This window comes from Comamonas sp. NyZ500 (genome assembly GCF_016772095.1).
GTDB classification, from domain to species: Bacteria; Pseudomonadota; Gammaproteobacteria; order Burkholderiales; family Burkholderiaceae_C; genus Comamonas; species Comamonas thiooxydans.
Window position 1 is genome coordinate 1 of sequence record NZ_JAEIJE010000017.1, and the last position, 56,942, is coordinate 56,942.

General features: G+C 61.5%; 50 protein-coding genes, 3 tRNA genes and 1 pseudogene (1 of these 54 running past the window's edge). 25 read left to right on the plus strand and 29 right to left on the minus strand.

All coding sequences use genetic code 11. From position 1 onward, the window contains the following. The 3 genes and pseudogenes from JAO85_RS20220 to JAO85_RS20230 form a co-directional block, all read left to right on the plus strand. Window positions 1-211 (plus strand): annotated as a pseudogene (locus tag JAO85_RS20220) (porin); the annotation flags it as partial. 278 nt (window positions 212-489) lie between these two features. After that, window positions 490-834 (plus strand): DUF4148 domain-containing protein, encoded by a 345-nt coding sequence (locus JAO85_RS20225; protein WP_202788852.1) that lies wholly within the window; start codon window positions 490-492, stop codon window positions 832-834. Window positions 835-1,371: 537 nt separating this feature from the next. After that, window positions 1,372-2,508 (plus strand): iron-containing alcohol dehydrogenase, encoded by a 1,137-nt coding sequence (locus tag JAO85_RS20230; protein WP_012837752.1) that lies wholly within the window; start codon window positions 1,372-1,374, stop codon window positions 2,506-2,508. An 18-nt stretch (window positions 2,509-2,526) separates the two neighbouring features. Here the strand turns inward: JAO85_RS20230 and JAO85_RS20235 are convergent, their stop codons facing one another. The 7 genes from JAO85_RS20235 to JAO85_RS20265 form a co-directional block, all read right to left on the minus strand. Then, the gene (locus JAO85_RS20235; protein ID WP_202788915.1) at window positions 2,527-4,953 is read right to left on the minus strand and encodes an AI-2E family transporter; all 2,427 of its coding nucleotides are present in this window, start codon (window positions 4,951-4,953) and stop codon (window positions 2,527-2,529) included. 300 nt (window positions 4,954-5,253) lie between these two features. Beyond that, window positions 5,254-6,273, minus strand: a complete 1,020-nt coding sequence (locus JAO85_RS20240) for a patatin-like phospholipase family protein (RefSeq protein ID WP_202788853.1) — start codon at window positions 6,271-6,273, stop codon at window positions 5,254-5,256. Window positions 6,274-6,406: 133 nt separating this feature from the next. Beyond that, window positions 6,407-7,003, minus strand: coding sequence for a sensor histidine kinase (locus JAO85_RS20245; protein ID WP_237734926.1), 597 nt, complete (start codon window positions 7,001-7,003; stop codon window positions 6,407-6,409). Window positions 7,004-7,276: 273 nt separating this feature from the next. Further along, window positions 7,277-8,038, minus strand: coding sequence for a response regulator transcription factor (locus tag JAO85_RS20250; RefSeq protein WP_003063334.1), 762 nt, complete (start codon window positions 8,036-8,038; stop codon window positions 7,277-7,279). A gap of 208 nt (window positions 8,039-8,246) precedes the next feature. Next, the gene (locus JAO85_RS20255; RefSeq protein ID WP_039050926.1) at window positions 8,247-9,089 is read right to left on the minus strand and encodes an HDOD domain-containing protein; all 843 of its coding nucleotides are present in this window, start codon (window positions 9,087-9,089) and stop codon (window positions 8,247-8,249) included. 66 nt (window positions 9,090-9,155) lie between these two features. Beyond that, complete coding sequence (locus JAO85_RS20260) at window positions 9,156-10,349, minus strand: alpha/beta hydrolase family protein (protein ID WP_370552213.1); 1,194 nt, start codon at window positions 10,347-10,349, stop codon at window positions 9,156-9,158. Between the two features lie 115 nt (window positions 10,350-10,464). Then, entirely contained in the window at window positions 10,465-12,846 is a 2,382-nt protein-coding gene (locus JAO85_RS20265; RefSeq protein WP_039050916.1) for a Tex family protein, read from the minus strand. Window positions 12,847-13,024: 178 nt separating this feature from the next. Here JAO85_RS20265 and JAO85_RS20270 point away from each other — a divergent pair, with 178 nt between their 5' ends. Next, window positions 13,025-14,143, plus strand: coding sequence for a DUF72 domain-containing protein (locus JAO85_RS20270; protein WP_054075354.1), 1,119 nt, complete (start codon window positions 13,025-13,027; stop codon window positions 14,141-14,143). Window positions 14,144-14,251: 108 nt separating this feature from the next. Here the strand turns inward: JAO85_RS20270 and JAO85_RS20275 are convergent, their stop codons facing one another. Then, window positions 14,252-15,355 carry an enoyl-CoA hydratase/isomerase family protein gene (locus JAO85_RS20275; protein WP_202788856.1) on the minus strand — a complete coding sequence of 368 codons (1,104 nt, stop codon included), beginning with the start codon at window positions 15,353-15,355 and terminating at the stop codon, window positions 14,252-14,254. 216 nt (window positions 15,356-15,571) lie between these two features. Between JAO85_RS20275 and JAO85_RS20280 the strand changes: the two genes are divergently transcribed. Both JAO85_RS20280 and JAO85_RS20285 read left to right on the plus strand, forming a co-directional pair. Then, a complete protein-coding gene (locus JAO85_RS20280; RefSeq protein ID WP_054075352.1) occupies window positions 15,572-16,000 on the plus strand; it encodes a YbaN family protein in 429 nt (142 codons plus the stop codon). Between the two features lie 326 nt (window positions 16,001-16,326). Continuing rightward, the gene (locus JAO85_RS20285; protein WP_054075351.1) at window positions 16,327-16,533 is read left to right on the plus strand and encodes a hypothetical protein; all 207 of its coding nucleotides are present in this window, start codon (window positions 16,327-16,329) and stop codon (window positions 16,531-16,533) included. Between the two features lie 236 nt (window positions 16,534-16,769). Here the strand turns inward: JAO85_RS20285 and JAO85_RS20290 are convergent, their stop codons facing one another. Both JAO85_RS20290 and JAO85_RS20295 read right to left on the minus strand, forming a co-directional pair. Beyond that, a complete protein-coding gene (locus JAO85_RS20290) occupies window positions 16,770-18,122 on the minus strand; it encodes an NtaA/DmoA family FMN-dependent monooxygenase (RefSeq protein WP_054075350.1) in 1,353 nt (450 codons plus the stop codon). Between the two features lie 18 nt (window positions 18,123-18,140). After that, window positions 18,141-20,225 (minus strand): TonB-dependent receptor domain-containing protein, encoded by a 2,085-nt coding sequence (locus JAO85_RS20295; protein ID WP_202788857.1) that lies wholly within the window; start codon window positions 20,223-20,225, stop codon window positions 18,141-18,143. Between the two features lie 118 nt (window positions 20,226-20,343). Between JAO85_RS20295 and JAO85_RS20300 the strand changes: the two genes are divergently transcribed. Then, a complete protein-coding gene (locus tag JAO85_RS20300; RefSeq protein WP_034356617.1) occupies window positions 20,344-21,243 on the plus strand; it encodes an IclR family transcriptional regulator in 900 nt (299 codons plus the stop codon). 30 nt (window positions 21,244-21,273) lie between these two features. Here JAO85_RS20300 and JAO85_RS20305 read toward each other — a convergent pair whose 3' ends face one another. Then, window positions 21,274-22,077, minus strand: coding sequence for an ABC transporter ATP-binding protein (locus JAO85_RS20305; RefSeq protein ID WP_087864594.1), 804 nt, complete (start codon window positions 22,075-22,077; stop codon window positions 21,274-21,276). Between the two features lie 118 nt (window positions 22,078-22,195). On the opposite strand from JAO85_RS20305, the gene fepB reads away from it, so the two are divergent. From fepB to JAO85_RS20320, 3 genes are read left to right on the plus strand one after another with little or no spacing between them, the layout of a single operon-like run. Continuing rightward, complete coding sequence (fepB, locus tag JAO85_RS20310; protein WP_202788858.1) at window positions 22,196-23,134, plus strand: Fe2+-enterobactin ABC transporter substrate-binding protein; 939 nt, start codon at window positions 22,196-22,198, stop codon at window positions 23,132-23,134. 3 nt (window positions 23,135-23,137) lie between these two features. Next, window positions 23,138-24,190 carry an iron ABC transporter permease gene (locus JAO85_RS20315; protein WP_202788859.1) on the plus strand — a complete coding sequence of 351 codons (1,053 nt, stop codon included), beginning with the start codon at window positions 23,138-23,140 and terminating at the stop codon, window positions 24,188-24,190. Next, entirely contained in the window at window positions 24,187-25,227 is a 1,041-nt protein-coding gene (locus tag JAO85_RS20320; protein WP_202788860.1) for an iron chelate uptake ABC transporter family permease subunit, read from the plus strand. The genes JAO85_RS20315 and JAO85_RS20320 overlap by 4 nt, the downstream gene beginning before the upstream one ends. Before the next feature lie 130 nt (window positions 25,228-25,357). Here JAO85_RS20320 and JAO85_RS20325 read toward each other — a convergent pair. Next, window positions 25,358-25,434, minus strand: a tRNA-Pro gene (locus JAO85_RS20325). Between the two features lie 169 nt (window positions 25,435-25,603). Next, window positions 25,604-25,680, minus strand: a tRNA-Pro gene (locus tag JAO85_RS20330). 577 nt (window positions 25,681-26,257) lie between these two features. On the opposite strand from JAO85_RS20330, the gene JAO85_RS20335 reads away from it, so the two are divergent. Beyond that, window positions 26,258-27,295, plus strand: a complete 1,038-nt coding sequence (locus JAO85_RS20335; RefSeq protein WP_012837734.1) for a porin — start codon at window positions 26,258-26,260, stop codon at window positions 27,293-27,295. 93 nt (window positions 27,296-27,388) lie between these two features. Here JAO85_RS20335 and JAO85_RS20340 read toward each other — a convergent pair whose 3' ends face one another. Genes JAO85_RS20340 through JAO85_RS20355 form a run of 4 tightly spaced genes read right to left on the minus strand, consistent with a single transcriptional unit; the run spans window position 27,389 to window position 30,427 of the window. Then, the gene (locus tag JAO85_RS20340) at window positions 27,389-28,093 is read right to left on the minus strand and encodes a hypothetical protein (RefSeq protein ID WP_039050906.1); all 705 of its coding nucleotides are present in this window, start codon (window positions 28,091-28,093) and stop codon (window positions 27,389-27,391) included. Further along, window positions 28,090-29,079: an MlaD family protein gene (locus tag JAO85_RS20345; protein ID WP_003063372.1), complete on the minus strand. Its 990-nt coding sequence runs from the start codon at window positions 29,077-29,079 to the stop codon at window positions 28,090-28,092. The genes JAO85_RS20340 and JAO85_RS20345 overlap by 4 nt, the downstream gene beginning before the upstream one ends. A gap of 13 nt (window positions 29,080-29,092) precedes the next feature. Further along, window positions 29,093-29,896 (minus strand): ABC transporter permease, encoded by an 804-nt coding sequence (locus tag JAO85_RS20350; RefSeq protein ID WP_202788861.1) that lies wholly within the window; start codon window positions 29,894-29,896, stop codon window positions 29,093-29,095. A 57-nt stretch (window positions 29,897-29,953) separates the two neighbouring features. Then, window positions 29,954-30,427, minus strand: coding sequence for a Cd(II)/Pb(II)-responsive transcriptional regulator (locus JAO85_RS20355; protein WP_034381187.1), 474 nt, complete (start codon window positions 30,425-30,427; stop codon window positions 29,954-29,956). Window positions 30,428-30,466: 39 nt separating this feature from the next. Here JAO85_RS20355 and JAO85_RS20360 point away from each other — a divergent pair, with 39 nt between their 5' ends. From JAO85_RS20360 to JAO85_RS20395, 8 genes are all read left to right on the plus strand, one after another. Beyond that, window positions 30,467-32,602, plus strand: a complete 2,136-nt coding sequence (locus JAO85_RS20360; RefSeq protein ID WP_039050904.1) for a cation-translocating P-type ATPase — start codon at window positions 30,467-30,469, stop codon at window positions 32,600-32,602. 103 nt (window positions 32,603-32,705) lie between these two features. Beyond that, window positions 32,706-33,167 (plus strand): hypothetical protein, encoded by a 462-nt coding sequence (locus JAO85_RS20365; RefSeq protein WP_202788862.1) that lies wholly within the window; start codon window positions 32,706-32,708, stop codon window positions 33,165-33,167. Window positions 33,168-33,282: 115 nt separating this feature from the next. Further along, the gene (locus JAO85_RS20370) at window positions 33,283-33,642 is read left to right on the plus strand and encodes a hypothetical protein (RefSeq protein WP_202788863.1); all 360 of its coding nucleotides are present in this window, start codon (window positions 33,283-33,285) and stop codon (window positions 33,640-33,642) included. Further along, entirely contained in the window at window positions 33,639-35,072 is a 1,434-nt protein-coding gene (locus tag JAO85_RS20375) for a TolC family protein (RefSeq protein WP_012837726.1), read from the plus strand. The genes JAO85_RS20370 and JAO85_RS20375 overlap by 4 nt, the downstream gene beginning before the upstream one ends. Before the next feature lies 1 nt (window position 35,073). Next, complete coding sequence (locus JAO85_RS20380; protein WP_202788864.1) at window positions 35,074-36,480, plus strand: multicopper oxidase family protein; 1,407 nt, start codon at window positions 35,074-35,076, stop codon at window positions 36,478-36,480. Between the two features lie 15 nt (window positions 36,481-36,495). After that, window positions 36,496-36,978: a plastocyanin/azurin family copper-binding protein gene (locus tag JAO85_RS20385; protein ID WP_039050901.1), complete on the plus strand. Its 483-nt coding sequence runs from the start codon at window positions 36,496-36,498 to the stop codon at window positions 36,976-36,978. A 19-nt stretch (window positions 36,979-36,997) separates the two neighbouring features. Next, window positions 36,998-37,486, plus strand: coding sequence for a DUF411 domain-containing protein (locus JAO85_RS20390; protein ID WP_087863692.1), 489 nt, complete (start codon window positions 36,998-37,000; stop codon window positions 37,484-37,486). Between the two features lie 23 nt (window positions 37,487-37,509). Continuing rightward, window positions 37,510-37,878: a copper-binding protein gene (locus JAO85_RS20395; protein ID WP_012837722.1), complete on the plus strand. Its 369-nt coding sequence runs from the start codon at window positions 37,510-37,512 to the stop codon at window positions 37,876-37,878. Between the two features lie 57 nt (window positions 37,879-37,935). On the opposite strand, the gene JAO85_RS20400 is transcribed toward JAO85_RS20395, so the two are convergent. Beyond that, window positions 37,936-38,445 (minus strand): ankyrin repeat domain-containing protein, encoded by a 510-nt coding sequence (locus JAO85_RS20400; RefSeq protein WP_202788865.1) that lies wholly within the window; start codon window positions 38,443-38,445, stop codon window positions 37,936-37,938. Between the two features lies 1 nt (window position 38,446). Next, window positions 38,447-39,424 carry an SMI1/KNR4 family protein gene (locus tag JAO85_RS20405; RefSeq protein ID WP_202788866.1) on the minus strand — a complete coding sequence of 326 codons (978 nt, stop codon included), beginning with the start codon at window positions 39,422-39,424 and terminating at the stop codon, window positions 38,447-38,449. A gap of 64 nt (window positions 39,425-39,488) precedes the next feature. On the opposite strand from JAO85_RS20405, the gene JAO85_RS20410 reads away from it, so the two are divergent. Continuing rightward, window positions 39,489-40,691, plus strand: a complete 1,203-nt coding sequence (locus tag JAO85_RS20410) for a leucine-rich repeat domain-containing protein (protein WP_202788867.1) — start codon at window positions 39,489-39,491, stop codon at window positions 40,689-40,691. Window positions 40,692-40,694: 3 nt separating this feature from the next. On the opposite strand, the gene JAO85_RS20415 is transcribed toward JAO85_RS20410, so the two are convergent. Both JAO85_RS20415 and JAO85_RS20420 read right to left on the minus strand, forming a co-directional pair. Next, complete coding sequence (locus JAO85_RS20415) at window positions 40,695-41,537, minus strand: MetQ/NlpA family ABC transporter substrate-binding protein (RefSeq protein ID WP_202788868.1); 843 nt, start codon at window positions 41,535-41,537, stop codon at window positions 40,695-40,697. Window positions 41,538-41,744: 207 nt separating this feature from the next. Continuing rightward, a complete protein-coding gene (locus tag JAO85_RS20420; protein ID WP_202788869.1) occupies window positions 41,745-42,581 on the minus strand; it encodes a MetQ/NlpA family ABC transporter substrate-binding protein in 837 nt (278 codons plus the stop codon). Window positions 42,582-42,745: 164 nt separating this feature from the next. On the opposite strand from JAO85_RS20420, the gene JAO85_RS20425 reads away from it, so the two are divergent. Continuing rightward, complete coding sequence (locus JAO85_RS20425) at window positions 42,746-43,783, plus strand: P1 family peptidase (RefSeq protein WP_202788870.1); 1,038 nt, start codon at window positions 42,746-42,748, stop codon at window positions 43,781-43,783. Here JAO85_RS20425 and JAO85_RS20430 read toward each other — a convergent pair. Together JAO85_RS20430 and ettA are read right to left on the minus strand one after the other, a co-directional pair. Further along, the gene (locus tag JAO85_RS20430; RefSeq protein WP_202788871.1) at window positions 43,780-46,083 is read right to left on the minus strand and encodes a DUF1631 family protein; all 2,304 of its coding nucleotides are present in this window, start codon (window positions 46,081-46,083) and stop codon (window positions 43,780-43,782) included. The two genes, JAO85_RS20425 and JAO85_RS20430, sit on opposite strands and share 4 nt — an antisense overlap. Before the next feature lie 48 nt (window positions 46,084-46,131). Beyond that, window positions 46,132-47,793: an energy-dependent translational throttle protein EttA gene (ettA, locus tag JAO85_RS20435; RefSeq protein WP_003063408.1), complete on the minus strand. Its 1,662-nt coding sequence runs from the start codon at window positions 47,791-47,793 to the stop codon at window positions 46,132-46,134. 264 nt (window positions 47,794-48,057) lie between these two features. On the opposite strand from ettA, the gene JAO85_RS20440 reads away from it, so the two are divergent. Together JAO85_RS20440 and JAO85_RS20445 are read left to right on the plus strand one after the other, a co-directional pair. Beyond that, the gene (locus tag JAO85_RS20440) at window positions 48,058-49,899 is read left to right on the plus strand and encodes a DEAD/DEAH box helicase (protein WP_039050895.1); all 1,842 of its coding nucleotides are present in this window, start codon (window positions 48,058-48,060) and stop codon (window positions 49,897-49,899) included. A gap of 213 nt (window positions 49,900-50,112) precedes the next feature. Beyond that, on the plus strand, window positions 50,113-51,849 hold the full coding sequence (locus JAO85_RS20445; protein WP_237734927.1) for a M14 family zinc carboxypeptidase: 1,737 nt from the start codon (window positions 50,113-50,115) through the stop codon (window positions 51,847-51,849). Between the two features lie 108 nt (window positions 51,850-51,957). On the opposite strand, the gene JAO85_RS20450 is transcribed toward JAO85_RS20445, so the two are convergent. Then, window positions 51,958-52,034, minus strand: a tRNA-Arg gene (locus tag JAO85_RS20450). Window positions 52,035-52,486: 452 nt separating this feature from the next. On the opposite strand from JAO85_RS20450, the gene JAO85_RS20455 reads away from it, so the two are divergent. Continuing rightward, window positions 52,487-53,473, plus strand: a complete 987-nt coding sequence (locus JAO85_RS20455) for a hypothetical protein (protein WP_202788872.1) — start codon at window positions 52,487-52,489, stop codon at window positions 53,471-53,473. Window positions 53,474-53,657: 184 nt separating this feature from the next. Further along, window positions 53,658-54,041, plus strand: a complete 384-nt coding sequence (locus JAO85_RS20460) for a hypothetical protein (RefSeq protein WP_202788873.1) — start codon at window positions 53,658-53,660, stop codon at window positions 54,039-54,041. A gap of 95 nt (window positions 54,042-54,136) precedes the next feature. Here JAO85_RS20460 and JAO85_RS20465 read toward each other — a convergent pair whose 3' ends face one another. The 5 genes in view from JAO85_RS20465 to JAO85_RS20485 are tightly spaced (at most 10 nt apart) and all read right to left on the minus strand, a layout consistent with a single transcriptional unit that may run on beyond the window. Then, on the minus strand, window positions 54,137-54,607 hold the full coding sequence (locus JAO85_RS20465; RefSeq protein ID WP_045839658.1) for a lysozyme: 471 nt from the start codon (window positions 54,605-54,607) through the stop codon (window positions 54,137-54,139). Further along, complete coding sequence (locus JAO85_RS20470) at window positions 54,604-54,921, minus strand: hypothetical protein (RefSeq protein ID WP_045839659.1); 318 nt, start codon at window positions 54,919-54,921, stop codon at window positions 54,604-54,606. Before JAO85_RS20470 ends, JAO85_RS20465 begins: the two co-directional genes overlap by 4 nt. A 10-nt stretch (window positions 54,922-54,931) precedes the next feature. Then, window positions 54,932-55,222 carry a hypothetical protein gene (locus JAO85_RS20475; protein WP_202788874.1) on the minus strand — a complete coding sequence of 97 codons (291 nt, stop codon included), beginning with the start codon at window positions 55,220-55,222 and terminating at the stop codon, window positions 54,932-54,934. Between the two features lie 2 nt (window positions 55,223-55,224). Next, complete coding sequence (locus JAO85_RS20480; protein WP_237734928.1) at window positions 55,225-55,797, minus strand: hypothetical protein; 573 nt, start codon at window positions 55,795-55,797, stop codon at window positions 55,225-55,227. Then, window positions 55,794-56,942, minus strand: the 3' portion of a protein-coding gene (locus tag JAO85_RS20485; protein ID WP_202788875.1) for a hypothetical protein. 81 nt of this gene lie beyond the right edge of the window; 1,149 of the gene's 1,230 nt are visible here — the last part of the coding sequence; the start codon falls outside the window, past its right edge; its stop codon occupies window positions 55,794-55,796. The genes JAO85_RS20480 and JAO85_RS20485 overlap by 4 nt, the downstream gene beginning before the upstream one ends.

Below are 56,942 nucleotides of genomic sequence, written 5' to 3' on the forward strand. Positions count from 1 at the left end.
CAAGTACAAGGACAACGCGGACAAGGGTCAGTTGCTGGTACTGCGCGGTACTTACAACCTGTCCAAGCGCACTGCGGCCTATGCCTCGCTGGGCTATATGAAGAACAGCGGCAATGCGGCCTTTGGAGCAAGCAGCGCTCAAGCTGGTGGAACACCGCTGCCTGGCGTCAACCAGACTGGCTTTGGCATGGGTCTGCGCCATACGTTCTAAAGCCGGAGCCAATACAGCGGGTGCGGGTAGCCTGGTGGCCTGCACCCGCTTCTCAAAAGAGGCAACAGTTCCTCATGAGAGGCTCGTTCACCCACATAGACCGGACATATCTACCTGCCCAAGGGCAGTCCAGGTCGGCATGAGAAGAAGCTGACAACAATGTCACCGCGCTGTCCCGCTTCTGTTGGGGTCGGATTTCTAAGATCCACACATCTCCTCCTTACCTTTATCAAGGCCTGGGAGATTGTGTTTCACCGACTTTCTTAGGAGCTCCCACCATGTCTCAACGTCGTCTCTCCATCGCGTCCATATTTGCAAGCGCAGCAGCAGTAGCTGTACTAGCCATGCCGGGGATGGCTTCGGCAGCCTATGAACACCCAGCCAATAACGAGCAAGGCGTGACTATTCACCCCGAACATTTCGTGAGTCAGAAGACGCGTGATCAAGTCAGGGCCGAAACTGCAGATGCGATGAAGAACGGTCGCCTGTCGTATGGAGAAAGCAGTTTCCCCAACTTTGCCCCCCCTGCAGGTCCCGGTAAAACACGCGAGGAAGTGATCAACGAATTGCTGCGCGAATCTCCAGCAGCACGGGAAGCTCGTTTGCAGTCCATCGCCCGCTGAGACCTATAGAGGCCTTGTTGGGGCGCCGGTCTTCCTTGACCGGCATGCTTGATCTGACTACCGGCAGCAACTGCCCCATGCTGCCGGCCGAGTGGCGATGATCAATGCTTGGATTGCCGGCATCACCCAATCCAAGCCTTTATCCGCTTCCTTCAATTGATCATCGCCGCCCCCTGAGCCGTTCTTGAAGACCAACCAACGGGGGCGGGCGAGCAGCAGACAGTGCCCTTCAATTGGCAAAGCGCAACTCACATCAAGCTTTATCGCTCACAGATAGCTTAGGTGCGCAGGCTGGAATTAGGGCTACAGCCATCGCCACAGTTCTTTGTTAACGGATTGTCTTGCCATGAAGGTATGAAACATCAGTGCTTCAGGTTGGCATCTAAAGGGGTGGCGTGATCGAATCTGCCCAGAACACCCCCTGTCCCCTGGGAGACGATTTTTCCACCCCCCTAGGGTTTGCTGTCTTTGCGTGGCCGCATTCGGCTTCTAGGCTTCTAGATTGCCAAGACTCCCTTTTTACTGAGCAAACAGAACATGGCCTTCATCAATTACGTGACTCAGATCCAGTTTGACTTTGGCGCCGTTCAAATGCTGCGCCAGGAATGCGAGCGTGTCGGTATCAGCAAGCCGCTGATCGTGACCGACCCCGGCGTCAAGGCGGCAGGAATCTTGCAAAAAGCCATAAATGCACTGGGCGGCCTGCCCCATGCAGTATTTGACCAGACTCCTTCCAACCCCACTGAAGCGGCGGTGCGCGCTGCGGCTGAAATCTACAGATCCCAGAACTGCGATGGATTGATCGCTGTGGGCGGAGGCAGTGCCATTGACTGCGCCAAAGGCGTGGCAATTGCAGCTACGCATGAAGGCCCGCTCTCGTACTACGCGACGATTGAAGGCGGCTCGCCTCGTATTACGGAGCGAGTTGCACCGCTGATTGCCGTCCCCACCACCAGCGGCACAGGCAGCGAGGTAGCGCGTGGCGCCATCATCATCGTGGACGACCATCGCAAACTGGGTTTTCACAGCTGGCATCTGGTGCCCAAGGCTGCCATCTGCGACCCCGAGCTCACCTTTGGCCTCCCCCCCATGCTGACGGCAGCAACCGGCATGGATGCCATAGCCCATTGCATGGAAACCTTTATGGCCTCGGCCTTCAATCCACCAGCTGACGGCATTGGCCTGGACGGGCTGACCCGGGGCTGGGCGCATATCGAGCGGGCCATGCTCAATGGCAACGACGCGGAAGCCCGCCGCCAATTGATGAGCGCAAGCATGCAAGGGGCCATGGCTTTTCAGAAAGGGCTGGGCTGCGTGCATAGCCTCAGTCACAGCCTGGGCGGCATCAACCCGCGCCTGCACCACGGCACGCTCAACGCTATGTTCCTGCCCGCAGTCGTGCGCTTCAATGCCGAAGCCGAAAGCGTTCAGCGCGAGGACCGCCTCAACCGCATGGCACATGCCATGGGTCTCAGCAGCGGAAGCGATATCCCCGACGCGATTCGAGATATGAATGCCCGCCTGAACCTGCCATCGGGTCTGGCTGCCATGGGCGTGGAGCGCGCGCAGTTTGATGCAATCATCAGCGGCGCACTCAAGGACCACTGCCACGCCACCAATCCACGGCTGGCATCCGCACAGGACTATGAGCAGATGCTCAGCACCTCGCTCTGACAGCACTGCACACAGTGCTCAAGCCTCAACGACAGGGCTCTGCTTGAGCGCTTCGCGCACATCGTCCATCAATTGCCTCGCCATGCTGCTGAGCACCTCGAGCTCATCGTCGGACATGTTTCGAGGCTCGTCATCAAGTATGGAAAGGCAGCCCAGCACATTGCCTTTTTTGTCCACCAGAGGCACACCCGCGTAAAAGCGCAGCTTAAGGCTATGCACCACCGAGTCGCTTGCAAATCGGGGGTCTCGCGCCAAGTCTCCGACCACAATGGCCTCTTCCTCATACACGACATAGGAGCACACCGTGCCATCACGAGGGACGCCTTGTTGAGCGCCCTCCTGCGCTGACAGCGGCAGCAGACTGCCCGGCGCAAAGACACGTTCAGCATCCACCCAGGAAACTTGAGCCCACTTGGTGTTGAAAGCGTTGACGGCCTTCTTGGCCGTATCGCGATATAGCGCTGTCAATGCTGGTGCCAGCACTCCGCTTTCATGCAGCATTTTGACGCGCTGCTCATCGTCATCGGGAATCGGGGCAGCAATCACACACTCGCCGGGATCTCCAACCTGCATGGCCTCTACCCACAGATGCAACTCACGCAGACTGGTAACGCAGGCCTGCGCTCCTGTCTGTCGGGCAAACTCGGGGTCAGCTGCCACGGCTGGAGCATTCCACAGGCACAGCACCACTCGTGCACCCGGCCAATGGCGGCGAATGCGCCGCACAATGCGTCTCGCCATGCTTTGTGGCTGGTGATTGAAGATCGACAGCACCAATAGATCCGATTGCTTCACGGCCTGAACCCACTCGCGATCCGCCAACAAGCCATTGGCATCAAACTGCAAGGACTTCGAGTCCGGGGCAAGCGCCCATCCGGAGCAGCTAACCTCATGACCATGCAAACTCTCTGCATGGGCCACCATGGCTGCGCCCAGGGCATCCACCTCCCAGCGCACACCCGCGCAATGGATGCGCAGGCATCGACGCTGATCACCTTCACCGGGAGCCGCCTGGGCATGCTCGCCACTGCTTCTAAATGCATATTGGTCCTGCAACTCATCAAGCAAGGCTGCCATGCCATTGGACAGACGCAAGCGATGTTCGGCCGTTGCCGACTCCAGATGCTGCTGGGTCGCAATACGCAGAGCAGGAATGGCAACCTCATCATAAAACCCGCTGACGGCACTGGCTCTGTCATCCTGGTTGGGCTTCGAGAGCAGACGCTCCTCCACGGACTGTACGGCCATGCTGATGGCATCATCAGCGTCATCGGCCAGCAGACGCTGGTACAGCCGTTGCTGCGGCCCGAGAACAGGCTCGCTGCCCAGCAATACCTCCATGAATTTGAGCGAAGGGATGTAGCGCCCCAGCACCAGCAGGCACACCGTCAAAGGTGTGGAAAGAATCAGGCCGATCGGCCCCCAAAGCGCTGTCCAGAAGGTTGCGGCAACAATGATTGACAAGGTCGACAAACCTGTACTTGAGCCATATAGCCACGGCTCGATCACATTGTTGCTGATCAGCTCCAGCAGCAGAATCAGGCCCAGAGTCATCAAAAACATATCCCAGCTGGGATCGACCGCAAAGGCCAGCGCCAGCGGAAATACCGCAGACATCATCGGGCCCACATAAGGCACAAATCGCATGATGGCGCCCAGCACCCCCCAGAGAATCGCCCCTGGCACACCAATGAGCAACAATCCCATGGCGAGTGGCACGCCATAGCTGACATTGACGATGAACTGCATGCGCAGATATTTGCCAATGCGCTGCGAGGCCTCATCCAGCGCATCGGTGGCCACATTGAGGTTGCCCCCCACCAGCCTAAGCAACCGATCCCTCAGCTCGTCCCTGTCAAGCAGAATCAATATGACAAACAGCAACACGATGCCTGCGGTCGTCACCGGCTCGGCAATACGCCCCAGCCACTGCAGCATCCGTGTAGTGGGCTTGGATTCGGGAGGCTGAACCTCCACTTTCTGCACCCGCGCCCTGGCGTTGTCCACGCTGGCAATCTCTTTCTCAACGGTGTTGTAGGTCTTGAAAACGCCATCCCAGGCGCTGGGCATGTTTGCGCTCTTGCGTAGGCTGCGCAATTTGTCGCGAATCGTCGATTGATAGGTCGGCAGATCGGCACTGAGTTGCTGCACCTGACTACCCAGATACATGCCCAAGCCGCCGAGTGCCGCCAGAGAAAAAGCCACGACCACAATGGCCGAAGCCATTCGCGGCAGCCCCCAGCGCTTGAGCTTGCTGACAGCAGGGTCGAGCAAAAAGCCGAACAGCATTGCCAGGGCCAGTGGAATCAGCATGTCCCGCCCGAAATAGAGGGCAAGAATCACGATGGAAGCAATCATCAGCCCGATGAGCAAACGCAGGGCCGGCAGCATTTCTGCCAGATGCACAAGCCCCGGATGCACGTTGGCCCTGGCTCGTCTGTCCATGCCCTCCCACAAACCGGGAGCTGGCTGCCGGCCCTCTCCGGCCGAACCCGCCTCTCGCGAGAAAGTCTCGATTTCGACCGGTGCCCCCGCATACGGCTTGGTTGGCGCAACCGCGCCAAAGTTGACCTCGGGGATTGCAGACGACTCATCGGACGGGGAATGCTCGTTTCGGTTCTCTGACATTGGCATCCTTGATGGACTGTTGTCTATGATTTTCTGAGACAAAGTGCGCTCATCCAGAATTCCAACTGGCTCTGCCCCCCTCTGCTGTCAGGCTTTGTCGTAAATTGCAAAAAAGCGCTATAGAGCCTCGACTCGACCCGGATCAGGTGCATGCAGCCACTGAGCAAACTCATCGGCCAGTTGCCGGCTGGCCACCGCCGCGGCATTCCAGGCCTTGGCGCGCGCATCATGGTCTGTGCCATAGCTCAGAAAATCGTGCCGATCCGGCAACTTGGCGTTCGGCAGGCAAGCCACCCAGGCGGGATCAGGGGCCAGCACAATCATCGAGTCCAGATACGAACTCGGTCCATGACGCCATTTCAGTCCCTTGTCCAACCATCCAGGAATCACCGCCTTCTGAAAATGAGGATATAGCACCACCCCATCGCCGTTACGAGAGGCCAGATAATCCAGATGCATGTGATAGTCGGTAATGCCGCCATCCCAGTAGGCCCCTTTGGGAGCATCTGAAATGTCTTGCACGGCATCCAGCACGAAAGGGATGGAGCAACTGGCTCGCAAGGCATCCATGAAATTACTCTCCGTCAGCCGGGTCTGCTCAGACCGAATGTCCTCAACACCAAAGGGAAGAGCATGCACGGCATCGCTTGCAGAAGAGGAAAAGATCACCCGCTCCAGCAAGCAGCCCAATGCCGACCGATGCAATGCATTGCCTGCAAACGCGGCCGCATAGCCCAATGGAGTGCGCCAGGGCGATGCTCGTGACAGCAGGCCACGCCCGCGGGCGGCGATCACATGCAGCCTATAGCGCGGATTCGCCAGAACCTCACCCACGCGCCCCCCGTAAAAATCCTGCAGCGACTGCGCAAACCGCTCACTGACCAGCGATGACGGCGTGCGCCTCTGCCCTTCGGGGGGATCGAAGCGCTGTGCAATATAGTCACGCTCCAGTCGCTCAAAGGCTTCCACTGGTGCGTCCAAGCAAGCCGTTGCCATGCGCCAGGCACCAATGGAGGCTCCAATCAGATCCACCGGCTGCGCGCTGGCCTGCAACCACTGGCCAAAGATGAAGCGATCCAGAGGTCCGAGAATCAAGCCCTTGGGACCGCCTGCCGCCGCCGGTATGGCTCTGACCATATCCGGCTGCAAGCCCCGCCGCTCTATAGATTGCCGCGCCTTGAGACCGGCATAGATTCGCAATGCTCTTGTGGATGACGTCATGTGGGCATTGTGCTTGCAAGCCCCGTTGCTCGCGATCAGCTCGGCGACTTCACCAGTTGAGCGTGACCGAGGTGCCGCCACCGGGCCGAGCGGAGATGCTCAGTTTCGCCCCCATGACAAGCGCTCTGCGGCGCATATTGACCCACCCCATGCCAGCAGATGCTAAGCCCGGGATTTGCCTGCCATCAGCCGGTCTGACGGGCCCCGCATCCTCAATGCTCAGGCGAGCATGCACAAAGGAGGCATCTGAAACATTTGAAGCACTTTTCCACTGTTCGTCGGCAGCCAGCGTGATCCAGAGCTCAAGCGCGTCAGTGTGCTGCAGCACATTGCTCACAGCCTCCTTCACCACTGCCATGATTTCCTCGGCCATGGCGCCGCATGGCAGACTGCCGGCATCGCCAGACATCTCCGGGTCCCAAACATCCCAGTGCAGATTCATGCCTCGATGATCCAGCACAGGTTGCAGCCGGTGCCTGAAACGCGCAAGAAGGACGCCCAGGGGTTCATTTCGGCTATCCATGGAATCAACAATCAGCCTTAGATCGAGCAGGCATTGTTCTGCGTTGCTGCGAATCGCCGGGTCCGTGCCGAGCCCTGCCAGGCTGATCAGCTGCACCAGTTGGCTGCCGATATCGTCATGCAATGCCTCCGCTATGCGCCTGCGCTCCAGCTGTACCTCTCTCGATGGACGTGCGCTTTTACGTCTGCGCCACAGCACGCTGCGATATGCCAGAGGCAACAGCCAGACGACAGCCGCCATGCTGCCTGCCGCGCCTAGCGCAGCAGTCCACCAGGGAGCTGAATTGAACACCGCTCCAGGCTGTAAAAGCCAGGGCAGCCACAGCAGCAGCTGAACACTCCACAGAACCAGCTGCCAGACGTAGGACATGGTGAAAGCGTTCGCAGACACTGGCGCCTAGAACCAGCCACGCAAGTAGGCGAAACGCACGGCCTGTGCTCGGGTGCGCACCTGGAGCTTGCGATAGATGTTCTTGATGTGCGTGTTGACCGTCATGGTGCTGATCTCCAACTGCACGCCGATCTCTGCACTGGTATTGCCACTGGCCACCATGCGCAAGACTTCGCATTCGCGGCTGGAGAGCCTGTCGGACATACCGGACCCCGGAACAGCCCCGGTAGCCGGCCGCTTGTCATACCGCTGCAACAGCCGCCTGGCGAGACTGGGAGTGATGGATGCACCGCCATTGACGACCTGCAGCACCGCTTGAGGATAGTTGCCAAACCAGGAGTTCTTGACCAGATAGCCGGTTGCTCCCAGCTCGAAGGCGTGCAACACCTGCTCCTCCGTCTCCACCACCGAAACCACAATGACCTCGGCCTGCGGGCGTTGGCTTTTCATCACCTCGATCAACTCAAGACCATCGTCAGCCCCCAGCTTCAGGTCCAGCAACATGACATCAAACTCATGTTGACGAATGGCTTTTCTTGCATCCTTGAGGTTGTCCGCCTGAGCAACCACCATGGTGCGTCGATCATTCATGATTTCCTGTGCGATCACCATGCGTAGATGCGCATCATCGTCCACCAACAGCACTCTGACGGGCTTGTCGGGCTGCCCCACCATATGATCGGGCCACATGGAAGGACTACCGAGCTCCACAGCCATGGGTCGGAGCATCAAGGCATCACCAGAGTTGTTTGCACCGTTCGGGTCCATTTCTCTCTCCTGGCCAGAGTTGCCTGCCGGGGACTCAGGATGGTGCTCAAGACACCATATAGATAAAAACTCCCCAGCGCGTCATTAGATAGTTTTTAGCAATTAAAACTGCAACTCAGCGTAAGAAAAAATGCAATTTGAGTAATCACGGTTTTCTGACGACACCTACTCAAAACCGCCGACTCCCCGTCACAGGCGCCCAGGAGCCCTAAAACTGAACATCCAGAGAGCCTGCCGCGTGCCAGTCGATGGATGCCTGACGCAGCACCATGTCGATGTCCATGCTCAGCGCCAGTCCAGTTTCGGCAGGGAAAGTCACAGCCAGCTGGCGCTCACCCCAGTTAAGCGCGCGGGTCGATGCCCGCCAGATGGCCAGATGCAGTACCCCCGTCAAAGGCTCGAATACAGGCTGCTCCATCGGCGCATGCATGAACTGAAAGGCATCGCTGATCTGCTCCGGAAAATTCCACTGCCGCGCCAGATGGGCCGTAATCTGCCCCGAGCAATAGCCCATCAGCTGCATTTCCACCTGGGGGCGCTTGGGATGCATGGGCTCCAGCAACTCGGAAAGCCTGAAGAAAGTGTCAGGGTCGGCAGCCTGCAGCAACAGCTCTCCCAGGCCATGCAGCAGTCCCAACGCATAGGCCTGCGAGGCGTTGGCCTGAACCGACATTGCAAGCGCGCGCGCCATGCGTGCCGTGTCCAGGCTGTAGCGCCAGAAATTCGCCAGACTCCAGCCTGCCGAAACATGAGATGCGCTGACTGGAGCCGCCTTCTGCACCAATTGCCGCAACTGAACCGGCGCCAGCAGCACCAGTGCTTCGGGAATGCTGTGCACGCGTTGCCCCAGCAGATGCGCTGGCCCATTGGCCGCGGCCAGCAGACGAGCGGTCAGGACCGGATCGGTGGAAAACAATTGCACCAGGCTGCGCATGCCGGGCTCCGGCTTGCGCAGCTCACTCGACAGCAGCGCAACGACGCGCGGCTGGCTTGGCAGCAATACATGCTGCTCCAGCAACGTTGACAGGCTCAATGGTTTGACGCGGCTCATCTGGATCAAAGGCAGTGGCAAGGCTGTCGCCACCACGAAATGAACACGAGTGGGCCCATAGGAAGGTCAGAGCTTTTCATCTCGATTCAGTTGCACTGGCTGGCCCATGACCAGCTGGCTGGCAAGCTTGCGTGTCAGGGGTTGTAACACGGAAAAGTGATCAGCCCCCTGAACCGAGACACAGTGCAGCTGATTCGATTTTCGTGCGGCGCACATATTGTCAAGACTGTTGATATTGCCGGGGCTCTTGCTGCCCTCGATGATCCACGTCGGGCTCTTTATGGCATGCAGCCAGTAGACGGGCGAACGCAAGCGCTTTTCATCCGCCGAGATCAAGCCCCATCTCACAGGCCAGCCATAGCCGCCGATCTCGTCCACCGGACCAAACGCGAACACCCCCTGAACGGGCAAGCCTGTCGTCGCCGTCAGCAAGGCCAGCGTGGCGCCGGTACTGTGCCCACCGAGATAGATGCGTGCCGGGTCGACATAAGACAGCTGTGCGGCCTGCAGGATGGCTGCAGCCACATCCTGCACCTCCCCCCAGAAATACTCACGCTGGCCGGGATTGTCATTGCCGCCGCGCAATGTGGGAAACAGCATCGCCATGCCAGCCTTGCGAAAAGCGCTGGCGCTTTGATCATTGGCGGCTGGCCCTTCGCTCCAGAAATCGTCCAGGCTATTGGTATCTCCCCCCGTCAGCCAGACCATCAAAGGCTGCTTCCTCCCATCTCTGGGGTCCGGGGTGACAAAGGCATTGAGTTTCAGATCCCCGCTCCGATAGCTCATGGGAACAAACAGCTGAGAAGGCGGTGTCGGCATCGGCTGGATAGGCTTATGGGCCGCCGGCAACAAGGCTGTCGCAATCTGTGTTGTCTTGCCTGCGCGAGCCTGCATCAGGTTCTGCAGAGCGATTTCGCCGGAAGCGATCTGTTGATCCACCACCTGCTCGATCTGCACCTGCTCCGCGCGCTGGCTCGCGTGCTGCTTGCGCGCGGCAGCGTGACGCACTTTGGCCATCTCATGCTCTGCCATCGCTGCACGCGTGATGCAGCGCCGCTGCTGATCTATGTTGATGCCCTCTTCCTGGGCCTTGTCAACCTGGGCAAGATTGAGCTTGACGGTATGACAAAAGTCATCGCTCTCTGGTGCCAGGGCTGGTGGCCAGACCAAGGCTGCAGGCTGCTGGGCATGGGCCTTGTCTTTGATTCTGTCCAACGATATCCAGCCGCGCGATGCCATCTTGGTGCCAATAAAGACCACCAAGATTGCCACCCCTATGGCCGGTAGTATCACCCGCCCTCTCGCTTTGCGCATTGATGTGCTCCCACAAAAAAGGCCGCCTGTAATATGAATTAAGTGGCGGCCCGGTAGGAGATTATTTCTTCAGTCCCTGCAACTTCGCAAAGGCTGATGCCATGGCGTTTTGCTGTGTGGGCTGGCTGCCACGCTGGGGTTGCGCATAGCCACCACGGTTGCCGGCGCCGTAGTTGTTGCCACGACCAGCGCCTTCAAAGCGGTTGTCGCGCGGGCCATCTCGGCGCGCAGGCGCAGCGTCCAGCTTCATGGTCAGGCTGATGCGCTTGCGGTCCACATCGACCTCCAGCACCTTGACCTTGACGATCTGGCCGGTCTTTACCACTTCACGCGCATCTTCGATGAACTTGTGACTCATCTGGCTCACGTGCACCAGCCCGTCCTGATGCACGCCCAAGTCCACAAACGCGCCGAACTGGGCCACGTTGCTGACCGTACCCTCCAGCGTCATGCCTTCCTTCAGATCCTTGATGTCTTCCACACCATCATTGAAGCGGGCGACGACAAAGTCGGGGCGCGGGTCACGGCCGGGCTTCTCCAGCTCGCCAAGAATATCCTTGATGGTCACAGCACCAAATTTGTCATTGGCAAACTGCTCAGGCTTCAGAGACTTGAGCACCTCGCCACGACCCATGATCTGGTCCACGGGCTTGCCGGTAGAGACAATGATCTGCTCCACCACGGGATAGGTTTCGGGGTGAACGCCTGTCATATCGAGCGGATTGTCGCCACCGCGAATGCGCAGAAAGCCTGCGGCCTGCTCGAAAGTCTTGGCTCCCAGACCGGCCACTTCCATCAGTTGCTTGCGGTTCTTGAACGAGCCATTGGCATCGCGCCAGCGCACGACCGACTTGGCGACCGAACCCGACAGGCCTGAGACGCGCGTCAGCAGCGGGGCCGAAGCAGTGTTCAAGTCCACACCCACGGAGTTCACGCAATCCTCGACCACAGCATCCAGCTGGCGCGCCAGCTCGCTCTGGTTCACATCGTGCTGGTACTGGCCCACGCCAATGCTCTTGGGGTCGATCTTGACCAGCTCGGCCAGCGGATCCTGCAGGCGGCGGGCAATCGATGCCGCACCACGCAGGCTCACATCGATATCGGGCATTTCCTGCGCCGCAAACTCGCTGGCCGAATAGACCGAGGCACCTGCCTCGCTCACCACCACCTTGTCGATTTTCTTGTCGGCCTTGGACGCGATCTTGATCAGGTCCGCAGCCAGCTTGTCCGTCTCGCGGCTGGCCGTGCCGTTGCCGATGGCGATCAGATTGATATCGTGCTTTTCCACCAGACGGGCGAGCACGGCCAGCGAGCCATCCCAGTCGCGGCGCGGCTCGTGGGGGTAGATGGTGGTCGTGTCCACCAGCTTGCCGGTGCTGTCCACCACGGCCACCTTGACGCCGGTGCGAATGCCGGGGTCCAGGCCGATCACGGCACGCTGGCCGGCAGGAGCCGCCAGCAGCAGGTCACGCAGATTGTCGCCAAACACCTTGATCGCCACCTTCTCGGCATCTTCGCGCAGGCGGCTGAACAGGTCGCGCTCGGTGGACAGGCTCAGCTTCACGCGCCATGTCCAGGCAACGCATTTACGAATCAGATCGTCAGCGGCGCGCTTGGCATGGCTCCAGCCCAGGTGAAGCGCAATCTTGCCCTCAGCAAGGCTGGGTTGGCCCGGTTCAGGCTCGACCGGTTGCACCAGCTTGGCTTCGAGAACCTCCAGCGCACGGCCGCGGAACACTGCCAGGGCCCGGTGCGAGGGCACGCGCCCAATCGGCTCGTCGTACTCGAAGTAGTCGCGAAACTTGGCGACTTCGGGGTCGTTTTCGTTCTTGCTCTCGACCTTCTTGGACTTGAGCAGGCCTTCATCCCACAGCCATTCGCGCAGCTTCTGCACCAGTGCCGGGTCTTCGGCCCAGCGCTCGGACAGGATGTCGCGTACGCCGTCCAGCACGGCAAAGGTGGTGCTGAAGTCGGGGCCGGGCTTGCCATCGTCCAGGGTCGTCGCTGGCTTGCAGAAAGCCTCGGCTTCCTTGTGCGGATCCAGTGTGGGGTCGGCAAACAGCTTGTCGGCCAGCGGCTCGATGCCGAATTCCTTGGCAATCTGGCCCTTGGTACGGCGCTTTTGCTTGAAGGGCAGGTAAATGTCCTCCAGCTCCTGCTTGGTCGGCGCACTGGCAATCGCCAGGCGCAGCGCATCGGTCAGCTTGCCCTGCTCGTCAATGGCCTTGAGCACCGTCTCACGGCGGTCGTCCAGCTCGCGCAGATAGGTCAGGCGCTCGTCCAGCGTGCGCAGCTGCGTATCGTCCAGACCGCCCGTGGCCTCCTTGCGGTAGCGGGCCACAAACGGAACCGTGGCGCCGCCATCGAGCAACTCCACAGCCGCGCTCACCTGCTGCGGCTTGACATTCAGTTCTTGAGCAATCTGACCAATGATTTTTTGCATTCGATATTCGCCCCACGGCGTTCAACACAGGAAGCCAATGAGTTTGCCATAGGCATGCCGCCAGACTGCCCTCGATATCCAGCATAAGTGCAAGCAAACCTTAAAAACTATGCTTTCCATAGCTGCTTTCCCTTGATGAGCATGCACGGAAGGCCAATTTCATTAAAATTATTGCGACATGCCCGATACCTTCCAGGACGATTTTTTTGCCGATGAGCTGCCTCCACCCGGAGACGGTACCGGTAAGGCTCGGACTGAAGAAGCGCCGCAGGCCGATGACACAGTTGAACGCAAACCCAGGCGCGGCGCTATTTCTCTGGCCCCTGCAGCTGCGCAGTACCAGGACCTGGCCGCGCAACTGCCTCCCCTGCTGCGCATGGGCGTCTCGACCTGGTCCTACCCGGGCTGGGAAGGCCTGGTCTGGGACGGTGCGTACGACAGCAGCGTGCTGGCCAAAAAAGGTCTGACGGCCTATCACCAGCACCCGCTGCTGCGCACCGTCTGTGTCGACCGTACCTTCTGGCGACCGCTGACGGCCAGCCAATATGCCGCATTTGCTGCTCAGGTCGATGACGACTTTCGCTTTGTCGTCAAATGCCCGGCCGGTATCACCGATGCCCAGGTACGCAGCGAGGAAGGCAAGCCGCGCGAGAGCAACCCGGCGTTTCTCGACCCCAACCTGGCCATAGAGCATTTTGTGCAGCCTACTCTCGAAGGGCTGGGCAGCAAGCTGGGCGTTCTGGTCTTTCAGCTCAGCCCCCTGCCCTGGAGTCTGCTCAGCCGCCCCGGCCTGCTGATGGACAAGCTGGGCCTGCTGCTGTCCGCCGTAAGGCAGGCGCTACAAGCACATCCGCAAGTCGTCGTGGCCGTGGAGGTCAGAGACCCCGAGCTGCTGACCCCGGCGCTGCCCCAGACACTCAAGACCCATGGCGCGACCTATTGCCTGGGCCTGCACGGCAAGATGCCGCCCATCGAGGCGCAACTCGACATGCTGCGTGCGCTATGGCCCGGGCCGCTGGTGTGCCGCTGGAATCTGAATCGTATCTTTGGCGCCTACGGCTATGCCGATGCCCAGAAGAAGCACCAGCCGTTCAACGAGATCCTCAGCGAGGATCTGCATACCCGGGAGCGGCTGGCCCGCACGATTGCCGGCATCACCGGTGCCGGTCAACCCGCTTTCGTGACCATCAGCAACGATGCCGAGGGATGTGCCCCACGCTCGATAGCGCTGCTGGCGCAGGCGCTTGCGCGTCTTTCAGACTCAGGCTCTGACAAACATCCGCGGCCGTCATCCTGAATTAATACTCGAATCCCCTCAGACGCTTACGTTCAAAGCGCTGATGGCTATCAAAAACAAAGCCCGGCAGGCCACAAACCTGCCGGGCTTTTTGAATGAGGACTTCAATCAGTCCTTCAGCGCCGCCAGCGGGTGCGAGTGCGCAGGCCATGGGCTGTCAAAGAACGCACGCCACTCGGAATCGCTCACCTCTTCGATGCTGGCGGGATTCCAGCGCGGGCTGTGATCCTTGTCCACCGCTAGTGCGCGGACGCCTTCCACGGTCTCGCTGCGACCCGGGCGCAGATAAAAGCAGTGGCGCACCATATCGCGCTCCATGCGCAGATCTTCGGCCAGACCCATCTGGCGCGCGCGGCGGATCTGCTCCAGCACCACATGCAGCATCAGGGGCGAGCGCTTGCGCAGCGTGGCAGCTTCGGCCTGGGCCCAGTCGCTGCCAGCCTGCAAGGCCTGCACAACCGCAGCCACCGTGGGTTGAGAAAAACAGGCATCGATTTCCGCGCGGTGAGCGGTTGTCTTGGGCTCGGCGCTCACAAAGCGGGAGCGTACCACGGCATTGAGCGCCTCCACATTGGCAAAATCCGTGGTTGCCAGGGTCTCCCACAGCTCTGCCTGCTGTTCGGCAGGAATGCAGCCATCGGCCAGACCAAAAGCCAGGGCATCGCCCGCGCCTATGGTGTCGCCGGTCAAGGCCAGCCATTCGCCCACGGCACCGGGGCAGCGCGAGAGGAAATAGCCGCCCCCCACATCGGGGAACAGGCCAATGGCCGTCTCGGGCATTGCCATCTTGGTGCGCTCGGTCACGATACGCAGCGAGCCACCCTGGCTGATGCCCATGCCGCCGCCCATGACGATGCCATCCATGAAAGCGATATAGGGCTTGCCAAAGCTGTGAATCAGATGGTTGAGCGCATATTCCTCGGTGAAGAAATCTTCGAGCTGCGGATTGCCGCTGCTGCCGGCCGCGTGCAGGAAACGAATGTCGCCACCGGCGCAGAACGCCCCGAACACCCCTTCCTTGTTGCTGCCACGAATGGCCACGCCCAGAATCGAGTCGTCTTTTTGCCAGGCCAGCAAAGTACCCAGCAGATCGCGCACCATGCCCAGAGACAGCGCGTTGAGCGCCTTGGGCCGGTTGAGCGTAATCATGCCCAGCTTGCCACGGACTTCGGCAATCACATCGGACATATCGGCGCTCGGGGTGGGGGTCATTGTCTTGCTCCTTGAATCAATTCCATGCTGGTCGCCAATCGGTCGCCAGGCCATGCGCACCGATTATGCGGTTTCACTCCACGCAAGCAGGGACAAGGACGTGACAAATACCGCCAGCATCGCAGCCACAAAGCCCGAGCGGTCTGCAATGCTGACTAATATGGGAGCCGTGCCAGGCTGCAGCTTCACCAGCTTCTGCGGCCCACCTTCTGCCTCATGAACGATCTGCCACCACCGCCCGAAACCCCTCGCGAAGAACCGCACCTGGAATCCAAGCAGCTTTCCGCGCCGCTGCGCTATCTGCTCATTGCCTTTGCGCTGGTTTGCGTGATATTGGGGCTGATAGGCGCCGTGGTTCCCGGCATGCCCACCACGGTATTCATATTGATGGCCGCCTGGGCGGCTGTGCGCAGCTCACCCAGACTGCATCGCTGGCTCTATGCTCACCGTGTGTTCGGCCCGCTGCTGCACAACTGGGACACTGGCGGCAAGGTCAGCCGCCGTGCCAAATGGACGGCAACCGTCAGCATGGGCGCCAGCAGCCTGCTGATTTTGTATTTCTCGTACAAGCCATGGCTCACGGCCATGACGCTGAGCATCATGGCCTGCGTATTGCTCTGGCTGTGGCTCAGGCCGGAGCCGTAGGTTTAGAGCAGCTCACAGCACCGTTCCACGAAGCGTGTGCAGGCAAATGCTGCCGCCAATTCTTGGTTCTGGACAACACACGCCACAGAGCAGGAAAGACAAACAGCTAGGGCAAGTGTCTGCCCCAACAATGCCTACTCTGGCCACGGCATCGGTCGCGTGCATCGACATGCTGGAGCCTGTCTCGCAGGGAACCGGCGCGGAAGCAACCAGGCCGACCCGCGTGGGCCGGGCGACAATGTGGGCAGGCTGGACAAGGCCGCCTGGGGACACCAAGACAAGCACTGGTACATGAGCCCGTTGCGGGCGAGTGCCTGTGCAAGCACATGGAAGCCAGCGACGCCAGCAATATCCCGATGGCCTACACGCAGGTGTCAGCCAGGGGCTGGGAAGGTGACCGCACATCCGGGAAAAGTTGCGCGCCTGCGCCGATGAACATAAAACGCCAAGGCCGCACGATGATCAACATCAAGGGCAGCAGAAAACCGAGTCACCAGCTGATCGACGTCAAGTGCTGCGCCTTCACGCGGTAGCGCAGCGCATCAGCGGCCGCTGCGGCATTGGCGGGCTGCGCTGGTGTGACTCCCCAAGCACAGCGATGCTCTCGCCATGCTTTCTCTCCGTATCTCATTGGCAGGTGCCAACGTAACAAAGAATGTCCTGATCCACAGGCAATCGACTCGAACTGCATGCCCAGGGAGGGTTTGACCCACAGAGTATTGCGACCAATGACGGGCGTGACTGCGGCAACGAAGCTGCGTGATCGCCGCTACGAGCGAGCAGATGGGTAGGCTGCAGCATGAACACGCTCCTGACGCGACTCTTCAAGGTGCTCCATGAACGTGGTGCCTGTGTAGCGGGAGCGGAACAGGCCGGCTTCCACCAGGCGGGGCACCAACTGCTCCAGCACGCAATGCAGGGACTCGACGGAGCCGCCGGGCGCGGCCAGAAAGCCGTCGATGGCGCCGGCTGCGCTCCATTCGACGATCTGCTCGACGGCATCGTCCACCGTGCCGACCACCTGCCAGTGCGCAGCCGAGAGGATCTCCGGCCGCAGCAGCAACTCGTCGATCCGCAGTGACTCGCGCTCGATCAGGCGCCTGAGCAGGCCCGCATGCGTGCGGCTGGAGGGCGTCGCCACAGGCACCGGCAGGTCAGCTCCGGTAATCGGTCGGTCCGCAGGCCAGTCCGTGAGGTCCAGGCCGATCATGGCCTTGATCGAGGCCAGCTTGCGGTCCCGGTCCACGCGGCCATGGGTCTGCCTGAACAGCTCCCGGGCCTGCTCGCGGCTGTCGGCCAGGTACAGGCTCAGGCCCGGCAGCAGGCGCACATCCTGGGCCTGGCGGCCATGGCGCTGCGCGCGCTGCGACAGGTCCCGGCGCAGCTCCAGTGCCGCGTCGAGGTCGGGCGTGGGCGCGAAGACGATGTCGGCCACCGAGGCGGCGAAGTCGCGCCCGGTGCTGGATGCGCCTGCCTGAACCAGCGGAATTCGCGGGCCACCGAAGGCGGGCAGGTTCAGGGGGCCGCGCACCTTCAGATGCGGCCCCTCGTGGTCTATGGGGCGCACCAGTGAAGCATCGGCATAGCGGCCGCTGCCCCGGTCGATCTTCAAGGCCTCGTTGGGAAAGCTGTCCCACAGCCGGCGCACCACCTCTGTGAACTCGGCAGCCCGTGCATAGCGTTCGTCGGCGTCGGGCATGGCCTGCAGTCCGAAATTCTCGTGGCCCTGCAAGGCGGTGACGATGTTCCAGCCAGCGCGGCCCTTGCTGATCCAGTGCAGCGACTGGAGCTGGCGCGCGACCGCATAGGGCGGGAAAAACGTGGTCGATACCGTGGACACCAGGCCGATGCGCGAAGTCTCGCGCGCAAGCGCGGCCATCAATACCGTGGGGTCCAGGCTGGCGAAGCCGGCGCCCGTCTCCAGAACCTCCATGGGCAGAAAGCTCACGTCGGGCCGGAAGACGAAGTCCAGGTGCGCGGCCTCGGCGCGCCGGGCCAGGTCAAGGGCGAAGTCGCTGGAATACAGCCCTTCGATATTGCTGCCGGGCCGCCTCCAGGCATCGCCGCTCAGCCAGGTGGGGGCCAGCGAAAGGCCGATGTGCAGTGGTTTGCGCTTTGTCATGCTTGCATCCTTCTCCTCTTAGAACGTTCCGCGTACGCCCACGCCGATCATGCGTGGCGCCGTCATGCTGGCCTCGATGCCGCCGATGCCGCGGTTTTGCTGCAGGTAAGTGGGTGCCCGCCTGTCGAAGACGTTCTTGATGTAGCCGTACAGCTGCACGTGCGCGTTGTACGCGTAGCTCATGCGCAGGTCGGTGATGGTGTTGGAGCCAACCACATAGGCACGGGTGTTGGCTGTATCGGAGTAGTAGCCGTCCAGGTGGCGCACCTGAGCCGAGACATTGAACCGGGGAGTGGCATCCCAGCTCACGCCGACGCTGACGGTGTAGCCGGGCGAGCGGGCGAAGCGGTTGTGCTCGTAGCCGGGGTTGCTGCTCATCTCCTCGATCCTCGTGCGCAGCACGCCGGCGCCGGCCTTGATCCTCAGATTGTCCAGCGCGCGGTAGTCGGCGCCCAGCTCAAAGCCGTAGGCATGGGCCTTCTCGGCGTTGATGGTGTAGGACTGAGCCACGCCCGGCGAGATCACCACCGGGATGTTGTACTGCGCATCCCGCATGTCCATGTAGAACAGATTGGTGTTGAGCATCAGCCTGTCATCGAGCAGGCTGGTGCGGCTAAACAGCTCGTAATTCCAGATCGACTCCTTCTTGAAGTAGGCCCATTGCCGGCTGGTGAGGTTCAGCGAGACGCCGCCCGGGTTGTAGCCACGGCTGACCAAGGCACCCACCGTCCAGCGTGGCGTGGCTGCATAGGCCAACGAGACCTTGGGCAACAGGGCCGAGAAGGTCTTGGTGTAACCCAGGGGGGTGGGCGCCAGCACCGAGCTGCCGTTGCGCACCACCTCGTCCTGCTGGTAGCGCAGCCCGCTGCTCAGGGTCCAGCGATCGGTCAGGCGCAAGTTCAGCTCGCCGAAGACACCCAGGTTCTTTTTCGTGTCATCGAAGGCGGACAGGCCGCGCAGCAGCAGGCTTTCGTCAGTGCTGGTACGGGCGTAATAGATGCCGCCGAAGCCGCTCAGGCGATCTTTTTCGTTGCCCACGAAGGCGCGGAATTCGTTGGAGAAATTATTCTGGCGGATATCGGCATCACCCTCGCCGGAAATGCCGGTGTAGCGCTGCACGGACGAGCGCGAATACTGGGCCTGGTTGACCAGCCGCATGCCGTTGCCCAGTTCGTAGCTCAGGTCGAAAATGCCGGTATCGGTCTTTTGCGTCCAGCCGGGCATGGTCGTCGTCCAGTGCTTGAGCCCGCTGAACGGTGCTGAAGCGGCCTCCTGGGTCGGGCGGTTGCTGTCATTGTGCGAGTAAGTGAATTTGGCTTCCAGGCCGGGAATGCTGTTTGGCAGCCACAGGAGTTTCAGGCGCGCGTTGAGCGCACGGAAATCCTGGTTGGCCTGGCCCTGCTGGAACCGCGGATTGTTGTAGTCGATAAAGGTGTCGCGCCCCGCATAGTCCACGGCAAGCCGCGCGGCCAGCTCCTCACCCACGGGGCCGGAGACGGCGATGGAGGCGCGGCGCGAGTTGTAGTTGCCGGCCTCCAGCTGGTAGGCCGCCTCGGGCTTGAAGCTCGGATCCTTGGTATTGACGATGATCGCGCCCGCTATCGCATTCGCGCCCTGCGAGGTGGTCTGGGGACCGCGGAACACCTCGATGCTCTCCACATCCCAGACCGAGGTCGCGCCGAAGAACATCTCGTTGTAATTGAGGTAGTGGCCATCGAGGTTGATGGTGGCGCGCGGTACCGTACCGCCCCAGAAGACGTTCTGCCCGTTGTTGGGGCCCTGCGTGTCCTGCCCGCGGATGATGGGTGCACCCACCGTGTCGGTGTAGACCACGTTGGGCACGTCATGCAGCACCTCGTGGACCGAGGCATTGCCGCTCTCCTCCTTCTCGATGTCCTTGCCAGACTTGACCGACACGGAGGATGCCGTGTCCTTGAGTTCTCGCCTGACCTTTTCACCGCTGACCACGACCACGTCAAGCGTGGCGGTTTCCTCCTCGGAGCCCGACACACCCTGCGCAAAGACTCCGGCTGGCGCCATCAAGGTAGAGAGTACGACAGCGCCCGCCCGGGAGGGGAGCCTGCGATGCAAACACAGTTTCACGGCATCTTCCTTTAATGAGAATGATTCTTGTTTTTATGTTACAGCATGACGCATGGAAATTCCACCATTAGGAATTCATTCCCATCTGCGGAAAACAAGAACGACACTGAAAAGATGTATGCGTACCGGGGGGGCCTTCCACCCGAAAGGAGCCGGTATCATCGAGACCAGCGGCGCCCGGGCGCCCACCTGCGATGCTCCAAGTACAGGCAAGGAAGCCGAGCCTTTGAAAACAACAACACCTCAGACAACCGCCGGGGAGAAACGCTCCGGCACCATCCAGTCGGTCTCGATCGCCGCCCGCTTCCTCATGGTCCTGGCCAATGCCGAAAGCGAGCTGGCGCTTGGCGAGGTGGCAAGGCGTACCGGAACGGGGGGCTCCACGGCCCACCGCTACCTGCAAAGCCTGGTCAAGGAAGGTCTGGCAAGACAGGACCCGGCCAGCGGCCTCTACGACCTTGGCAGCGCGGCACTGAGCATCGGCATTGGCGCGCTCAAGCGCGTGGATGCGGTGGAAATTGCGGCGCAGCATATGAAGTCGCTGACACACCAGCACGCGCTCAGCGGCGGCGTGGCCATCTGGACCGACCGCGGGCCGACCCTGGTGCGCTGGTACCGAAGCGCCTACTTCTCTATCAATCCGCTGGCGCTTGGCGACATCCTTCCCATAGACAACACCGCCTGCGGTCTGGTGTTCCAGGCCTTCCTGCCCAAGGCCACCATCGACGCCGCGCGCCGCCAGCAACCCGCCCATTTCCGCGGCAAGCCACCGACCAAGGCCGTGCTCGATGAAGTGCGCGAGCGCTGCTGGTCCGAATTGACCAGCCACCTTCTGTCCAACGTCACGGGCCAGGCAGCCCCGGTGTTCGACGCACAGCATGAGATCGCCTGCGCGGTCACCACTGTCTCTGACCTGGGCCAGCTCAAGTCGCCCGACGACAGGCATGCGCTGCTGCGCGAAGCCAGCCTGATCAACCAGGCCACAGGCGGACGAGCCTTTGGCTCAGACTCTCCCTAGAAGCGACGCGCAGGAAGATACCCAGGCGCTTCAGCCTTCCATCGCATGCACCGCCTTGCGCCCTCTTGGCACCACCAGAGGAGTCCCGGTCACAGGGTCAGGAATGATCACCGATGACAGGCCGAACACCTCCTCGACCAATTGCTCGGTAAAGATCGCTCCAGGCTTGCCCTGTGCGGCGATGCGCCCGTCGCGCATGGCGATCAGGTGTGAGGCGTAGCGGCAGGCCTGGTTGAGATCGTGCAGCACCGCAATCACGGTGCGGCCGGCCCGGTTGATGTCCGCCAGCAGCTCCAGCAACTCGATCTGGTGTGCAATGTCCAGAAACGTCGTGGGCTCGTCCAGCAACAGGATGGGCGTCTGCTGCGCCAGCACCATCGCAATCCACACACGTTGGCGCTGCCCGCCTGACAACTCGTCCAGAAGCCGGTCCGAAAGGGCCATCACATCAGTGGCCTGCATGGCCTCGGCCACCGCCTGCTCGTCGACATCCGTCCACTGCTTCAGGAAAGACTGATGGGGGTAGCGCCCACGCGCCACCAGGTCTGCCACCGTGATGCCCTCGGGCGCGATCGCGCTTTGCGGCAGCAATCCCAGGCGCCGCGCGACCTCCTTGGCAGGCCATTGCGCGATATGCCTGCCATCCAGGATGACCCTCCCTATGGCCGGTGCCAGCAGGCGCGACAGCGCGCGCAGCAGGGTGGACTTGCCGCAGGCGTTCGGCCCCACGATGACGGAAAAGGAGCCATCGGGAACAGCAAGGGACAGGCCCTGCGAAATGGTGCGCTCGCCGTAGCGCAGCGTCACTGCATCAGCACTCAGTCGATATGTCATGGCCGGTCATGCCCCACAAGCAATAGGTCCTTAGGCATTACAAATTCGGAATGCATTCTACAATGAGGAACACCCTAAAGAACCTTGATGTACTCGGCCCTGTCGCGGTCAGATCGATATGAACAGACTAAAACTTACCGCCCTGGGGGCGGCTGCGGCACTGTCCGTGCTGGCCGGTATCGCGCTCATGCAGCGCAACGCCGTCCACGAGGCCGGCGCCACGCAGCAGGCCTCTCTACCGCAGCGCATCGTGTCCACCTCGCCCAGCGTGACGGGCATCCTGTTGGCCATCGATGCCCCCGTGGCGGCAACCGCAGCCACCACGCCCAGCCGGTTGACCGATGACAAGGGCTTTTTCTCGCAATGGGCCCACGTTGCCGACGAGCGTGGCGTACAGGTGCTCTACCGCAACCTGCAGTTCGACATTGAGGCAGTCCTGGGCGCCAACCCTGATCTGCTGGTGGCCTCTGCCACCGGCGCCGACAGCGTGGCCCAGCACCGTTCCGAGCTGCAGGCCCAGGGCGTTCCCATGGTCGTGGTCGACTACTCCAGCCAGTCCTGGCAGGACATCGCCACACAGTTGGGCAGCATCACCGGTCGCACGAAGGAGGCTGCGGCGGCGATTGCCCGCTTCGATGCCCACGTCGCCCAGGCCGCCGCATCCATCACGCCACCCACCAAGCCGGTCAGCATCGTCGCCTACAACCTGGCCGGCAGCTACTCAATAGGCCGAGCCGCCAGCCCGCATGCACGACTGCTGGCCGCGCTGGGCTTCAAGGTGGAAGGCCTTCCGCCCACGCTGGCCGCTCAGGTGACGCGTTCCTCGGACTTTGAATTCATTTCCCGCGAAAACCTGTCGGCCGCCATCACCGGGGATGCCGTCTTTCTGCTGGGCGCCTCGCAAAGCGATGTCCAGGCCTTCCTAGCCGATCCTCTGCTGGCCAACCTTCCCGCCGTCGCCGGCCGGCGCGTCTATGCGCTGGGGCCGACATCGTTTCGCATCGACTACTACTCCGGGCAACAGATGGTCGATGCCGTGGCCAGCCATTTCCACTGAGCCATGCGCGCATTGCTCCAGAGCGCGGTAGCTCGGCCCGCACCACACTCGCACCTGCGCCGCAGGCGCAGCCTGGGCCTGGCGAGCGGCACGCTGGCGCTGGGTATCGTCGCCGTGCTCAGTATCACCGTGGGCTCGCGCGACATCGCGCTGGCCGATATCCTCGCCGCGCTGCGCGCGCCCGACCTGGGCGATGACCGGCACCTGGTCGTCAGCCTGCTGCGCGTGCCGCGTACCGTGGTTGCCATCCTGGCCGGCATGGCCCTGGGCGTTGCTGGCGCGCTCATGCAGGCCGTGACCCGCAATCCCCTGGCCGAGCCGGGCCTGCTGGGTGTCAATGCCGGCGCAGCCCTGGCCGTGCTGATCGGCATGACGGCCTTCAACCTGACAACCGTGGCCCAGTATGTCTGGTGCGCCTTTGCGGGAGCGGGGCTGGCCGGCGCGGCCGTCTTCGCGTTCGGCCAGTCCCGGGGGGCGGGCACGCACCCGGTGCGCCTGGTGCTGGCCGGGGCCGGCCTGTCCGTCATGCTCACCTCCAGCGCGGGCATCATCCTGCTCAATGCGCCCCCGGAAGTCTTTGACGGCTTCCGCCACTGGGCGGCCGGTTCACTGGAGGGCAGCGGCTACGCCGGCGCCGCCGTGCTGGTGGCCGCCGTGGCGGCGGGGCTGGCGGCGGCCTGGGCCATTGTCGGCCAGCTCAACGCCATGGCGCTGGGCCATGACCTGGGCCTGGCGCTGGGCGTCAATGTCCGCGCCACCGCTCAACTGGCCTGCCTGGCGGTCATGCTGCTGGCCGGTGCAGCCACGGCAGCCGTGGGTCCTATCGCCTTCGTCGGCCTGGTGGCCCCGCATCTGGCCCGCCTCTCGTCCGGGCCCGACTACCGCTGGATCCTGCCGCTGTCCGCGCTCTACGCTGCAGTGCTGCTGCTGGGTGCCGACGTGCTCGGCCGCGTCGTCGCAGCGCCTGCCGAAGTGGCTGCGGGCATCGTCGCCTGCCTGATCGGCGGGCCGTTCTTTGTCTGGGTGGCGTGCAGATACCGGTTGAGCAGGCTATGAAGGCGTCCGTGAAGACTTCGGTACTGCGCTGGGGCCCATATTCGTTCCGCTGGCGGCCAAGGCCGCTGGCCGTGGGCATGGCACTGGTCGTGCTGACCCTGATGCTGGGTGTGTTGCTGCTGGGCACGGGAACCCTGTCGCTGAGTCCGACCGAGGTGCTGGACAGTCTGCTGGGCACGGGCGCCAACCCCGCCGCCGAGCGCGTGGTTCTGCGCGTACGGCTGCCGCGCGTGCTCACGGCGGTCTTCGTGGGTGCGGCGCTGGGCATGGCCGGTGCCATCTTCCAGTCCGTCTCCCGCAATGCGCTGGGCTCGCCGGACGTGATCGGCTTCACCACGGGCTCAGCCAGCGGGGCAATTGCGCTGATCGTACTGGGCGATGCCGGGCCACTGTGGATATCGCTGGCCGCCGTGCTGTCGGGCATGGCCACGGCGGCGGTCGTGCTCGCGCTGTCCAGCGGCCGGCGCGTGGCAGGGGGCTACCGGCTGGTGCTGGTGGGCATAGGCGTGGGGGCCACGCTCTCGGGCCTGAACACCATCCTGCTGGTCATGGGCGATCTGGACCGGGCCGTCTCCGCACAGCGCTGGCTGGCCGGCTCGCTCAGTGCGCGGACCTGGGCGCATGTCGTGCCAGCCGCATTCAGCTTCGTCGCCATCGTGCCGGTCGTGCTGCTGTGTGCCCGCCGCATCAACCTTCTGGAACTGGGCGATGACGCCGCCACCCAGCTCGGGGGCAACGTAGCGCGCACCCGGCTGATCATGGTGATGTGCGCCGTTGCCCTGACGGCCATCGCCACGGCGGCAGCCGGGCCCATCGCGTTCATCGCGCTGGCAGCACCCCAGGTGGCCAGGCGCCTGGGCCTGTCACCTGATGTACCTCTGTTCACGGCCGCTGCCATGGGCGCCGTACTGCTGCTGGCGGCCGACCTGCTCAGCCAGTGGGCACCGGTGCGCCTGCATCTGCCTATTGGGCTGGTGACGGGCTTGCTGGGTGGGGTGTATCTGCTGTGGCTGCTTTTTCGTTCCCGCAAGGGCTAGGAGTGCGACAGCAGAGGTTGAGACAGCACTTCCATCTCTCTTCGAGCCATCGCCCTGAAGAGTCGTACGACATCATGCGATCTGGATAGAAAAAGGGCTCCTAACTTTACAGTTAGGAGCCCTTTTTGATTGGTCGGAATGGCGGGATTCGAACTCGCGACCCCTTGCACCCCATGCAAGTGCGCTACCAGGCTGCGCTACATTCCGTGTCGATGACGCCATTGTAACCGATTTTCGACCATCTTTTGGGAAGGCTGCAACTCAAGCAGTTGCTCGGTTATTAGCCACGACGGTCATCTGGCGCTGCAGGTTTCATAGCAAACCTCGCAGCGACATTGAAAAAGGCCTGTGATTTTCATCACAGGCCTTTTCAATTTGGTCGGAATGGCGGGATTCGAACTCGCGACCCCTTGCACCCCATGCAAGTGCGCTACCAGGCTGCGCTACATTCCGTGTCGATGGGATGAATTATAGGGAGGAAAAACACCCTCCCCGGGGAAAACGCGCACTTTTTTCAAAAAAGTATTGAACTGGTGCTGAAAGCTGCAGGCCTGATATCAACGCACGCCCGGCCGCACAAGCGCTCAGCACGCACAGCACACTCCGGCCAATCGCGAGCCCTGCGCAGGGCCTGACCAAGACTGCCCAAGGGAACGACAAGAGTGGGCGCTTCAGCGATTCCAGGCAGGCATCCATCGCCGAGTCCCTCCTGTTCCATCCGCTGACGCGGTCATCCTCGAACCTCCTGATCAAACCTGGTCCACCAGGAATGACTGTTATTCCTTGATCACGAAACCCTCAGTACTCACTCTCGCTCGGCTGGCTTCATCCAGCCGCTTTGCACGGCAATATCGATAGCACCAACACGGTGCACACAAGAGATTTCCCTGAGTCCTTGAGGTAAAAAAACCACTGTCATATCGCTGAAAAGATGATTTCATCGGCATCCGCGGAACTGCAGAGCAAGCTGTATACAAACCCCCGCTATATTTCAAAACGTAAATCCAATATCTAACTCGAGAGGACACTCATGAAGACTGCTTTTATCGCCATGGCTGCAGCCCTGGCCTGCTCCGGCGCCGCTTTTGCCCAGAGCAATGTGCAACTGACTGGACTGGCCGATATGTATGCTGGCTCGGTCAAAATGGCCGGCCAGGATCGCAAGGGCGTTGTCGGCTCCGGCGGCATGACCACTTCCTGGTGGGGCCTGAAGGGCACGGAAGACCTGGGCGGCGGCCTGAAGGTCGATTTCAACCTCACCGCCTTCATGCGCATGGACACGGGTGAACCCGGCCGCTTCCCCGGCGATACCTTTTTCTCGCGCGATGCCAACATCGGCCTGAACGGCAGCTTCGGCCGTATCGGCCTGGGCCGCGACAAGGCGCCCAACTTCCTGCCCACCATTCTGACCAACCCCTTCGGCGATTCGTTCACCATCTCGCCTCTGGTGCTGCACGGGAACACGCCTACCGCTGCCTGGGGCGGCAACCGCCTGACAACGCCCGCCGACACCGGCTGGAGCAATATGCTGGTCTACACGACACCTAGCTTCGGCGGTCTAACTGCCAATGTCTACTACCAGTTCGGCGAGCAAACGACTCCTGGCAACAAGAGCAAGAAGAACGTCGGCGTGAACGCCCTGTACTTCAACGGTCCTCTGAGCCTGACGGCCTTCTACGAGCGTGACCAGATCACCAACCCCGGCAGCGGCACGGTCATGCCTACCAAGAGCGACTGGATGGTCGGCGGCAGCTACAACTTCAACGTCGTGAAGCTCTACGCCACCTACGGCCAGGCCAAGGTCAAGGATCTGGATAGCAAGAGCAAGACCTACTCGCTGGGCCTGGACATTCCTGTCTCCGGCACCCCCGGTACTGTCAAGGCCGCCGTGGCCCGCACCAAGTACGACGCGGCCACCGACGCCACCCGCACCACAGCAACCCTGGGCTACGACCATTTCCTGTCCAAGCGCACCGATGTCTACACCGCTCTGATGTACGACCGCGTGACCGATGCCAACCCCAAGACCGGCACCAGCCTGATCGCCGGTATCCGTCATCGCTTCTAAGCGCCGGGTTTGAGCGGGCCTCTGGCTCGCCCATCCGCAAAAAAGCGAGGCCTGAGCCTCGCTTTTTTTATTTCCAATCCGGTGCCAGCCTGTTCACTTGGGTGCAGATGTCTCCAGAAGCTTCAGCCGACGCTGCAACTGCGCCTGCTTTTCCACATCGCCGCCCTGCTGCGCTGCCTTGAGTTGCAGCAGAAGCCAGGCCATCAAAGGCCTGCGCCAGCCTTGCTCCGAAGCGGTATCGACGCCTTGCTGCAGCAGGTCAGGCACCGCAGCGCCGCCACGCAGCAGCACACCCGCAGCCACCAGTCTCGATAGTGGATCCTTGATCTCGGCCACAGCAGCTAAACCTGCGCCGCCGCCGAGCAACTGCCGCGCCACGCCGCGCTGCGTCTCGGGCAAAAGCTCTATATCACCAGCTTGTGGACTGGCCTGCAAATAGCGGGCATAGGCCTGCTCTTGCTTGCCCGCATCCTGCGCCAGCGCCTCATAGGCCGGGCAGTTGTTCCAGTCCAGGCTGGCCACCTGCGCCGCGCAGCGCATCAGTTCCAGCTTGGCGGCCTGCGCGGGTTGGCCGGTGCTGGCCACGGCATCGCGCGCCTTCTGCCACTGCAGTGCCTCCACACGTTGATGCCCCTGCAAATAGGCCTGGGTGGATTTTTGCGCCGCAGCTTCGGCATTCAAGGCCCAATCCGGTGCCGGGGCTTGGTTGCCACAGGCCGAAATCGCCATGACGGATATAGCAGCCAGCGCTCTCCCCCATTGGCCTGGAGTCTGTTTTTGATTGATTTTGTGCTTCATGGCAGCTTCAACTCCGGCTTGTGGGAAAACGGCCATTTGCGCTGCAGATCGTTGAGCACAGACTCCAGCCTCAGCAGATTGCTTTCGACCTCGGCGCGCAACGCACCCAGGTCGGTCGAGGCCTCGCGGGCATTGCTGCCCACCACCTGCATATCGGCCAGTACGGCGTCGACCTTGGCCATGCTTTTGCGCGTATCGGCCAGCAAGCCGTTGAGCTGCTCCATGGTGGCCTTGACCTGGGGCATCACGCCATTCGCATCAAAGACCTGGCTGTCGGCGCGCGCCACCATGCGGTCCATGCGTCCGAGCAGGGAGTTGGCGCGCTCCAGCATCTGGCCGACCTTCTTCGCTTCCTCGTCGCTGCCCAGCACCGCTCCGAGAACCCCGCCCTGGCCCTGCATGCGCTCGGCCAGCTTGCGCACTTCGGCCAGTGATCCGCCCAATGCCGAATCCGTGGCGGTCAGAGCTGCCACATTGGCCAGCACCTCCTTGGCGGAATTGATGATCTGGGGCAGCTCTGCCGTGGCGTCGCCGCTGAGCACGGGCCGCACGGAATCCGGCGGCAGCGGCGCATCGCCCAGCATGCCGGTATAGGCCTTGATGGTGGTGCCGCCCACCAGTCCCTTGACCAGCGTGAACACACTGGACTGGCGCAGCCAGTGGGCATCCTTCTCGGTCACATCGACCAGAATGCGAACCGAGCCGTCCTCGGCCAGCTCTATCTTGCGCACGCGGCCTATGGGAAAGCCCGAGAACGTCATGTCCATGCCCACGATCACGCCCTCGGAGTCATCGGCCGTCAGCACCAGACGCTGCGTGGGCTCGAACACTCCACGCGCGTAGAGCAGATAAGCGGCAGCACTCAGAATCAAGACCAGGGTCAGCGCCAGCAGCGCGGCTGCCTTGGCGCGCAGGTGCGCGACGGGTTTGAGGCTGAGCAACTCCTCGTCAATCAGTTGCTCCTCGGCCATACGCGTTTCGCTCATGGCTCCATCCTTTTCAGTAATAGTTGCCCATGAGCGAGATCACCTCGATCAGGAGCAACACGGCAAACATGCGTGCAAAGCCACCCAGCTCCGCCCCGCCCTGCCTGTGTCGCGCAACAGGCGTGTACATGGCAGAGGCCAGCGGCATGACGGCCACCGTGAGGCTGAAAAACCAGGTCTTGAGCACGAACACCAGCGTCAGCGACGGTGTGAAGATCTGGCCAAAGATGCGTGTGTACGCACCAAACCCGGCCAGGCTGAAGCCGTAGACGCTCAGATACACGGTGACCAAGGCAACGATGCAGCTGAGTGCGGCCAGTGTGATTGCGGCAAACACGCCCGCCGCCGCACGCGGCACCAGCGCCGCACGGATGGGGTCAATGCCTTGCGTCTTCCACTTCGCGAGCTGACCCTGCATACGCATCTGCACCACCTGCACGCCGGCTGGAATGGTGCAGCGCATGGCCACAAACAGTGCGGCCGTCAGCGGTATCAGCTCGATCACCATCACCCGCACCACCAGATCCAGTGCATAGCGCGACAGGCCGTAACTTTGTGCGGTGACAATGACGATGCGCGCAATCACCGCACAAAGCAGGGCCGCCAGCGCGGTAAAGCCTGTGAGTATGGGAGCGGTCTGTGCAAACATCTGCTGGGCCAGCATGGCTCGCCCGCGCTTCCGGTAGCTCGACGGCGAGCTGACCAGCACCAGCAGCACGGCTGTCAGATAAATGCTGCGCCACCACGCCAGGGCCTGCGCGCCCAGCGCGGCCCAGATCCGCCCCGGCAGCTTGATGGTGGTTTCACTCCAGCTCATGCAGGAATGATAGCGTCCACTTCAGGGTACGGGCGCAGCCGCCACGGTTGCCGCCTGTCAGACATGGCGCTTTGCAGCAGCACTGCCTTGCAAGCCTTCGGGCAAGGGCTCATCGGCCTGGGCATGCAGGGCTTCGATGATGTGACAAAAGCTGTCCGAGCCGTCGCACTGGCTGCGCAGCTGCATCAGCTCATGCTCCAGAGCCTGCAGTTCGGCCAGCCGCTCGCGCACATGGCCCAGATGGGCGTCCAGGGTTTTGTTGGCAGCCACGCAATCGGCCTTGCGCGCACCATCGAGCGCCAGCAGGGTGCGCACTTCGTCGAGCGACATATCCATGGCCCGGCACAGCCGAATAAAACGCAGCCTGTGAACATCGCCATCGGTGTAGAGCCGGTACTGATTGTCCTCGCGCATGCCGGGCGAGAGCAGTTGCTCCTTTTCGTAGTAGCGGATATTGGCCGCAGCAATGCCGGAACGCTTGGCCGCCTCGCCAATGCGCCAGCGCGGAATATCGTGCGAATTGAGGGACATGCTTGACCTTGAAGTGACTTTATTGTTTTCAATACTGCCATGAAGCAAGAAAGCCTGTCCACCCACGCCCATGGCGGCGGCCACAATGGTCATTCACATGATCACGATCATGCACATCCGCATGAACATGTGCCAGCCACGTCGAAACCTATTGCCGCCACAGCCACATCGGCCTGCGGAACCGGCTGCTGCGCACCGTTTTCCATCAGCGAGCCAGCCAAGAGCCAGGCTCACGATGAGGGTGACGGTCATGACCATGCTCACGACCATGGCGTGCTGCCCGGCTGGCCGCGCATCTATGCCGCTCTGGCCGCAGCTCTGGCGGCAGAGGCCTGCCACTGGTTTGGCGGCGACGGCGCCAACTCCACGCTTCAATATCTGGGCATGGCACTGGCCGTACTGGGTATCGCGTTGTCCGGTCTGGGGGTCTACAAGGCCGGCCTCAAGGATGTGCTGCGCTTCAAGCTCGGCATTCATGCCCTGATGGCCGTGGCCGTCACGGGCGCCTTCATCATCGGCCAGTGGCCCGAAGCTGCCATGGTCATGGCGCTCTATGCGGCGGCCGAGCGCATCGAAGACCAAGCCATGGACAAGGCCCGCCTGGCCATCCGCAATCTGCTGCAGCTGGCGCCAGAGACCGCCGATGTGCTGCAGCCCGACGGCAGCACTGTGCGCATGGCCGCCAGCGAGGTGCCTTTGGGCGCCGTGCTGCGTGTGACGCCAGGCGCTCGCGTCCCACTCGACGGTCTGGTCACCGAGGGCGAAAGCTCGGTCAACCAGGCCCCCATCACGGGCGAGAGTGCGCTGGCGCACAAAGGCCCGGGCGACGAGCTGTATGCAGGCTCCATCAACCAGGACGGCGAGTTGCACCTGCGTGTAACTGCACCGGCCAGCGACAGCCTGATTGCGCGCATCGTCCATGCCGTGGAGCAGGCGCAGTCCTCGAAGGCTCCCACACAGCGCTTTGTCGACCGCTTCGCCGAGGTCTACACCCCCATCGTGCTGGTGCTGGCGATTGCCCTCGGCCTGCTCGCGCCCTGGCTGCTGGACTGGAGCTGGCATCAGGCCGCTTACCAGGCCCTGGCCCTGCTGGTCATCGCCTGCCCCTGTGCCCTGGTGCTGTCCACCCCGGTCACCGTGGTCAGCGCGCTCACGGCTGCTGCCAAGCGCGGTATTCTCATCAAGGGAGGCAGCGCACTGGAATCGGCTCGCCAGCTCAAGGCCATCGCACTCGACAAGACCGGCACGCTGACCACGGGCTCACCCAAGCTGGTGGACTGGCAGAACTGGAATGCTGCGAGCGGCGATGAAGCCGCAGCCCGCGCCTATGCTCTGGCATCGCGCTCCGACCACCCGGTATCGCGCGCGATTGCCCAGGGGCTGGAGACCCAGGTCGGCAAGGACTTTGCCGAAGCACAGCAATTGCAAGCCCTGCCCGGCCGTGGCGTGCAGGCCCAGATCGATGGTGAACGCTGGACGCTGGCCAATCTGCGCTGGGTGGGCGAGCAAGGCTGGGACAGTGCCGAACTCCAGGCCGCGCTGATGCTGCAGGAGCAACAGGGCCGCACCGTCACGCTGCTGGCCAACGAGCAGGGCGTGCAGGCGCTGTTTGCCGTGGCCGACCCGCTGCGCCCGCAGGCCAAGGCGGCCGTGGCCCAGTTGCAGGCGCTGGGTGTCAAACCCATTGTGCTCAGCGGCGACAACAGCGCCACCGTGCGCACCGTGGCCGCGGAAGCGGGCATCAGCGATGCGCGCGGCAATATGCTGCCCGAAGACAAGCTCAAGACCCTGAGCGAGCTGCAGCGCGACATCGGCCCCACGGCCATGACGGGCGACGGCATCAACGACGCGCCGGCGCTGGCCCAGGCCGATATAGGCTTTGCCATGGGCGGCATGCATGCCACCGACATGGCCATGGAGACCGCCGATGTGGTGCTCATGAACGACGACCTGCGCCGCATCCCCGAGGTGGTCGATCTCTCGCAGCGCGCGCACAGCGTGCTCTGGCAGAACATCAGCCTGGCCCTGGGCATCAAGCTGGCCTTCTTCATTCTGGCCGTCAGCGGCAATGCCAGCATGTGGCTGGCCGTGCTGGCCGATATGGGCGTGAGCCTGCTGGTGGTCGCCAATGGCCTGCGCCTGCGCCATTGGGGGAACAGGCCTGAAAACACATGAAATTCGACCTTAGCCCTTGATAGGCAAGCGCAAGCAGCTATCTAATTTACGATTTACTGCACCGGGCGGGGAACTAAACCCGCCCTTCGCTATCATTCACCCCATGCGTCGCTTTTTCTCTCTGTTCATGATTTTGCTGCTGGCCCTGCGTGGCCTGGCAGGCGATGCCATGGCCATGGAGCAGAACACCAACCAGGCCCATCACATGGGACATGCGCTGGTGCAGACGCAAAGCCTGGACGAAGTGGCCACCATGGCAGAGGCTTCGCACCACGCGCATGCAAGCCTCACGACCGATGCACAGCCGCATCACGACATGGCCGCGTCCCACAAGGCAGGCCCTGCAGGGGCCGTCAGCTGCAGCGCCAATGCCGCCGACAGCGACTGCCACCAGCATGAAGGCCATTGCACGGCCTGCGGCATCTGCCACTCGACGCTGGCCAACCCCGAATTGCTGACACTTCACTCCAGCCTCCCTCTGGCCGCCCAGCCGGCCCATGGTGCAGCGCGCTTTGCCAGCGCCGCGCCTGCCGACCTCGTCAAACCACCGATTTCTGCGCTCTGACGCCCTAGGTGCGTCCGCATTTTGATGGCAGCCATTGCGCTAGCTGTCTAGTTTCGAGCCGTCAAACGCTCAAGACTGCGGACCTTCTCCCGGTTTTAGACGACAGGAGTCTTCTATGCGCCACGCGCATCCTCTTTCTTTGACAGCCATGGCTTTGCTCATGGCCGGCGTCAGCCCGCCAGTCCTGGCTCAGACGCCCGAGCCGGCTCCCCCGGCCGCCCAATCCCCAGCCAAGGGCAACCGCGTTTTCGATCCCGACGCTCCTACGCTGGCGCTGCAGCATCAACCACTCGCGGCCGGTGCTGCCATCGTGAACCAACCCGGCGACTGGAAGGCCGCCAATGCTGCCGTGGGCGAGTTCCCGCGCGGCCATGGCGATGTGCTCAGGTGGGAGAAATCCCAGGGCAATGCCTCCGGCCCAGCCCCGGACAGCGGTGCGCCCGCACATCAGCACCATCACGGAGGCCAGCCATGAAGCGCCTTGCATTCAAAGCCGCGCCATTGCTCGCCGCACTGGCGCTGGCTGGCTGCGCCAGCATCTCGCCCGACGGACTGCGCGGCGACGTGGCCAGACATACCGAAGGCAGGCTGCCCGCGGGCGCACAGCTGCCGTCGCCGGACGCCCAGGCCCTGCAGGATGCTCAGACCCAGATTGCCGACTGGCTCAAAACCCCTGTCGATGCCGACACCGCCGTGCGCATCGCCCTGCTCAACAACCCCGGTCTGCAGGCCCAGCTGGCGCAGCTCGGCATTGCCGACGCGCAGCGCGTGCAGGTCCTGACCCTGCCCAACCCCAGCTTTACCTTCGGCCGCTTTCGCAACAGCCACGAGCGCGAAATCGAGCGCCAGCTCAGCTTTGGGCTGGTGCAGCTCATCACTCTGCCCTGGCGCAGCCGCTGGCAGGGCTGGCAGATGGAACAGGCCACGCTGACAGCCGCCCAGCAGGTGCTGCTGCTGGCCTCCGACACACGCCGCGCGTGGCTGCGCGCCGTGGCAGCCGAGCAGGCTCTGGCCGCCAACGAACGCATGCACGAGGCAGCGGCCCTGGGCGGCGAGCTGGCACGCCGCATGGCCCAGGTCGGCAACTTCAGCAAGATGGATCAGGCCAGAGAGCTGGCCCAGCAGCAGCAGGCCGCCGCCCAGCTGGCACGCGCGCGTCTGAACGCCCAGCTGGAACGCGAGCAACTGGCCCGCCGCATGGGCCTGTGGGGCGAGCAGTTGGCCTACAAGCTGCCCGAGCAACTGCCCGCCTTGCCCAAAGCGACCGAGCTGCGCGGCGGCGATGACGCCGAAGCCACCGCCCTGCGTCAGCGACTGGATCTGGGCGCTCTGCGCCGCGACCTTGATGTGACCGCCGGCCGCCAGGGCTGGGCCACGATTGGCACCATCTTTGGTGATATCGGCGCCAGCTACAGCAACAACACCAGTACTGAACGCGCCACCGGCCACAGCGACAAGACCCAGGGCTGGGAGTTCGACGTGCCGCTGCCGCTGTTTGACTGGGGCTTTGCCGCGCGCGGCATGGCACGCAACCAGGTTCTGCGCAGCGCATCGCTGCTGCGCGACAACGCCATACGCGCACGCAGCGAAGCCCGCAGCAACTGGCTGGCCTACCGCACGGCTTACGACCTGGCCCAGCAGCAGCAGGCCGAGGTTCTGCCCTTGGCCAAGCTGATGCAGGAAGAAACCGTCTACCGCTACAACGGCATGTTCATGAGTGTGTGGCAGTTGTTGGCCCAGGCCCGCAGCACCACGCAAGCGGTGGTGACCGCCACCGAGGCACAGCGCGACTTCTGGCTGGCCGAGACCGATCTGCGCCTGGCCCTGACAGGCACATCGCCAGGAACCACCCCCACCGTCAACACCAGCGCAGCGCCCGCTGCACAAGCCGAAGCAGGTCACTGATATGCAACGCCGATCCTTTTTCACTGGCGCTGCCACTGCAGTGGCAGCCGCCACAACTTCAATGGCCGTCAGCCGGGTTGCCATGGCGGCCGTGCCCGAGCCCGTCATGCAAGGCAGCGCCGACACGGCTGCGCCTTTGACGCCGCCCAACGGTCGCCCCTACCAACCCGTGGTCACACTCAACGGCTGGACCACGCCCTGGCGCATGAATGCGGGCGTCAAGGAGTTCCACCTCGTGGCCGAGCCCGTGGTGCGCGAGGTGGCGCCCGGATTTTTCGTCAATATGTGGGGCTACAACGGCCAGTCGCCGGGCCCCACGATCGAAGTGATGGAAGGCGACAAGGTGCGCATCTTCGTCACCAACCGCCTGCCCGAGAGCACCACCATCCACTGGCATGGCCAGCGTCTGCCCAATGGCATGGACGGTGTGGGCGGTCTGAACCAGCCTCACATCCCGCCGGGCAAGACCTTCGTCTATGAGTTCGAGGCGCGCCGCCCCGGCACCTTCATGTACCACCCGCATTCGGATGAGATGGTTCAGATGGCCATGGGCATGATGGGCCTGTGGATCACCCACCCCAAGACAGCCCACCCGCTGATCGACAAGGTGCAGCGCGACTATGCCTTTCTGCTCAGCGCCTATGCGGTCGAGCCCGGCACCATGACACCGCGCATCAACGAGATGACGGATTTCAATATCTGGACTTTCAACAGCCGCGCCTTCCCCGCCATCAGCCCACTGGTGGCTCGTCAGGGTGACAAGGTGCGCATCCGCGTGGGCAATCTGACCATGACCAACCACCCCATTCATATCCACGGCCATGAGTTCGAGGTCACGGGCACCGACGGCGGCCCCGTTCCGAAGTCCGCCCGCTGGCCCGAGGTGACAACGGATGTGGCCGTGGGTCAGATGCGCCAGGTGGAATTCATTGCCGACGAACCCGGCGACTGGGCTTTCCACTGCCACAAGAGCCACCACACCATGGGCGCCATGGGTCACGACGTGCCCACCATGATCGGCGTGGACCACCGCGGCCTGGTGGGCAAGATCCAGAAGATCGTGCCCGACTACATGCTGATGGGCGAGCGCGGCATGGGCGATATGGGCGCCATGGAAATGCCTTTGCCCGACAACACCTTCCCCATGATGACCGGCCAGGGCCCTTACGGCCCCATCGAAATGGGCGGGATGTTCACCAGCTTCAAGGTACGCAAAAACCTGGGTGCCAACGACTACAAGGACCCCGGCTGGTACCAGCAGCCCAAAGGGACCCGTGCCTATGAATGGCAGGGCGCACCTTTCGATGCCAAGGCCCCCCGCCAGAGCACGCCCGGCACCGCTCCTGGTGCCGCCACCGTACGCAAACCCGAAACCGGCCCCGCCACGGGTGCACACACCCAGCACTGACGCCAGGAGACTCTCATGAAGACTATTCATTTCATAGCTGCCTGCACTTTGGCAGCAAGCGCTGGCGCTAGTTTTGCGCATGGAAACAGCACCCATGCCAGCGGTCCCGTGATCAAGGAGCAAAAGCCCTGGGGCATTGCCGCCGAGGCCAGGGAGGCCCGGCGCACCATCACCATCGAGATGACGGACGACATGCGCTTCAGCCCCAGTCATTTCAGCGTGAAAAAGGGCGAAACCCTGCGCCTGCGCGTGGTCAACAAAGGCCTTCTCATGCACGAGATGGTGCTGGGCACCCGGGCATCGCTCGATGAGCACGCGCAGATGATGCTCAAGTACCCCGGCATGGAACATGCCGAACCCTATATGGCCCATGTGGCCACAGGCCAGACCGAAGACATGGTGTGGAGCTTCAACCGCGCAGGCGAATTCGACTTCGCCTGCCTGATCGCCGGCCATTACCAGGCCGGCATGACGGGGCGTTTCACCGTCACCGAATAACGCAAGAAAGGAATTCCCGATGACAAGCACCAACCGCCGCCATGCCCTGCATCTGCTGGCCGCCGCCGCCGGCATGGCTGCGCTGCCAGCAATGGCGGCGACTCCCGCCAAGATTGCCATGGAGGTCTGGAAAGACCCGAACTGCGGCTGCTGCAAGGACTGGATTGCCCTGATGGAGCAGGCTGGCTTCGCCGTCAAGGTGCATGACGTGGGCAACAGCGCCGTACGCGCCAAACTGGGCCTGCCTACCCGCCTGGGTTCCTGCCATACCGCCCTGGTAGGCGGTTATCTGGTCGAAGGCCATGTGCCTGCCGCCGATGTGCACAAGCTGCTGAAGCAAAAACCCAAGGCGCTGGGCATCGCCGTACCGGGCATGCCCATCGGCAGTCCCGGCATGGACGGCCCCGAGTACGGCGGCCGCAAAGACCCCTACGACGTGCTGCTGGTCACCCAAAGCCTGATGCGCAGCGATGTCAGCACCTCGGTCTTCACCAGCTATCGCGGCTGACCCCCTCAATTCAGGAGAACATGATGAGAAACCTCTTTCACACCACTTTGGTAGCCCTGAGCCTGGGCTTTGCGCTGACCACTCCCGCTTTGGCGCAGGATCACTCGGCACACGCCGGTCACGGCGCAGCAGCCGGCACTTCTACAACCGCACCTGCAGCTCAGGCCGATGCATTGACCGCCGGTGAAATCACCCGCGTGGACAAGCGCACAGGCAAGCTGACGATTCGCCACGAAGAAATCAAGAACCTGGACATGCCTCCCATGACCATGGTGTTTGCGCTGGCGGACGCCAGCCAGTCCAACGATTTCAAAGCCGGTGACAAAGTGCTGTTCCGCGCCGAGGACAAGGATGGCTCGCTGATCATCACCCGCATCCAGCCAGCGTCCTGATGCAGTCCCGCCGTTAAAGCGATGACGATGCCATGCAAGCATGGCATCGTCATCCCGTCACAACCCCGTGGATATCACTCCCGCATGGCCTGCCACGCGCTCCAGTACATCCCCGGGCACATCACGACCGCCGTGCACCAGCAGATCATGGGCATTGCGACCCAGGGCATCCCTTCGCTGGAGATCGACCCCGGCCGACCAGAACCAGCGCACTGCCTCCCACGCGCCATGGTCCACGGCCATCAGATACGGGGTTCGGCCCTTGTCATCCCCGGTCTTGTCAAGGTCGGCCCCCGCCTGCCGCAGCACTTGCAGCATCTCTGTGCGCCCGTTGAAGGCCGCCCAGGCGGTGGCGGTCATGCCCGTTGCCAGACTCACCTGATCCAGCGGACTGCCTTGCTCCACCAGCCATTGGGCCGCGGCATCGTTGCCGCAATTGAGGGCAGTGATCAGCGCATTGAGACCTGTGCTCTTTTGCACATAGGCGATATCGTCACCGTCCCTCAGGCGCAACTCCAGCGCAGCAATATCGCCTTTTTCAGCGGCCTTGAGCAGTTTCATACTCATTTCAGTACATCCATTTCCTGATCAGCGCCCGCCCAAAGCGCTTTTCCAGCAGCACTTCGGCCTGCTCATCGCCATCATCCCGCCCCTGGGCCACGGCGTGACTGCGGCATAGCGACATCAATGCCAGCGCGTCCAGATAGTCGCCCACATCGTCGAACATACGGGTCAGCAAGGGGCTGCTGTCATGATCCAGATACCAGACAGAGCCATCGCGGCGGTCAAAGCACCAGAGATTGCCATTGCCCAGGTAGTCCCCGAACACCACCAGCTCGCTCAACTGCGCCTCCAAGGCCAGCGCCTGTTGCGGCGCACTCATCTCCACAATATCGGCGATGCCCGGGAACACGACTTGCACCGAACCGATGGCATCCATGTCTGCATCCGGCGCCATCAGATCAAAGCGCGGACTCAGCAAGCGCTCGGCCCAGTCCAGCACACCGAGCTGCAACAGATAGTCACGCAAGGACTGGGGAAGAGCGCAACCCAGGCGCCATTCGCACAGGCGCAGCTCGGCCCGGCTGAAGGGCTTGACTTGAGCCGGCTCTTCGTCCATCCAGGCATGGGCCTGCAGGCCTTGATACCAGTGAGCCAGCCGCTGATCGAACGAAGCATCGGCGGACAGCCAATACGGCTCGGGCACGTCGGCCTCATCCCACACATCATGGTTTTCTACAAAGCGCTGGCTGCGCCCAAACTCGGCCTGCAGAAAACAAGACCATGCCTCCGCGTCCGATGGTGAAGGCCAGTGCATCCGAGCTAGTACCGCCACCGGCATCCACGGCACATAGCCCATGCGCGGCACCTCATTCGCATCACGCACCACAAAGCGCAAGGCAGGCTGTTTCAGCAGATCTGCTGGCGGAGACTGATTTGGCGCCTCAAGCTGGGCAGCGGCATCGGCAGGCAGATCCACCCAGTCGCTCGGCGCGAGTTCGGGCAATGCCTGCACCAGCGCAGGCAGGTCTTTGAAGATTTTCATGCAGGCATTCCGTGCATTGTGTGTTTTAGGTGCATGGGTGCGCAGGGCTTAGACTGCGCGTCCTATGTTGACGCTAGAGCAGTTTCACTCCGGGCTGGCCAATGGTTCACTGGCCCGCGCACACCATATCAGGCTCTGCGATGGGCTGACCGAGTTCCCCGCCGCGCTTTATCAGCTGGCCGATACGCTGGAGATCCTCGATCTGTCGGGCAACCGGCTCAGCACCCTGCCTGATGATCTGACGCGTTTTGCGCGGCTGCGCATTCTGTTTGCCTCGAACAATCCGTTCAGCGAACTGCCCCGCGTGCTGGGCCGCATGCCGCAACTCGAAATGGTGGGTTTCAAGGCCTGCCGCATCACACATGTGCCCAAGGACAGCCTGCCGGCGCGCCTGCGCTGGCTGATTCTCACGGACAACCATGTGCACCAGTTGCCCGAGTCCATCGGCCAATGCACGCGTCTGCAAAAGCTCATGCTGTCGTGCAACCAGCTGAGGCAGCTGCCCCAGAGCCTGGAGCATTGCCAAGCGCTGGAGTTGCTGCGCATGGCAAGCAACCGTTTCGAAGATGCTCCTGAAGTCATCTTCCGGCTGCCTCGCCTGGCGTGGCTGGCGTTGGCAGGCAATCCAATGACTCAAAAACAGGAGCTGGATACGCTTTCAGGGCATGGGATTGAGCCCATTTTTTATCAAAATTTGCAGATTGCCGGCAAGCTGGGCGAAGGCGCCAGCGGCCATATCTACCGCGCCAGCCTCAACGGACAGGATCTGGCACTCAAGGTTTTCAAGGCCGCCCAGACCAGCGACGGCACGCCGCAATCCGAACTGGCAGCAGGCATTGCGGCAGGACAGCATCCTCATCTGCTGACGCCGCTGGCGCAGGTTCTGGGCGCTCCTGACGGGCAAACAGCCACGGCCCTGCCCCTGCTGGATTCAGCCATGCAGCCGCTAGCCGGTCCGCCCAACTTCGACAGCTGCACACGTGATGTCTATGACCCCGAACTACGTCTGCAAACCGGCGTAGCCCACCAGTTGCTGCAAGGCATACGCTCTGCCATCACCCATCTGCACGGCCTTGGTCTGCTGCATGGTGATCTGTATGCCCACAATATCCTGTGCAATCTGCAGACCGGGCACGCCATGCTCAGCGACTTTGGGGCCGCTGCGCTTTTGCAGGGCCTGCCCGAAACACAGAAAGCGCAGCTGCAGCAGATCGAGCTGCGTGCGCTGCGCCATCTGGAGGATGAGGTTCAGGCTCTTGTCGGCTGAGTCTTACTGCAAGAATGCGGGCTTGGCATAACCCGCAAACCTGCTGTCCACCACGCCCTTGAACTCGGCGGATTTGTAGGCTGCAGCCAGATCCTTGGCCCATTGTGCATCCTTGTCCTTGGTCTTGACGGCCACGATGTTCAGATAATGCTCGGGCGTTTTTTCCAGCAGCACCGAATCTGAGAGCTTCATGCCCGAGGAAATCGCAAAGTTGCCGTTGATGATGGCGTACTGTGCATCATCGAGCGCGCGCGGCAGATGAGCCGCATCCAGGGGCACGAGCTTGATCTTCTTGGGATTGGAGGCCAGATCCAGCTCAGACACGCGCAGCGGGTTCACGCCTTCCTTGAGCCTGACCAGCCCCGCCTGCTGCAGCAGCAGAATGCCCCGAGCCAGATTGCTGGCGTCGTTGGGCAGGGCAATGCGATCGCCCTCCTTCAGGTCGGCCAGACTTTTGCGCTGCTTGCTGTAGACGCCCATGGGCGCAATCGGCCCCTGTACCAGGGCCGTCAGATCCAGCTTGCGGTCACCCTTGAACTGATTGAAATACACCTCGTGCTGGAAGAAATTGGCATCCAGCGAACCGTCGGCCAAAGCCAGGTTGGGCTGGACATAGTCGTTGAACTCCACCAGGCGAACCTTGTAGCCCTTCTTCTGCAGAATGGGAACTATGCCGTATTGAAGCTGGTCGATGTTGGAGCCGGCCGTGCCGCCGATGACCAGTTGCTTTTTGCCGGCGTCCTGGGCTGCGGCCTGCAGGGCACCCATAGCCAGAGCAGCTCCCGCCAGCAGGGTGGTGGCCAGAAGACTGCGGCGGCGGTGCACTACGGAAAAAAGAGTGGTCATGCTTTGCTCCTCGTTGATGTACTGTGTTTTGATATCAAAGGTCTGACTCTGCATCCATGCAGAGGCCTTTGCAGTATCCAGACAGGGAGAGCAAATTCCAACCAATAAAAACCCATGCTCTTATTTGCTTTTCATCTAAAACCAGCAAATCCACGGGCATGAAAAAAGGGCCGCATCGCGGCCCTTGGCGTCTTCAGTCCAACCCCATCACTTGAGGAAAGCAGGCTTGGAGTAGCCGGGGAACTGGCTGTCCACCACGGCCTTGAACTCTGGCGAGCGGTAGGCAGCGGACAGATCCTTGGCCCACTGGCTGTTTTCGTTGCCGGTCTTCACGGCCACCACGTTCAGGTACAGATCGGGAGTCTTTTCCAGCACCACGGCCTCGCTCAGCTTCAGACCCGAGGAAACGGCAAAGTTGCCATTGACCACCACATAGTCAGCATCTTCGAGCACACGCGGCAACTGGGCTGCCTCCAGCGCCACAAACTTGAGCTTGTGGGGATTGGCGGCCAGATCCAGCTCGGAGATACGGGCCGGGTTCACCCCTTCCTTGACCTTGACGAGGCCTGCCTGCTGCAACACCAGCAATGCACGAGCCAGGTTGCTGGGGTCATTGGGCAGAGCCACCTTGGCGCCGCTCTTGATATCGGCCAGAGACTTGTGCTTTTTGCTGTACACGCCCATGGGTGCCACCGGGCCCTGAGCAATCGCAGTCAGCGCCAGCTTGCGATCCGTGGTGAACTGATCGAAATAGGCACGGTGCTGGAAGAAATTGGCATCCAGCGAACCGTCGGACAGCGCCAGATTGGGCTGAACATAGTCGTTGAACTCGATCAGTTTGATCTGATAGCCCTTTTTCTGCAGCTGAGGCACTATGCCTTTTTGCAGCAAGTCATAGTTGGAGCCGGCGGTGGCGCCAATCAGCAGGTTCTTCTTGGCCGAGTCCTGCGCCAGAGCAGGTACACCGGCAGTCGCCAGCAATGCGACTGCGGCAGTGGCCAGAACGGCACGGCGGCTGGCGGCAAAAGAAAAATGGGCGGGCATGGATCACTCCTTGAATTGGATGCGCGTGGGCAGCACGGCTCTCATTTGTTTACCGAGCTGCAACAATGTGAGCAAGTATGACCCCTACACGGGCAAACCCTAAAGAATAAAAAACCATCTGTTTATCCATAAACACATATAAGAAATACAAGGAGAGTATTGGCATGAGCGCTTTTTCAACGATTCAAGATCTGCTCGCACACGAAGGCCATATCGGCCGTGTGCAGGGCATCTCCGTCGGCCATTTCAGCGACTCGCGTCGCCCCACGGGCTGCACCGCCGTGCTGTGCCCTCAAGGTGCCGTGGGCGGTGTAGATGTGCGCGGCGCAGCCCCAGGCACGCGCGAGACCGATTTGCTTCACCCCAGCAATCTGGTGCAGGAGGTCCACGGCATCATGCTGGCCGGCGGCAGTGCCTGGGGGCTGGATGCAGCCACAGGGGCCGTGCACTGGCTGGAAGAGCAAGGTGCCGGCCTGAGTATCGGCGTGGGCCGGATTCCGCTGGTGCCGGCAGCCGTGTTGTTTGACGTGATGATGGGCGATATGCGCATACGCCCCGATGCTGCGGCCGGCTATGCCGCCTGCCGGAATGCGGGGCCGGACTCTGGCAACGGGCGACCCGCCGAGGGCAGCGTAGGCGCTGGCGCTGGCGCCGTGGTGGGCAAGGTCTTCGGCCACGAGCGCGCCATGAAGGGCGGCATAGGCACGGCCAGCTTTACCGTCGATGGCGTCACCGTAGGAGCCATCATTGCCTGCAATGCGCTGGGCGATGTATTCAACCCCTTCAACGGCGAGTTGCTGGCCGGGGCACGCACGACAGACGGCCTGCAATTGCGCGGCACCCGCGATGCCTTGCTGGCGGGCGAAGAGCCCAAGCCGGTTCTGGCCGGCAGCAACACCACGATAGGCGTCGTAGCGACCGACGCCGCTATCACCAAGGCCCAGGCCCACCGTCTGGCCGTGGTAGCCCATGATGGCCTGGCACGTGCCATCAACCCCGTGCACACCATGAGCGATGGCGACAGCCTGTTTGCCCTGGGCACGGGCCGCAGCGGCAAATCGCCGGGAATGATGACGCTGAGCACCTTGGCGGCCGAAGCCGTGGCCATAGCCACCGCACGCGCCGTCTTGCTGGCTCAATCGGTACGCATCGAAGGCCAGACGACGCTGCCCAGCCATCAGGATTTAAGCGCAAGAAGCTAGGCCATCGCCTCAAGTCGCCGCAACTGTCCCTGCGTCAGCAATTTATCGCGCATGCGGCGCGTCATAGACTGGGTGCTTCCGTCTTCGGCGGTAAACAGAAACAGGCTTTGCTGCGGGCTGACCCAGGTGAGCTTGGTGCGCAGTTGCTGGCGCTCGTTGCACAGCTCCACCCAGGTGCCCAAAGGCCATTCGGCAACATCAGCAGGCTTGCTCTGCCCCATGGATGCATGCGCCGGCATGGGAGCAGAAACAACTGCTTCAGTCGCGTCCAATGGAGCACTGACTATCTTTTGCAGCGCTGTGGTCTTGAAGACAGGTCCTGAGGAATGGGTTGCAGCCTGAACCTGCGCCTCTCGCATCACGGCCATTGATGGCGGATCCTCGACTCTGTCGGTCAGTACCGGCAAGGTGATATCCAGTCCTGCGCGCACGGTTTCTGAGGCACCATCCAGACCCGCCAGCACGCTGGGCAGTTCACCGAGTACATCCACCCTGGCAAATTCGTCGGAGCCGGACTGGCCCGCAGCCTCGGCCGCATCCAATACCCGCTGCTGAAGGCTTCCCAGCCGGGCCGCCAGTGCGGCGATTTCGACATCCGTGCGGCCCACGCTGCGCAAGCCTCGCGCCAGGCGGCGCTGCAACTTGGGCGCCACGGCCACCAGCCGCGTCACATCCTGAGCGGCCTGCGGCGACACGCTCCACAGCAGGCTGGGCACCAGCGCCAGATAGCCACCCGGGTCGCGCTCCTGCCCTGGTTCGGCCCGCTGCTGTGCCTGGGCAATCACACCGGCCCACGGGCCGGTCACAAAATCCAGAATATCTTCAGGCACACCCTTGGCACTGGGCAGGCTTCGAATCATCTGCGCCAGTTGCAGGGCATCGGGCTTGATCTGCTCGATGGCGCTCACAACTTGGCGATCGACCAGCCCCAGCGCCGAGCTCATCAGCCCTTGCCGCGTGGAATGCTCGACTTCAGTATGCTGGCTCAGCGCCGCAACGCGGCTCATACGACCTTCCGGCGGCCACTGCTCGCGCACAAATTGCAGCACTCGGGCAAATACATTGGCATTTGCCTGCCCTGCACTAGCCAACTGGTTCGCCGCAGCCTCTGCCACGGTGATGAAGTGGGCAAATCCCAGAGCAGATTCGCTGGCAAACCAGAGGCTGCGAGCCGTCAGCTCGTCCAGCAACTGCCGTGCCGGGTGCAAGCGATCTTCAAAGAAAACACCGTCTTGCGCCACCAACTGGCTCAACATGGGTTCAAGCCGCAACAAGACCCGCTGCACCGGCGGCAGCAGGCGGCCGTCGCTGGTCATATGGCTCATCATTCGCTGCAGCGTGCGTATCTGAATCAGAGCACTGGGCGCCTGACTGGGCTGTGGTGCGCGCACCCCCCTCAGAGCACTGGGTACCCAGGGTTGTTGCGAAGTCTGCAGCGCATTGGCCGAATACGAAGTCCAGCCTGGCTCCAGCCCCGAATCCTGCACAGGCGCGATAGAGGCCGGCTCGGTCGCCGGCCAACCTGCCAGCATGGAGTCCGTCAGCGACTGGGGCACGGTGCAGCGCGAATCATCAATCCAGCGCAGATCTGAGGCCAACTCCTGCAACAGCCGCAGGGTCAGCAGGCATTGAGGCCGGGTGTCGCCGTCCGCGCCATAGCGGGCAGGCTGCACGCCATGCTGGCGCAGCAAATTGGCAGCACGGGAATATTCAGAAGCCAGAATCGAACCCAGCTGCTGCGACATGAATTCATGCCAGCAATCGGCCACTTCCGTGGCGGGCTGAACAGCCGTCAACGACTGGCTCAAAGCGCGTACATAGTTCTCCAGCCGCAGCGGATTGCACTCTGGCCGAGCGGATTCAAGCCCCTGAGCGCCGCTCATCAACGCATCCAGATCAGCCAGCGCCAGCTCGACCTGGGGCTCGACCATCTGCACCAGCTTGTGCTCGGCCTTGAGCTGACGGCTGGCCGACTCGGCCATGGCCGCCAATGGCAAAAGCCGGCCAGTGACAGTATCCAGCGTCTGTGCAGAAAAGGAAAAAGGTTGGCGCGCTGACAGTACCAGCGCCTCCAGCAAATTCTGCGGGAAGCTGCTGATCACCGAGGCCCGGTGCTGCTGCAGGTTATGCAGCGCAGCGCCGAGCACATCGCGCCTTACAGAGTGGAAACCCGTCGAAAGCGATTGCTCCAACGCATATTCGGTGCGCTGCAACAATCGCAGCGCGAATGCATCAGCGCCACGCACCACCTGGACAAGGCAGGTGCGCAGCACGGAAACGGATGCATGTGCGAGGCTCATAGCCCCTAAGAATACCCGCTCCAGCCGATGCTGGAGACATTTTGATGCTTACTTCAACGCCTTGTAACGCATGCGCTTGGGCGCAGCACCTTCCTCACCCAGTCGTTTCTTCTTATCGGCTTCGTACTCCTGGTAGTTGCCGTCAAAGAATACCCACTGGGAATCGCCTTCGGCGGCCAGGATATGCGTGGCAATACGGTCCAGGAACCAGCGGTCATGCGAGATGACCATCACGGTACCGGCATATTCCAGCAGCGCGTCTTCCAGCGCACGCAGGGTTTCCACGTCCAAGTCATTGGAGGGCTCGTCCAACAGCAGCACGTTGCCGCCTTGAATCAGCGTCTTGGCCAGGTGCAGGCGACCGCGCTCGCCACCGGAGAGGTTGCCGACCTTCTTTTGCTGGTCTTGGCCGTTGAAGTTGAAGCGGCCCGCATAAGCGCGCGACGCCATGGTGAACTTGCCCACGGTGATCATGTCCAAACCGCCGGAGATGTCTTCCCACACGGTCTTTTCGTTGGCCAGCTCATCACGGTGCTGGTCCACAAAGGCCATCTTCACGGTCTGGCCGATATCCACCGTACCTGAATCAGGCTGCTCCTTACCCGCGATCAGCTTGAACAGAGTCGACTTACCGGCACCATTCGGTCCGATGATGCCGACGATGGCACCAGCGGGAATGTTCATCGAAAGGTTGTCGATCAGCATGCGGTCACCAAAGGACTTGGAGACATTGGTGAACTCGATGACCTTGGAGCCCAGACGCTCGGCCACAGGAATGAAAATTTCCTGTGTTTCATTGCGCTGCTGGTATTCGTAATCGCTCAGCTCTTCAAAGCGCGCAATACGGGCCTTGGACTTGGCCTGACGACCCTTGGCATTCTGGCGCACCCACTCCAGTTCCTTCTTCAGGGCCTTGGCACGTGCTTCTTCGCCCTTTTGCTCGGCTTCCAGGCGGTTGCCCTTCTGGATCAGCCAGTCGGAGTAGTTGCCCTTGTAGGGAATGCCGTGTCCACGGTCCAGTTCCAGAATCCATTCGGCCGCGTTGTCGAGGAAGTAGCGGTCGTGGGTAATGGCCACCACGGTGCCGGAGAAGCGATGCAGGAACTGCTCCAGCCAGTCCACGGACTCGGCATCCAAGTGGTTGGTCGGCTCGTCCAGCAGCAGCATGTCAGGCTTGGACAGCAGCAGCTTGCACAGGGCAACGCGGCGCTTTTCGCCACCGGAGAGCTGACCCACGATAGCGTCCCATGCCGGCAGGCGCAGTGCATCCGCAGCGATTTCCAGCTGATGCTCGGAGTCCGTTCCCGCAGCAGCGATGATGGCTTCCAGCTCACCTTGCTCGGCAGCCAGGGCATCAAAGTCCGCATCTTCTTCTGCGTAAGCTGCGTACACCTCTTCCAGACGGGCCTTGGCATTGTTCACCTCGGCCATGGCTTCTTCCACAGCCTGGCGCACGGTGTGTTCGGGATTGAGCTGAGGCTCCTGGGGCAGGTAGCCGATGGACAGGCCCTGCATGGGGATGGCTTCGCCTTCATACTCCTTGTCCACACCGGCCATGATCTTCAACAGCGAAGACTTGCCCGAGCCGTTCAGACCCAGCACGCCGATCTTGGCGCCGGGGAAGAAACTCAGGGAAATGCCTTTCAAGATCTGGCGCTTGGGCGGCACCGTCTTGGTCAGCTGATTCATCGAAAAAACGTATTGAGCCATGTCCGAATTGCTTTGAGTTACTTGGATTTATGCAAAAAAGTGTGCCGCTTTACACGGCAATCAAACCATGATTATCGGTGCATGCGACAATACCCCTCGCAACAGGCGTCCAGTTGCCTGCTGCAGCAGCACTTCAGCTGGGGACAAAGGAAGCGTTTCCAAGCTCCCAACACGCAAACTATATCTGCCTACAACTGGCCAGGCACCCCACGGGTGCCATGACAGGCTGATACCCCGCGCCCAGGATTGGCGCAATTGATCACAATGACATTTGAAGAACTGAATCTGGCACCAGCCATTCTGAAGGCCGTACAAGAACAGGGTTATGAAAACCCGACTCCCATTCAGGCACAGGCCATTCCTCTGGTTCTCGCCGGGCACGATCTGCTGGCCGGCGCCCAGACCGGTACCGGCAAGACTGCCGCCTTCACGCTGCCCATGTTGCAGCGCCTGGCAAGCGGCACAGCGCCCAAGAACAAGTTTGGCGGCAAGGGCATCCGCACTCTGGTGCTGACCCCTACCCGCGAACTGGCGGCCCAGGTGGAAGAAAACCTGCGCGGCTATGCCAAGTATCTAGACATCACCTCGACCGTGATTTTTGGCGGTGTCGGGATGAAACCGCAGATCGCCCGCATCGAAAAAGGCGTGGACGTTCTGGTTGCCACGCCAGGCCGTCTGCTGGACCTGGCTGGTCAGGGCTTCATGGACCTGTCCACCGTCGAGATGCTGATCCTGGACGAAGCCGACCGCATGCTGGACATGGGCTTTATCCATGACGTCAAGAAGGTTCTGGCGCTGGTGCCCAAGGACAAGCAAAGCCTGCTGTTCTCTGCCACCTTCAGCGATGAAATTCGCGAGCTGGCCAATGGTCTGCTGCGCAACCCCCAATCCATCCAGGTCACCCCGCGCAACACCACCGTGCAGCGCATCAAGCAGGTGATCCACCCCGTGGGACGCGGCAAGAAAAAGCAGGTGCTGCTGCACATCATCCAGGAAAACAACTGGAGTCAGGTGCTGGTCTTCACCCGCACCAAGTTTGGCGCCAACAACGTGGCCGAGTACCTGACCAAGAACGGCGTCTCCGCCATGGCTTTGCACGGCAACAAGAGCCAGAGCGCCCGTACCCAGGCCTTGGAAGGCTTCAAGACAGGCGAACTGCGCGCGCTGGTGGCAACAGATATTGCTGCCCGCGGCATCGACATTGATGAACTGCCCAATGTGGTGAACTACGAGATCCCCAATATCTCGGAAGACTATGTACACCGTATCGGCCGTACCGGCCGTGCCGGCCGCGAAGGCAACGCAGTCAGCCTGGTCTGCATGGACGAAGAAGGCTTCATGATGGATATCGAGCGCTTTACCAAGCAGGAGATTCCGGTGCAGCCCATCGAAGGTTTTGGTCCTGAAGAAGGCGAAATCGCCGAGCCCATTGCCATGGGCCGACAAACCCTGTGGGGTGGCGCTGGCAAGCCTCCCAGCCGCGATGTGATGCAGGCAGCTGCCAAGGCAGCCCGCCAGGAAATGATGGAGCGCATCCGCTCCAACAAGACTCCCAATGGCGGCCGCGGTGGCCGCCGCCCTGCTGCCGCAGATGCCCAGCAAGGCGAAGCAGAAGGTGAAGCACAGCAACGCCCCGCACGCCAGCACAAGCCCCGCAGCAACAACCGCGTCAACAGCCAGCGCAGCCAGGGCCAGCAAGCTGTCGAACGCGGCGAACGCAACTCCGATCGCGGCACAGAGCGCAACGGCGAGCGCAGCAACTCCTTCGGCCCGAACGACCGTGCTCCACGCCCCCAGGGCAACAACGATCAGCAGCGCGCTCCCAAGCGCGGCGGCGCCCGCCAGTTCGGTGATCGCGAACGCGGCAACCGCTACGACGACCAGCCCCCCCGCGCCGATGCGCACCTGGGCACGCAGCAAGGACATGCCCGCCACAACGGCGCGCGCGGCAGCAATGCCGGTGGCCAGCCAGATCCAATGCGCACCAGCGTGGACAGCATGGCTGACCGTGGTCGCCGTGGCGGCTTTGGCGGCGGTCGCGGTGGCTTCGGCGGAGGCAATCGCGGTGGCAACCGTGGAGGCTTTGGCGGCGGTTACGGCCGTTAATCCACGGCGTCTATGGCTGAAGGTGTGAAACTACCTTCAACCCAACCTCCTGAAGGGCTGCAATCTCCAATATTGCAGCCCTTCTGTTTTTTCCAGCTGCAGCATCGCTGCGCGCTGACAGCCGACAGCAAGCCAGCCGACCTAATATGGGCTCCAGATGTGCGAAGCTTGAGCTTTCGCTCTTGGCATGTTCTTTTTATCTGCGTTGAACTTATGACATTTCTTACCAAGCCTGTTTTCTCTCATGCCAAGCACACGCAGTCCGTCTGGACCCAAAGCATGCTCAAGCTGACGACAGTGGGCTCGGCAGTGCTATTGACGGCCTGTGCCAATGTGCAGCTGCCGCCCTGGGCTGGCATGTCAGGCCCTGCAACGGCCCCAGCCCCCTCCGCAGCAAGTTCTCCTGCCGCCCCTTCGGTGATCAGCCAGGCGGTTGCCCCTACGCCACAGCTGACTGCCCTGCCCTATAACCCGGCCATCGAGTCTCGCTTTACCGACCCCACCACTCTTTATGACACTCCGGGTCTGGGTAGCGGGCGACAGCAGTTCAGCACGCAGACAGAAATTTCTGCATGGTTGCAATCAGTGAGCAGCAAGGCTGGTAACGGCTCGCAACTGTCCACCGTCACTATCGGCACCTCTCAAAGAGGGCTGCCGATTCAAGCGCTTATTGCGACTCAAGGCCAAAGCACCCAGGCAACAACCATCAACAGCAGCGGCAAACCCACTGTGCTCTTGGTCGGCGGCCAACGTGGCGACGAACCTGCCAGCACTGAGGCCCTGTTGGTCGTCGCACGTGAACTGAGCCAGGGCGGCCTGCTGGCGCCCTTGCTGCAGCAGACCAACATCATCATCGTACCCCGGGCCAATCCTGATGCGGCAGGCACAGCCAGCCACGTCACAGCAGACGGCACAGACCTCGTTCACGATCATCTGCTGCTAAGCACTCCGGAAGCACAGGCCCTCGCCCGCCTGACCCGTAACTACCGGCCTGCAGCTGTGATTGATCTACGTGAATTTGCAGCAGCTGGCACGTTGCTGCAGAAATTTCAGGCCGTGCAGCGCTACGACGTACTACTGCAACCCGCTGCCACGGCCAATGCACACGAATTTGTCAACAAGGCAGCACGAGAGTGGTTCAGCCAACCCATACGCAACGCTCTCAAGCAGGCAGAGCTCAGCAATGAATGGTTTTTTCAGCCCAGTGCTCAGCCTGAGGACACATCAATGTCCATGGCCGGTTTGACTGCCGACACTCTTGCCAACACCAGCAGCCTCAAAAACTCTGTCGCTCTGCTGATAGCCAGCCGCGGCTCCGATCTGGGGCGCCTGCACATTCAGCGCCGCGTACACAGCCTGGTCACTGCGGCAACTGCAGCACTGCGAGCCACGGCCGAGAAATCAAAAAACCTGAAGCAGGTCGAATCCTTTGTGTCCCGCGACATTTCCGCTCTCGCTTGCCGCAACACCCTGACCATCCAGGCCAAACAAACACCTGAGCAGCGCACCATCCGCATGCTGCAGGCCGAATCCGGCCAGGAAATCGAAGCCCGTGTGGACTGGAATTCATCGCTGAACATAAAGCCCGAACAAAGCCGTCCCCGCCCATGCGGTTACTGGCTGTCGGCTGACTCAGGGCGAGCCGTCGACCGTTTGCGCCTGCAGGGGGTGCAAGTCATGCAGATTGCAGAATCTGGTCAGATGCTGGCAGAAAACTACACCCCATCCCGTACCGGCAGCAACACCCCTGTGCTGACGCGTGGCGCCATTGAAGCGCCAATGGGCAGCTACTACATCACCCTCAACCAGGCAAAAGCGCATTTGGCGACTGCAGCCCTCGAGCCTGACACACCTTTCAGCTATGTAAGTAAAAGCCTGATTACTGCCCCCACGGACATTGCACGCGTCGTCGCCGCACCATCAGTCGTTTTTGAAGAAGAAATGGAATGAAAATATAGAGGCAAGATTGCAGAGTCTTAAATGCACTCTGCAGCACACTGCTGATGCAGAAACAAAAAGCCCATTCATGCAATTGCATGAATGGGCTTTTTCTTCGCTTGGCCTGCCCGACAGGGATCGAACCTGTGACCCACAGCTTAGAAGGCTGTTGCTCTATCCAACTGAGCTACGGGCAGATGATTGATTTCACTAGGTTTTTTCGCTCTGGACTCAACCTAGATTTGCGGAGCGCTCCGCATCGGTCATTTCTCGTTTGATATGACCGGTCGTTATTATGCCTTGGTTCAGCACACTCATCGGCGCAACCGCCGTCGTCCGACACCAAAGTCCTGGTCAGCGCGGCAGTGGGCGCTTTGGCAAGGGCACCGTGCATGTGACCAGTACAGGAGTGCTCAAGTAAGACGAGAGCGGCTTGGGCATGCACCTAGAGCGCCGCACGCCACGCTACACAACCGAGATTGGTGAAATTCCAGTTGCTAGGGCTTGATCCCAACGCTTACGAGATCAGGCAAATCAACTTGTACCTATTCAACGTTCAGGCATCTTGTAATACTGTTCGTAAGTAGTTGCTTCAGAATTTACATTTTTCATCAACCCTACTGAGCCACTCGAAACAGGAGCTCGCCGAATGAATAGAAGCTTTGCTCTCTTGCTTGGAATGACCGTTTGCTCGTTCTCATACGCAAACACTGACTGCCCTACGTCCTGGACCAGCGATCTCCGTGAGTACCCCAGCGGTCGAAACTTAGGCTCCGACACGATTGTTTTCACGCCCTTGAAGAACAAAATTCTTACCAGGCAAGAACTTGACGAAATTTACCAACTCATTAAGACGAACCTAGAGGCAGCCCAAAATAGCCCATCGTTCCTTCCAAACACCTTCCTCTCGAAGAAGGACGATGGCAGAAGGTTCTCCGAGACATATGCAAGTGGACGAATACCGGAGGGCAATCTCCTGAATATGTTCATCGGCCCGTCTTCCACCCCTTACAGCATGCGCGGCTATAAGACTGCACCGGAAACCGAGCAAGTTGCCATTCAGCTCTCGCAAGCCCGAGTCAATGCCTATGCGTGTCATCAAGCAAAAGGCTGGCCAAGCGCTACCGACTATGTTGCTGTAGCAGCGAAAGCGAATGGCAAAACGGGAGATGAAAAGGCTCAGAACCGAAGCCGGCAAGAAGCAAAACGCTTGGACGAAAAGCAGGAGGCAAACTTCCAAACCCTGATTCAAAGCACCGAAACGGCGGAGCAGAATGAGGTCAATCGAGGAGGTGCACAAAGAAACAAGGTGGACCTTCCTCAGAGACACCAATGCTTACGAGTGGTCGACGTCAAGCAGGATAAGACTGTTCCAAGCATGTATTGGTATGCAATTCAAAACTCCTGCAAAGAACCATTGCAGGCATATTGGTGCGCTGGCGAAAAATCAGAGTGCAAGCAGCCTAAACAGTCTTGGTTGATCAAGCCCGGCGCAAAAGAGCGTAGTTGGATGGACAGCCCGAATGGCTCGCAAGGCGTTCAGTTCTACGGTACTGCGTGCGTTACGAAATTTGAGGGCAGACAGGTTTATTACGACAAGAATCGTGCGCAATGCTGGGCTTGGGATGCAAATTAGTCAGCGTCACTCACCACCCAACTAGGCTTGCCTAAGCACTGCACCGCCTTGAAGCGCTCGGCCTAGCAGAGGCTTACACTCATCACCAATCTCGCTCCATGGCGAGCGAGCTGTCCTTCGTGTGATATGAGCGTTTGAGTTTAGAGCGCCCCGTTGATAACGTGCTCACCAGCTACTGCAAGCGTTGAATCAGCGCCCTGTCGACCTGCACCTGTCCTTTCAGGGCGTCGACTTGGGCGTCTCGGCGCTCGACCAGACCGATAAGCTGGCCAACCACGCCCGCGCCTCCTGCAGCACGGGCTGCGAGTCGCTGGTGCTGATCTGCGAGATCTCGGCAGGCAGCGGCGTCACCGGCAAGCTGGGCGTTGCGGGTGGCAGCGCTCCTGATGTCGTGCTGCAGGCCTGCAATGCGGGAAGCGTCAACAGCGCGCCCAGCCTCCAGGCGGGCCATTTCTTTCGTGTAGTCATGGGTGTTTTCCTGTTGGGCAGTGCCGTGCTCAACCACGGCCTCTGCTTTTTTTTCTGTAGCAGCTTGCGCCTTTTGAGCCTGAGCAGCCGCAGCTTTTGACTGTGAAGTCTCGACCTTGGCCAACCGCTGGGTCTGCACAGCCAGCAGCAGGGCTATAGCCAGGGCCAGCCACGGCCAGATGCGGGACGCGCCTGTCATGCCAGCCCCCGCTCGCACAGTTGCCGCTCGGCCGCGCGGCGCTTGACCAGGCCGGGCAGCTGCTTGCCCCCGGCGTAGGTCCAGCGGCTCAGCTCGGCACAGGCGCCATCCATATCGCCGGCATTGGCCTTGCGCACCAAGGTGCTGCGGCAAAAGGCGTCATCCCCCACATTGAAGGCAAAGCTCAGGAATGCCGCGCGCTGGGCGTCCGTCAGCGGCGCACGCACGCAGCTCAGGGCGTCGGCATGCTTGGCCAAGTCCTTGTAAAGCATCTCCTCGCACTGCTCACGGGTGAACGTCTGCCCATCGCGCAGCTCGGGGCCGGTATGTCCCGTGCAGCTGGTCAATACGTTGACCGGGTCTCGGTAGCTGCGCAGCACTGTGCCCTCGTACTTCTGCACCAGGGGCACAGCCAGGGCCACGGCAGCGCCGCCAATGGCCGCAATAAGTCTTTCTTTCCAGCTCATCGGCTTGTCACTCCTTTGATTGCAGTCCAGAAGCCCACACAGGCACCGCCCAACATGACGATGGCCGCTAGAGGCTTGGCTACCTTGCCCACCCAATTCAGCACCTTGAAAGCGCCCTTCATGGCGGTGAAGAACTCCAGCATTTCCGCCAGTTGCTGCTTGAGCTCCTGCAGCTCCTGACGCTCCTCATGAAGGCCCTGCGCTAAGGCTTTCAGATCGCGCTCGATGGTTGCCATGCGCTCACTCCCTTCGTCCAACCGTTCTTTAATCTGCTCATGCTCCAGCACGGGCAGTTCATCGATTAGCTCCTCCATCAGCCCCCTCCTATGGCTTGGTCGTAATGAACAGCAGCAGGCAGAACAGCGCCGGTGCCAGCGCATCCAACCCACTGGCCCAGTTCCATACCCTGGGATCAAACCCTCCCCACCAGGGCATGCCCGTGCGGCGCCCGCCAGCAAACGCCTGAATCCAGCGGTATTCCGCCTGGGTGTGCTCGCGCGCCAGCCACCAGCTGCAGGCCAACGCGCCGCCCAACCACCAGTTACCGAGCACCAGGCCCACCAGGGCCTGGGCCAGCATGGCGATCAGTGCGTGAATCAAAGGTGTCCAGTCCATGGCTACAGCTCCAGCGCATTCGCGTAGATAAAGAGCTCGTCCACCTGCTGAGCGCTGAGCTCGAGCTGCTCGGACGCCCACAGCACCGTGGGGCTGGCGCGCTTCCAGTTCAGCACCTCATTCATCGCGGCATCGAGCATGGTCTGCTGCTCGGCATCCGTGAGCGACTCGCGCAGTTGCTGCAGGCGATCCCAAAGTGATGCCCCTTGCCCGTCAACCTGCTGTATCAAAGCCAGCTTGGCTTGCCAACGGGCAACTTCAGCCGGCACCCGCGGCGCCACTATCTCGCCACTGCCGGCGAAAACACGGGCCGGCGTAGCCGGTGCGTCAACCTCATACTGGGCCAGTTCGGGTACGGACTCGCTCAGGTTGACGTGCCAGCCAGGCACGGGAGCGAGCACCGGAACACCACCCGCTTCGGTCTGCAAGACTTCGCCGGTCGGGCGCAGGATGGCCCCGACCACATCGACGGCCGCGCCACCAACGTAGGCCGGGATGGTTGCGTCATCCGACCATGGAGAGAAAGCCGCGACAGCCGCAGCCTCATCGGTGAATTGAAGAAATACGGTTGTCATGCTGTAAGCCTCTGCAGTTGTGCGTTTGTTATCCGGCCGCTATAGACGGCCAAGCGTGAGATGCATCCATTAAGGAAGCCTGAATTGGCTCGGCTGCGCCCCAGCAGCAACTGCGACAGATTGCTGGGAAAGTCTCTCGGCCTGATGGACTCGTCCTGAGAGAACAAGGAGCCGGATGCAATAGCGGCAGCTTTGGCGCCTGAGTCGTAACTAAAGCCAGAGCTAAGGCGACGGCCGACAACATTTCCTCCCGATTGGTCTACTGAGCTCTTCTTAACCCACCAGTTCGTGGATTGGACGACTCCCTGATGGTAAAAATAGGCATGGTCAACAGTGCTATCAGCCGGGTTGATTGCACTCCATATATAGGCATTGCTAGTGTTAGCGCTCGATACGCCCGCCAACGATGAGACGATGGCGCCCACTGTCGGCAACGTGTAGTCAATGCCGACCAGGTCCGCGGCGCGAGTCACTGCCGCAGCGTCAGTGGGTATATAGGAAGTCGGGAAAGTTGCGCTTTCAAGCTGCGCGCGCCGTGCTTTGATGTTCCCGGCCACTTGCGCGCTAACCACCCCTCCGGTGTACAGGTAGCACACGTTTGAGGTAGGTGTAATTGATGTGGAAGAAATGTCGACGCTCAACGTGCAGCGCCAAAAGTCCCCCATATTCTTCAAACTGTGCGCCACCATCGCGGATGTGATGACTCCGACAAGTGAGCCAGTAGATGATGTTCCGGTCGCAAAATCAAAAACCGCCCGCGCAGCATCTGCAGTGCCGTTGAACCCCAGGAACATGCTCGCAGAGGTCAAGCTGCCGGGCTTGATGTCAAAGGAGAAGACGGCGTATTTATTAGTGTTGGGTCTGCCCGCTTGGTAGATGCCAGCGTAATGCCCGGTTCCGTTGTGTGAGATGTCCCACCAGTCATCCGCTTCTGGCGTGACCGTGATGGGGACGGACTTGGTCCAGAGCGCGTTGCTGAAGCTGTTGCTATGCAGGATGAGGTTCGTTCGGGCCTCCTCAACTAGCAGGCCTAGGCATTTCCCCGTCAGAGGATCGAAGTCAATGCGAGGCACGTTGGCTGCAACATTACGCAGCCGTCGATCTGGCCCGAAGCATGTGGCAGTGCTCGCCCGCGTGCATTGGAT

Excerpts from the sequence above, each read along its gene's own strand:
- JAO85_RS20415 (WP_202788868.1), bottom strand. The coding sequence starts at position 41,537 with ATGACCACTCTTTTTTCCGTAGTGCACCGCCGCCGCAGTCTTCTGGCC.
- JAO85_RS20280 (WP_054075352.1), top strand. The coding sequence starts at position 15,572 with ATGAACGATCTGCCACCACCGCCCGAAACCCCTCGCGAAGAACCGCAC.
- JAO85_RS20300 (WP_034356617.1), top strand. The coding sequence starts at position 20,344 with ATGCGTACCGGGGGGGCCTTCCACCCGAAAGGAGCCGGTATCATCGAG.
- JAO85_RS20405 (WP_202788866.1), bottom strand. The coding sequence starts at position 39,424 with ATGAAAATCTTCAAAGACCTGCCTGCGCTGGTGCAGGCATTGCCCGAA.
- JAO85_RS20225 (WP_202788852.1), top strand. The coding sequence starts at position 490 with ATGTCTCAACGTCGTCTCTCCATCGCGTCCATATTTGCAAGCGCAGCA.
- JAO85_RS20230 (WP_012837752.1), top strand. The coding sequence starts at position 1,372 with ATGGCCTTCATCAATTACGTGACTCAGATCCAGTTTGACTTTGGCGCC.
- JAO85_RS20235 (WP_202788915.1), bottom strand. The coding sequence starts at position 4,953 with ATGGACAGACGAGCCAGGGCCAACGTGCATCCGGGGCTTGTGCATCTG.
- JAO85_RS20440 (WP_039050895.1), top strand. The coding sequence starts at position 48,058 with ATGACATTTGAAGAACTGAATCTGGCACCAGCCATTCTGAAGGCCGTA.
- JAO85_RS20265 (WP_039050916.1), bottom strand. The coding sequence starts at position 12,846 with ATGCAAAAAATCATTGGTCAGATTGCTCAAGAACTGAATGTCAAGCCG.
- JAO85_RS20305 (WP_087864594.1), bottom strand. The coding sequence starts at position 22,077 with ATGACATATCGACTGAGTGCTGATGCAGTGACGCTGCGCTACGGCGAG.
- JAO85_RS20395 (WP_012837722.1), top strand. The coding sequence starts at position 37,510 with ATGAGAAACCTCTTTCACACCACTTTGGTAGCCCTGAGCCTGGGCTTT.
- JAO85_RS20410 (WP_202788867.1), top strand. The coding sequence starts at position 39,489 with ATGTTGACGCTAGAGCAGTTTCACTCCGGGCTGGCCAATGGTTCACTG.
- JAO85_RS20315 (WP_202788859.1), top strand. The coding sequence starts at position 23,138 with ATGCGCGCATTGCTCCAGAGCGCGGTAGCTCGGCCCGCACCACACTCG.
- ettA (WP_003063408.1), bottom strand. The coding sequence starts at position 47,793 with ATGGCTCAATACGTTTTTTCGATGAATCAGCTGACCAAGACGGTGCCG.
- JAO85_RS20400 (WP_202788865.1), bottom strand. The coding sequence starts at position 38,445 with ATGAGTATGAAACTGCTCAAGGCCGCTGAAAAAGGCGATATTGCTGCG.
- JAO85_RS20465 (WP_045839658.1), bottom strand. The coding sequence starts at position 54,607 with ATGAGCTGGAAAGAAAGACTTATTGCGGCCATTGGCGGCGCTGCCGTG.
- JAO85_RS20470 (WP_045839659.1), bottom strand. The coding sequence starts at position 54,921 with ATGGAGGAGCTAATCGATGAACTGCCCGTGCTGGAGCATGAGCAGATT.
- JAO85_RS20360 (WP_039050904.1), top strand. The coding sequence starts at position 30,467 with ATGAAGCAAGAAAGCCTGTCCACCCACGCCCATGGCGGCGGCCACAAT.
- JAO85_RS20250 (WP_003063334.1), bottom strand. The coding sequence starts at position 8,038 with ATGGACCCGAACGGTGCAAACAACTCTGGTGATGCCTTGATGCTCCGA.
- JAO85_RS20420 (WP_202788869.1), bottom strand. The coding sequence starts at position 42,581 with ATGCCCGCCCATTTTTCTTTTGCCGCCAGCCGCCGTGCCGTTCTGGCC.
- JAO85_RS20390 (WP_087863692.1), top strand. The coding sequence starts at position 36,998 with ATGACAAGCACCAACCGCCGCCATGCCCTGCATCTGCTGGCCGCCGCC.
- JAO85_RS20275 (WP_202788856.1), bottom strand. The coding sequence starts at position 15,355 with ATGACCCCCACCCCGAGCGCCGATATGTCCGATGTGATTGCCGAAGTC.
- JAO85_RS20345 (WP_003063372.1), bottom strand. The coding sequence starts at position 29,079 with ATGAGCGAAACGCGTATGGCCGAGGAGCAACTGATTGACGAGGAGTTG.
- JAO85_RS20375 (WP_012837726.1), top strand. The coding sequence starts at position 33,639 with ATGAAGCGCCTTGCATTCAAAGCCGCGCCATTGCTCGCCGCACTGGCG.
- JAO85_RS20290 (WP_054075350.1), bottom strand. The coding sequence starts at position 18,122 with ATGACAAAGCGCAAACCACTGCACATCGGCCTTTCGCTGGCCCCCACC.
- JAO85_RS20475 (WP_202788874.1), bottom strand. The coding sequence starts at position 55,222 with ATGGACTGGACACCTTTGATTCACGCACTGATCGCCATGCTGGCCCAG.
- JAO85_RS20385 (WP_039050901.1), top strand. The coding sequence starts at position 36,496 with ATGAAGACTATTCATTTCATAGCTGCCTGCACTTTGGCAGCAAGCGCT.
- JAO85_RS20355 (WP_034381187.1), bottom strand. The coding sequence starts at position 30,427 with ATGTCCCTCAATTCGCACGATATTCCGCGCTGGCGCATTGGCGAGGCG.
- fepB (WP_202788858.1), top strand. The coding sequence starts at position 22,196 with ATGAACAGACTAAAACTTACCGCCCTGGGGGCGGCTGCGGCACTGTCC.
- JAO85_RS20365 (WP_202788862.1), top strand. The coding sequence starts at position 32,706 with ATGCGTCGCTTTTTCTCTCTGTTCATGATTTTGCTGCTGGCCCTGCGT.
- JAO85_RS20270 (WP_054075354.1), top strand. The coding sequence starts at position 13,025 with ATGCCCGATACCTTCCAGGACGATTTTTTTGCCGATGAGCTGCCTCCA.
- JAO85_RS20430 (WP_202788871.1), bottom strand. The coding sequence starts at position 46,083 with ATGAGCCTCGCACATGCATCCGTTTCCGTGCTGCGCACCTGCCTTGTC.
- JAO85_RS20255 (WP_039050926.1), bottom strand. The coding sequence starts at position 9,089 with ATGAGCCGCGTCAAACCATTGAGCCTGTCAACGTTGCTGGAGCAGCAT.
- JAO85_RS20455 (WP_202788872.1), top strand. The coding sequence starts at position 52,487 with ATGAATAGAAGCTTTGCTCTCTTGCTTGGAATGACCGTTTGCTCGTTC.
- JAO85_RS20335 (WP_012837734.1), top strand. The coding sequence starts at position 26,258 with ATGAAGACTGCTTTTATCGCCATGGCTGCAGCCCTGGCCTGCTCCGGC.
- JAO85_RS20425 (WP_202788870.1), top strand. The coding sequence starts at position 42,746 with ATGAGCGCTTTTTCAACGATTCAAGATCTGCTCGCACACGAAGGCCAT.
- JAO85_RS20240 (WP_202788853.1), bottom strand. The coding sequence starts at position 6,273 with ATGGTCAGAGCCATACCGGCGGCGGCAGGCGGTCCCAAGGGCTTGATT.
- JAO85_RS20370 (WP_202788863.1), top strand. The coding sequence starts at position 33,283 with ATGCGCCACGCGCATCCTCTTTCTTTGACAGCCATGGCTTTGCTCATG.
- JAO85_RS20285 (WP_054075351.1), top strand. The coding sequence starts at position 16,327 with ATGGAAGCCAGCGACGCCAGCAATATCCCGATGGCCTACACGCAGGTG.
- JAO85_RS20445 (WP_237734927.1), top strand. The coding sequence starts at position 50,113 with ATGACATTTCTTACCAAGCCTGTTTTCTCTCATGCCAAGCACACGCAG.
- JAO85_RS20340 (WP_039050906.1), bottom strand. The coding sequence starts at position 28,093 with ATGAAGCACAAAATCAATCAAAAACAGACTCCAGGCCAATGGGGGAGA.
- JAO85_RS20480 (WP_237734928.1), bottom strand. The coding sequence starts at position 55,797 with ATGACAACCGTATTTCTTCAATTCACCGATGAGGCTGCGGCTGTCGCG.
- JAO85_RS20320 (WP_202788860.1), top strand. The coding sequence starts at position 24,187 with ATGAAGGCGTCCGTGAAGACTTCGGTACTGCGCTGGGGCCCATATTCG.
- JAO85_RS20380 (WP_202788864.1), top strand. The coding sequence starts at position 35,074 with ATGCAACGCCGATCCTTTTTCACTGGCGCTGCCACTGCAGTGGCAGCC.
- JAO85_RS20350 (WP_202788861.1), bottom strand. The coding sequence starts at position 29,896 with ATGAGCTGGAGTGAAACCACCATCAAGCTGCCGGGGCGGATCTGGGCC.